At 71.3% G+C, this 57671-nt stretch carries 35 protein-coding genes and 2 pseudogenes (1 of these 37 only partly in view); 21 read left to right on the forward strand and 16 right to left on the reverse strand.

What is annotated here, in order from left to right; genetic code table 11:
* Window positions 1–448: 448 nt before the first annotated feature.
* The gene (locus OG972_RS03170) at window positions 449–613 is read right to left on the reverse strand and encodes a hypothetical protein (RefSeq protein ID WP_266978158.1); all 165 of its coding nucleotides are present in this window, start codon (window positions 611–613) and stop codon (window positions 449–451) included.
* 183 nt (window positions 614–796) lie between these two features.
* On the opposite strand from OG972_RS03170, the gene OG972_RS03175 reads away from it, so the two are divergent.
* Window positions 797–2242 carry a glyceraldehyde-3-phosphate dehydrogenase gene (locus OG972_RS03175; protein WP_266978159.1) on the forward strand — a complete coding sequence of 482 codons (1446 nt, stop codon included), beginning with the start codon at window positions 797–799 and terminating at the stop codon, window positions 2240–2242.
* A gap of 502 nt (window positions 2243–2744) precedes the next feature.
* Here OG972_RS03175 and OG972_RS03180 read toward each other — a convergent pair.
* On the reverse strand, window positions 2745–3164 hold the full coding sequence (locus tag OG972_RS03180) for a PPOX class F420-dependent oxidoreductase (protein ID WP_266978160.1): 420 nt from the start codon (window positions 3162–3164) through the stop codon (window positions 2745–2747).
* Window positions 3165–3824: 660 nt separating this feature from the next.
* Here OG972_RS03180 and OG972_RS03185 point away from each other — a divergent pair.
* The 11 genes and pseudogenes from OG972_RS03185 to OG972_RS03235 all read left to right on the forward strand — a co-directional run.
* Window positions 3825–4724, forward strand: coding sequence for a YihY/virulence factor BrkB family protein (locus OG972_RS03185; RefSeq protein ID WP_266978161.1), 900 nt, complete (start codon window positions 3825–3827; stop codon window positions 4722–4724).
* A gap of 661 nt (window positions 4725–5385) precedes the next feature.
* Window positions 5386–5775 carry a gas vesicle protein gene (locus OG972_RS03190; RefSeq protein WP_266978162.1) on the forward strand — a complete coding sequence of 130 codons (390 nt, stop codon included), beginning with the start codon at window positions 5386–5388 and terminating at the stop codon, window positions 5773–5775.
* Window positions 5776–5869: 94 nt separating this feature from the next.
* Window positions 5870–6313: a gas vesicle structural protein GvpA gene (locus OG972_RS03195; protein ID WP_266978163.1), complete on the forward strand. Its 444-nt coding sequence runs from the start codon at window positions 5870–5872 to the stop codon at window positions 6311–6313.
* Between the two features lie 3 nt (window positions 6314–6316).
* Complete coding sequence (locus OG972_RS03200) at window positions 6317–7030, forward strand: GvpL/GvpF family gas vesicle protein (protein WP_266978164.1); 714 nt, start codon at window positions 6317–6319, stop codon at window positions 7028–7030.
* Window positions 7031–7039: 9 nt separating this feature from the next.
* The gene (locus tag OG972_RS03205) at window positions 7040–7291 is read left to right on the forward strand and encodes a gas vesicle protein GvpG (RefSeq protein ID WP_266978165.1); all 252 of its coding nucleotides are present in this window, start codon (window positions 7040–7042) and stop codon (window positions 7289–7291) included.
* 301 nt (window positions 7292–7592) lie between these two features.
* Entirely contained in the window at window positions 7593–8036 is a 444-nt protein-coding gene (locus OG972_RS03210) for a gas vesicle protein (RefSeq protein ID WP_266978166.1), read from the forward strand.
* On the forward strand, window positions 8036–8851 hold the full coding sequence (locus OG972_RS03215; protein WP_266978167.1) for a GvpL/GvpF family gas vesicle protein: 816 nt from the start codon (window positions 8036–8038) through the stop codon (window positions 8849–8851). Before OG972_RS03210 ends, OG972_RS03215 begins: the two co-directional genes overlap by 1 nt.
* On the forward strand, window positions 8848–9099 hold the full coding sequence (locus OG972_RS03220; protein ID WP_266978168.1) for a gas vesicle protein: 252 nt from the start codon (window positions 8848–8850) through the stop codon (window positions 9097–9099). Before OG972_RS03215 ends, OG972_RS03220 begins: the two co-directional genes overlap by 4 nt.
* Window positions 9089–9481, forward strand: a complete 393-nt coding sequence (locus OG972_RS03225; protein ID WP_266978169.1) for a gas vesicle protein K — start codon at window positions 9089–9091, stop codon at window positions 9479–9481. Before OG972_RS03220 ends, OG972_RS03225 begins: the two co-directional genes overlap by 11 nt.
* A 251-nt stretch (window positions 9482–9732) precedes the next feature.
* Entirely contained in the window at window positions 9733–9891 is a 159-nt protein-coding gene (locus tag OG972_RS03230) for a hypothetical protein (RefSeq protein WP_266978170.1), read from the forward strand.
* A pseudogene (locus OG972_RS03235) lies at window positions 9888–10218 on the forward strand (sigma factor); the annotation flags it as partial. The gene OG972_RS03230 and the pseudogene OG972_RS03235, both read left to right, overlap by 4 nt.
* A gap of 237 nt (window positions 10219–10455) precedes the next feature.
* Here the strand turns inward: OG972_RS03235 and OG972_RS03240 are convergent.
* On the reverse strand, window positions 10456–11565 hold the full coding sequence (locus tag OG972_RS03240; RefSeq protein WP_266978171.1) for a galactosyldiacylglycerol synthase: 1110 nt from the start codon (window positions 11563–11565) through the stop codon (window positions 10456–10458).
* Window positions 11566–11740: 175 nt separating this feature from the next.
* Here OG972_RS03240 and OG972_RS03245 point away from each other — a divergent pair, with 175 nt between their 5' ends.
* The 6 genes and pseudogenes from OG972_RS03245 to OG972_RS03270 all read left to right on the forward strand — a co-directional run bounded on the left by OG972_RS03245 (window position 11741) and on the right by OG972_RS03270 (window position 15784).
* The gene (locus tag OG972_RS03245; RefSeq protein ID WP_266978172.1) at window positions 11741–12574 is read left to right on the forward strand and encodes an SDR family oxidoreductase; all 834 of its coding nucleotides are present in this window, start codon (window positions 11741–11743) and stop codon (window positions 12572–12574) included.
* Window positions 12575–12616: 42 nt separating this feature from the next.
* Window positions 12617–13483, forward strand: coding sequence for a DMT family transporter (locus tag OG972_RS03250; RefSeq protein ID WP_266978173.1), 867 nt, complete (start codon window positions 12617–12619; stop codon window positions 13481–13483).
* Between the two features lie 77 nt (window positions 13484–13560).
* Window positions 13561–14268 (forward strand): polysaccharide deacetylase family protein, encoded by a 708-nt coding sequence (locus OG972_RS03255; RefSeq protein WP_266990252.1) that lies wholly within the window; start codon window positions 13561–13563, stop codon window positions 14266–14268.
* Between the two features lie 124 nt (window positions 14269–14392).
* Entirely contained in the window at window positions 14393–14860 is a 468-nt protein-coding gene (locus OG972_RS03260) for a MarR family winged helix-turn-helix transcriptional regulator (protein ID WP_266978174.1), read from the forward strand.
* Between the two features lie 187 nt (window positions 14861–15047).
* Window positions 15048–15143: pseudogene (locus tag OG972_RS03265) on the forward strand (pyridoxamine 5'-phosphate oxidase family protein); the annotation flags it as partial.
* Window positions 15144–15352: 209 nt separating this feature from the next.
* On the forward strand, window positions 15353–15784 hold the full coding sequence (locus OG972_RS03270) for a DUF3224 domain-containing protein (protein ID WP_266978175.1): 432 nt from the start codon (window positions 15353–15355) through the stop codon (window positions 15782–15784).
* Between the two features lie 80 nt (window positions 15785–15864).
* On the opposite strand, the gene OG972_RS03275 is transcribed toward OG972_RS03270, so the two are convergent.
* From OG972_RS03275 to OG972_RS03285, 3 genes are all read right to left on the reverse strand, one after another.
* Window positions 15865–16137 (reverse strand): DUF6059 family protein, encoded by a 273-nt coding sequence (locus OG972_RS03275; RefSeq protein ID WP_266978176.1) that lies wholly within the window; start codon window positions 16135–16137, stop codon window positions 15865–15867.
* A gap of 65 nt (window positions 16138–16202) precedes the next feature.
* Window positions 16203–17273 (reverse strand): NAD(P)/FAD-dependent oxidoreductase, encoded by a 1071-nt coding sequence (locus OG972_RS03280; RefSeq protein WP_266978177.1) that lies wholly within the window; start codon window positions 17271–17273, stop codon window positions 16203–16205.
* 146 nt (window positions 17274–17419) lie between these two features.
* Window positions 17420–18985 (reverse strand): MFS transporter, encoded by a 1566-nt coding sequence (locus OG972_RS03285; RefSeq protein WP_266978178.1) that lies wholly within the window; start codon window positions 18983–18985, stop codon window positions 17420–17422.
* Between the two features lie 143 nt (window positions 18986–19128).
* Between OG972_RS03285 and OG972_RS03290 the strand changes: the two genes are divergently transcribed.
* Window positions 19129–20724 (forward strand): class I adenylate-forming enzyme family protein, encoded by a 1596-nt coding sequence (locus tag OG972_RS03290; RefSeq protein WP_266978179.1) that lies wholly within the window; start codon window positions 19129–19131, stop codon window positions 20722–20724.
* Here the strand turns inward: OG972_RS03290 and OG972_RS03295 are convergent.
* Genes OG972_RS03295 through OG972_RS03315 form a run of 5 tightly spaced genes read right to left on the reverse strand, consistent with a single transcriptional unit; the run spans window position 20687 to window position 43349 of the window.
* Window positions 20687–21961, reverse strand: coding sequence for a beta-ketoacyl synthase N-terminal-like domain-containing protein (locus tag OG972_RS03295; RefSeq protein ID WP_266978180.1), 1275 nt, complete (start codon window positions 21959–21961; stop codon window positions 20687–20689). The two genes, OG972_RS03290 and OG972_RS03295, sit on opposite strands and share 38 nt — an antisense overlap.
* Window positions 21958–22218 (reverse strand): phosphopantetheine-binding protein, encoded by a 261-nt coding sequence (locus OG972_RS03300; protein WP_266978181.1) that lies wholly within the window; start codon window positions 22216–22218, stop codon window positions 21958–21960. Before OG972_RS03300 ends, OG972_RS03295 begins: the two co-directional genes overlap by 4 nt.
* Complete coding sequence (locus OG972_RS03305; protein WP_266978182.1) at window positions 22215–41561, reverse strand: SDR family NAD(P)-dependent oxidoreductase; 19347 nt, start codon at window positions 41559–41561, stop codon at window positions 22215–22217. The genes OG972_RS03300 and OG972_RS03305 overlap by 4 nt, the downstream gene beginning before the upstream one ends.
* Window positions 41562–41586: 25 nt before the next feature.
* A complete protein-coding gene (locus OG972_RS03310; protein WP_266978183.1) occupies window positions 41587–43092 on the reverse strand; it encodes an amino acid adenylation domain-containing protein in 1506 nt (501 codons plus the stop codon).
* On the reverse strand, window positions 43089–43349 hold the full coding sequence (locus OG972_RS03315) for an acyl carrier protein (RefSeq protein ID WP_266978184.1): 261 nt from the start codon (window positions 43347–43349) through the stop codon (window positions 43089–43091). The genes OG972_RS03310 and OG972_RS03315 overlap by 4 nt, the downstream gene beginning before the upstream one ends.
* A gap of 143 nt (window positions 43350–43492) precedes the next feature.
* Here OG972_RS03315 and OG972_RS03320 point away from each other — a divergent pair, with 143 nt between their 5' ends.
* Window positions 43493–45448, forward strand: a complete 1956-nt coding sequence (locus OG972_RS03320) for an alpha/beta fold hydrolase (RefSeq protein ID WP_266978185.1) — start codon at window positions 43493–43495, stop codon at window positions 45446–45448.
* Here OG972_RS03320 and OG972_RS03325 read toward each other — a convergent pair.
* From OG972_RS03325 to OG972_RS03340, 4 genes are read right to left on the reverse strand one after another with little or no spacing between them, the layout of a single operon-like run.
* Window positions 45375–47738, reverse strand: a complete 2364-nt coding sequence (locus OG972_RS03325; protein WP_266978186.1) for a PfaD family polyunsaturated fatty acid/polyketide biosynthesis protein — start codon at window positions 47736–47738, stop codon at window positions 45375–45377. The two genes, OG972_RS03320 and OG972_RS03325, sit on opposite strands and share 74 nt — an antisense overlap.
* A complete protein-coding gene (locus OG972_RS03330; protein ID WP_266978187.1) occupies window positions 47735–54517 on the reverse strand; it encodes a type I polyketide synthase in 6783 nt (2260 codons plus the stop codon). The genes OG972_RS03325 and OG972_RS03330 overlap by 4 nt, the downstream gene beginning before the upstream one ends.
* On the reverse strand, window positions 54514–55305 hold the full coding sequence (locus tag OG972_RS03335) for an enoyl-CoA hydratase-related protein (RefSeq protein ID WP_266978188.1): 792 nt from the start codon (window positions 55303–55305) through the stop codon (window positions 54514–54516). The genes OG972_RS03330 and OG972_RS03335 overlap by 4 nt, the downstream gene beginning before the upstream one ends.
* Before the next feature lie 11 nt (window positions 55306–55316).
* Complete coding sequence (locus OG972_RS03340; RefSeq protein ID WP_266978189.1) at window positions 55317–56552, reverse strand: hydroxymethylglutaryl-CoA synthase family protein; 1236 nt, start codon at window positions 56550–56552, stop codon at window positions 55317–55319.
* Window positions 56553–56634: 82 nt separating this feature from the next.
* On the opposite strand from OG972_RS03340, the gene OG972_RS03345 reads away from it, so the two are divergent.
* Window positions 56635–57408 carry a 4'-phosphopantetheinyl transferase superfamily protein gene (locus tag OG972_RS03345; protein ID WP_266978190.1) on the forward strand — a complete coding sequence of 258 codons (774 nt, stop codon included), beginning with the start codon at window positions 56635–56637 and terminating at the stop codon, window positions 57406–57408.
* Here the strand turns inward: OG972_RS03345 and OG972_RS03350 are convergent.
* Window positions 57318–57671, reverse strand: partial view of a thioesterase II family protein gene (locus OG972_RS03350; RefSeq protein ID WP_266978191.1) — the 3' portion only. It continues 420 nt past the right edge of the window; only the last 354 of its 774 coding nucleotides appear in the window; its start codon lies beyond the right edge, outside the window — the gene reads right to left on this strand; its stop codon occupies window positions 57318–57320. The genes OG972_RS03345 and OG972_RS03350 overlap by 91 nt on opposite strands.

Here is a 57671-nt window from a genome sequence, read left to right on the forward strand (position 1 = left end):
AACCCGCCACTGAACCTCGTCTCCCATGAGACCATGGGCGCGCCGGAGAACGCGATCATTGCCGCTGCGACGCGAGGGCGCAGCTCAGTGGCGGCGAGGGCCGGATTGTCGTGGCCGGCATGGGCGTCCGCGGCTTCCACGAGAAGTCAGCGCTCCAGGCCCGCGTCATGTCCGGCCGAAGCCTCCCGTAGCAGACTCGGCTCGAAGGACTTCCCCTACTCGACGGTTGCTGCAGTTCGGGGATGTTTGCCGGGCCCCGGCCGGATGACCCGCCTCGGCACGCTTCTCGCCGACCGGACCGTCCGCGCGGTCGCTGATCTCCATGAGCACCTGGGCGTTCTGCACGCGGCCATCGACACCCACAGGCAGGCGCTCAGCGCCTGACGGCTGCATTCTGCGTCCCCGTTCGGCTCACGCACCGGCCCGTCGGCAGCGCGGGCGGACGCGTTCAGGGCAGCGTGGACGATGTAGCCCGCCCGGGAGTCCTTCGCACGTCGACCGGGCGGGCCGCTCCCCCGCCGCGGGTCACCACTGCGCGGGCGCCCCGGCCCAGCAGAGGTCCGCCGAGCCGGTCGATGCCGATGACGTCGGCACCGCGGCCGACAAGGATCACGCCGGGGGCATATTAGGGCGCACCCCGGCAAATCGATCGCCCTTACTCCGCACAGCGACCCATTCCGTCCTCCGACGTGACCATGGGGCCCGCTCACGGCATCCGGCTCAGGTGACACCGGGTGAATGATCGAAATGGCGGGCGGTTAGCATATGAGCACCGCCTAGCTCGAAAGATAAACCTGTGACTGTCAACGAGGACTCGTTCACCAACTGGAAGAACCGCGAGGAGATCACGGAGTCGATGATCCCGCTCATCGGGAAGCTGCATCGGGAGCGGGACGTCACCGTCCTGCTTCACAGCCGCTCCTTGGTGAACAAGTCGGTGGTCAGCATCCTCAAGACCCACCGATTCGCCCGGCAGATCGCCGGTGAGGAACTCTCGGTCACCGAGACGCTTCCGTTCCTGCAGGCTCTCACCACGCTCGATCTCGGCCCTTCCCAGATCGACATCGGCATGCTTGCCGCGACGTACAAGACCGACGACCGCGGCCTCTCGGTGGAGGAGTTCACCGCCGGGGCCGTCGCCGGGGCCACGGGAGCCAACAAGATCGAGCGCTGCGAGCCGCGCGACGTCGTCCTCTACGGCTTCGGCCGCATCGGCCGCCTCGTCGCCCGCCTGCTCATCGAGAAGGCCGGCTCCGGCAACGGCCTGCGGCTGCGCGCCATCGTCGTCCGCCAGGGCGGCGACCAGGACATCGTCAAGCGCGCCTCGCTGCTGCGCCGCGACTCCATCCACGGCCAGTTCCAGGGCACGATCACCGTCGATGAGGCGAGCAGCACGATCGTCGCCAACGGCAACGAGATCAAGGTGATCTACGCCAACGACCCGTCAGAGGTCGACTACACGGCGTACGGCATCAAGGACGCCATCCTCGTCGACAACACCGGCAAGTGGCGCGACCGCGAGGGTCTGTCGAAGCACCTCCGCCCCGGCGTCGCGAAGGTCGTCCTGACCGCGCCGGGCAAGGGCGACGTCCCCAACATCGTCCATGGTGTCAACCAAGACATGATCAAGCCGGACGAGCAGATCCTGTCCTGCGCGTCCTGCACCACCAACGCGATCGTCCCGCCGCTGAAGGCGATGGAGGACGAGTACGGCGTCCTGCGCGGACACGTGGAGACCGTCCACTCGTTCACCAACGACCAGAACCTGCTGGACAATTACCACAGCTCCGACCGCCGCGGCCGCTCGGCGCCGCTCAACATGGTCATCACCGAGACCGGTGCCGCGTCCGCCGTCGCCAAGGCGCTGCCCGACCTCCAGGCGAAGATCACCGGCAGCTCGATCCGCGTCCCGGTGCCGGACGTCTCGATCGCGATCCTCAACCTGCAGCTCGCGCGCGAGACCACACGCGAGGAAGTCCTCGACTACCTCCGCAACGTGTCGCTGACCTCGCCGCTCAGGCGCCAGATCGACTTCATCAGCGCCCCCGACGCGGTCTCGAGCGACTTCATCGGCTCGCGCCACGCCTCGATCGTCGACGCCGGTGCCACCAAGGTCGAGGGCGACAACGCGATCCTCTACCTGTGGTACGACAACGAGTTCGGCTACTCCTGCCAGGTCATCCGCGTCGTCCAGCACGTCTCCGGAGTCGAGTACCCGACCTTCCCGGCACCGGCGGTCTGATCTCGGCGGACTGTCCGGTCCGGTGCCTCGGCAGGCGGGGCGGCGGTGGGTGAGCAACCGGATGCCGATCGGTATCCGGTTGCTCACCCACCGTCGGCCGCCACCGGCAACGGAGTGGGCCGTACGCGGTTGCCCCCGGGTGACCTGCTGGTCACGACGTACGGCCCGCCGCGCAGTCCACTGACGCCCGGCAGGGCAGGCCAGTTCCCCTGCGCGACTGATGTCGGCACGGGCGGCACAAACACGCCTGGGTGACGAGGCGTTGGTTGAGGTCATGAACCCGACGGATGATCTGCGTGGATCCGAGCCCGGTCCAGCCTCCTGCATCACGGCGGTCGGACGGGAACCCCATTGCAACGGGGCTGCGGGCGCATATCCCAGCCGGTATCCGGCATCCCGGCCCCGCAGGACCTGAACGCCGAGGCCGGCGAGTGCGCCCGGCTCGGCTGCGACTTCGCCCCCGCTCGGCGTCCGGTGCGTGCCAGACGCCGCGGCGCGCGGGTCAGCCGGGCTGGCTGTTCTCCTTGAGCGTGCCCCAACCGTGCCAGCGGTCGATCTCGATCCAGGCGCTGACCCGGCCGCGGTCCCGCTGAGGGTACGGCGTGCCCAGGTACTGCTGGGCCAGGCGGTCGATGTCGGTGAGGTTCTTGTCCTCACGTACGTCGGCGACGTGTCCGATGATGCTGAGGTGGGTGTACCAGTTCCCCTCGGCGAGCACGGTGAGCGTGACCCGGGGGTCGTTGCGGATGTATTCGAGCCGCTTGCGGCCCTCATCCATGTTGACCAGGATCCGGCCGTCGCACCAGAGGTACCAGGTGGCCGTGGACACTGGCTGGCCGTCGGCCCGAAGCGTCGCGATGACGGCCTGGTTGGGCTTCTTCAGCATGGCGATCGCGTTCTCGGGAAGCGGTGGATTCGACACGGAATCTCCTCCTCGGTGATCCATTCTCGGTGATCCATCTGGCTGCATGTTCACCGTGCCACATCCCGGCGTGCCGAAGGCCTCACGCCCCGTCGGATCGGTCCGCGCGCCGCAGCTTCGGGTCAACGGATGGCATCGCGTCCCCTGCGGCCCGCGCCGGTGCTCGGCGGGCAGGCACGGCGGCTTCCGACGGGCTGCCGGAGGTGATCAGGGCCCCCGACTGAAGGGTGAGGGCGCCGCTGCCTCGGGCCCGGGGGCGGCGTAACCGTGCCGGCGGCTTTCCCGGCCGCGCGGAGCCCGGCCGGCGCGCGCTCGCAACCTGCCCTCGGCGAGGCCGAGTTGAGCCAGGAGAGCGCGGGCTTCGTGCTCCGTCTGCTGGTCGCCCGGCTGCCGGGCTGCTGCCGCGCCTTTGCGCACCCTTCGCCGACCGCCGCCTCCCGGCCAGGGCCCGACTCCTCCCGGACCCGAGATACCGGAGAGCGGCAGCCGGGGGGGATTCGTCCGGTAGTGCAGGTGGTCCCGGACACGGCAGGAGTACGACCCATGATCGGAGGCACGAGAAAAGGTGGTAGCAAAGGACGTCCGTACCCCGGGGGATCCGCTGCCTCCCCCGGCGCCGCCAGGCCGCGCCGTGCCTGACCACGTCCCCCGGAGACCAGCGTGCCCAGCAAGACCACACCCACCGCCTCAGGACGCGTCCCCCGCCAGGGCGCACCCTCCGGGCGGGCGGCCCACTACCGGGCCGCCCTGCGCCGCACCCCCGTCTCCCTGTGGAACGACGACCTCTCGGACTGGGCCGCCGCCCTGACGTACTACGCCATCCTCGCCCTGCTCCCGGCGCTCCTGGTCACCGTCGCCCTCATCGGCCTGGCCAACCCCCGAGCAACCGACGTGCTGATCGCCGACATCACGGCCTTCGCCCCCGCGGAGTCCGGCGCCGCGCTGCGCGAACCCCTGGAGGCCGCGACCCAGGAGCGCGGCGCCGTATGGCTGCTGGTCGCGACGGGAACCGTCAGCGCCGTGTGGTCCGCCTCCAGCTATCTGGCCGTCTTCCGCCGTGCTCTGCACGCCCTGTACGGCGTCCGCGACACACGACCCGCGCTGCGCAAGGCACACATCATCGTGACCAGCGCCGTCGGACTGCTCCTGCTGCTGATGACCAGCGCGTTCGCGCTGGTGCTGACCGGGCCGTTGGCCCACTGGCTGGGACACAGGATGGGCCTCGCACACGCAAGTGACACGGTCTGGACGATGCTGAAGTGGCCCATCCTGATGTTCCTCGTTGCCTGTCTGATCATGGTGCTGTTCCGTACCGGCCCGGCGGCGGCCAAGGGGTTGCGGCGAGGGTTGCCCGGCGGAGTGCTCGCCGCGTCCCTGTGGCTCGTGGCATCGGCCGGGTTCACCTTGTACGCCACCCACATCGGTTCGTACAGTCGGCTGTACGGGTCGCTCGCCGGGCTCGTCGTCTTCTTGATCTGGGTCTGGTTCACCAATCTCGCTCTGCTGGCCGGGGCCCAGTTCAATGTCGAGCTGGCACGGCCGGTGCAGGAAACTCCGTAACAGCGTCACCGCAACGCTGCGTCGGTAGCGGCGTCGCAGGGCCGCCGTTCCGGGACAGGCGGCGAAGGAGGCGTCCATGAGAGGCGGACCGCGTCCCGCAACTGAGAGCCTGTCGGGTGACCTTCGATCGGATAGCGGACGCGGTCTGGTGCGTGCGATTCCAAGGCGTCTGTGTGCCCGCGGAACCGGCCCATCCACGACCGGACAGCCAGGACCGCTACGCCATCAAGGAGGTTCCGGAACAGATCCGGCGCGAGGTCGTCGCGCGCCTCGCCGGAGCTGCAGGACACACTCGCCGTACTCGACGCACCGGCAGAAGAGCCGGAACCCATGCCGTCGGATCGACACCGGCGAAACCGCGCCGATGGCTGCTGACCGCGTTCCCGCGGAAGCGCATACTTTCCTGCGGTAACCATGTACTCGTCCGAGTTTCTCCATGGAATCCCAACGGTTCGAACATCAACCTTTTCTTGCAAAAAGCATGTCGGCACCGGAGGGGCCCTGGCGCGCAGCAACGGCGGTCACGAGCACATTCGACAGAGGCAGACCGCGAATAGCGCGCCAATATCCTGTCACTGCGTATTGCTAACCCGAGCGACTGAGCGAGAGTGAGAGAAGCCCAGCGCTCAGAGGCCGTCTTTCCTACCGAAGAAGCAGCAGCATGGCCGTTGGAGAAAAGAGCGTCGGCGGTCAACGTCGGCAGCCGTCCCGGAGCAAGGCCACGGACTCGCGCAGCGACAGCGCTCGCAGCACGAAGCCGCGGGTGCAACGTGATTCGTCGAGGTCTGGCCGCGTGTCCGCGCCGCAGGCGATGCGGTACGCGGCCGAGCAGCTCGAGGAGCTGCTGGGGAGGTCGCCCGAGTCCGTCTCTGCGGTGCAGCCCACCGAGGACGGCTGGGAGGCGCAGGTCGAGGTCATGGAGCTGGAACGCATCCCCGAGACCACCAGTGTGATGGCGAGTTACCGGGTGACGCTGGACCAGGACGGCGAACTGATGGCGTACGAGCAGACCCGCCGCTATGCACGCGGGCAGATCGACCGTCACGCATGACCCTTTTACGACCGCCGTCCCCGGCTGTCGGGTCGCAGGGCGAGAGCAGGGGCCGCCGAGCCACTGATGCGGCCGATGGCGAAGGGAGGGCACCATGACCGTGGTGCCGCAGGGCAGAGGCAGTATTTCTCAAGGACCGAGTTCCGGCACTCTGTACGACGTTCTGGAACTCATTCTGGACCGCGGCTTGGTCATCGACGTATTCGCCCGCGTATCGCTGGTTGGCATCGAGATCCTCAAGGTCGATGCCCGCATCGTCGTGGCGAGTGTGGACACCTACCTGCGCTTCGCCGAGGCCTGCAACCGCCTCGACCTGGAGTCCGGACGCAAGGCACCCAGCCAGCTGACCGACCTCGTGGGCGAAGTGACCGAAGGCGGAGCCAAGGGCAAGAGCAAGGGGGCACTGACCGGCGCGATGGAGGCCGTCACCGACGCCTTGCAGCAGGGCCGCAAGGACGAGGACGAGGAAGCCGAAGAGAGGCGGGAGCGGCCCCGCCCCCGGACGGCTCGCCGTGCTTCCCGGCACCGGGAGGACTGAGCCATGGCCGTGTATGTGTACGCCATAACGGCGGCCACGCATCCGCTGCGCCTGGACGATCTCAACGGCGTGGGCGACCCTCCCGCACAACTGCGTACGGTGCAGGGCGGAATCCTCAGCGCAGTCGTCAGTGACGCTCCGCAGGGGTTGCGTGCCAAACGCCGGGACGTTGGTGCACATCAGGCGGTCCAGGAGCGGCTGATGGCCAAGGGCACCGTACTGCCGCTGCGATTCGGTCTGCTGGCCCCTGACGACGACGCGGTGCGGGCCGTTCTCGAGGAGAACGCCGAGCGGTACACGGAACGGCTGGCCGCGCTGGAGGGGTGCGCCGAGTACCACCTGAAGGCGGCACAGGACGAAGACGCGCTGCTGCGCCAAATCCTCCAGGAGTCGCCTGAGGCCCGCAGACTCAACGACGACATCCGGGCCGGCCACAACAACCCCGACCTGCCGCTCGCCCTGGGCGAGCTCGTGGCGAACGAGGTCCAGGCCCGCCAGGAGGCACTGGCAGCCGCTGTCATCGAGGCGTTGCGCCCGCTCGCCCGCGATGAGCGGGCCTCACAGACGGCCGGCAACGACTTCCTGAACGTCTCCTTCCTGGTGGATCGACGCCGGGAGGACCGGTTCACTGCCACGGAGAAGAACCTCGCTGCCGAACTGGGCGAGGACTTCGACTGGCGGCTGCGTGGCCCGCTGCCGCCGTACAGCTTCGTGTAGGGAGCACTCATGGGCCTGTTCGCTCAGATTCTCACTCTCCCGCTGGCACCCGTGCGCGGCGTGGGCTGGGTCGTGGAGCGTGTCGTGGAGGCTGCGGAGCGGGACTACTACGACCCCGGGCCGGTCGAGCGGGAGCTCGCGGAGCTGGAGAAGGCGCTCCTCTCAGGAGCGATCGACGAGGAGACGTTCGACCAGCGCGAGGACGAGCTGCTCGACCGGCTCGACGAGATCAGAGCGCACCAGGAGATCCGCAGGACATGACCGAGATTTCGGCAATGATGAATGCGAAGACCGGCGCCCTACTGGGAGGCCGCGGCCGCCGGGCATCGAGCTGGACAAGATCGCCTGGCTCATCGCTTGTCTCGCCGGCAAGAAGCCGGCGGCTCACCGACCCGGGCTGGGCTCGTCCGCGCTCCTGTCGACGAGCAGCCGCTCAAGGAGTCGCTCCACGCGGGCAGGATGCGGTCGCGCCCGGCCTTCAGCCCGGGGTGGACCTGAAGAATGCCCGCGCCGTAGTTCTGCTTCCAGGCGCTGGAATCCAGGAAACCGAGGTCGACAGGCCGTGACAGAACCCGTTGCCAGCAGGTTTGGCTCCCTCCCATACAGGTCGTCCCCGCAGTACGCCCAGGGGTCCTCTGCCAACCTCGCCGACATTCTGGAGCGGGTACTCGACAAAGGCATCGTCATCGCGGGCGACATACAGATCAACCTTCTCGACATCGAACTGCTCACCATCAAGCTCCGTCTGCTGGTCGCGTCCGTGGACAAGGCCAAGGAGATGGGAATCGACTGGTGGGAGCACGATCCGTCACTGTCCTCCCGCGCGAACGGCAGTCGCGAGCTGGCAGAGGAGAACAAGCGCCTGCGCGCGGAGATCGAAGCCCTGCGCGAGGACGCGGAGCTTCCATCGGCCGAAGAGCGCCGTTCCGTGACCGAGAAACCGCCGCATGCGACGCCGCAGCGCCGGCAGTCGGCCAAGGTTCGCCCCAAGAAGCGGGATGAGTGATGACCGAGCCGATCAGTTACACGTATGCCGTGGTGCGAGACGCCGATGGACTGCCGGATGTCCTCGCCGGCGTTCAAGGCGTGGCGCGAGCCCCGGTGCACCTGGTCCACGGTCGGCATGGTGGTGACGTTGCGGCGGTGGTGAGCCCTGTACCGCCCGAGGACTTTCACGAGGACGCCCTCAAGCGGCATCTTGAGGACCTGGACTGGCTTGAGGCGGTGGCCAGGGCCCACCACAGCGTGGTTGAGGCGTTGTCCGCCCATACCACTGTGCTTCCGCTGCGGCTCGCGACCGTGTATCTCGACGACGAACGGGTCGCCATGACGCTCGACGCTTGCCAGGACACGTTCAGCGACCGGCTGTCCCGCTTGGCAGCGCACGTCGAGTGGGGCGTCAAAATCTACGTCGAACCCATATCGGTCACCGCCGCCCGGGCAGACACAGCTCCGGCGCCCGGTCTCAGCCCCGGGCGGGCCTACCTGCGCAGTCGCAGAGCACAACGGCATACACAGGAGGACGCCTACCGGGCGGCCGAACAGGCAGCCGCGAACGTCGAAGCCGCGGCCGGTATCCATGCGGTGGACCGGGCCCGGCACAGGCCCCAGCAGGGTGAACTCTCGGTCGGGTCCGGGGAGAACGTCGTCAACGACGCGTACCTCGTACCGGCGGAGCATGCGGACGCGTTCTTTTCCGACGTCATGCGAGCGGCCGAAGGCCTGGACTCGGTGCGCGTCGAGGTCACCGGCCCCTGGGCGCCCTACTCCTTCGCCTCGCCGCCCGATGCCGAACCCGCGGAGGGGACGGCGTCACCGTGACCGGGGCTGCCCGGCTACCCGTAGAAGCCGAGAGGGAACCGCTGCCCGGCCGGCAGATAGCCCTCATCGACCTGCTGGACCGCCTCCTCAGCGGTGGTGTGGTCCTCACCGGTGACATCACGCTGTCGATCGCAGGCATCGACCTTGTACGTGTCTCCCTGCGGGCGCTCATCGTCTCCATCACCGCGCAGAACCCGTCGCCTTGGGCGGAGGGCACACCACAGCCGCGAGACGGCCATGCCGAATGAAGACCGCGGGCCCGGACGTCGCTTCGACGAGGTCGCCGACGCAGCCACGCGGGCTTTCCGCCTGCTGCCCGCCACGTCCCAGGACGAGAAACCCCCGCACAGGACGACACGCCGGATCGTCGCGGAACCCGACACCGTGGAGCGTGACCTGGTCAAACTCGTCCTCACCCTCGTCGAACTCCTGCGACAGCTCATGGAGCGCCAGGCTCTGCACCGCGTCGACGAGGGAGACCTCACTGAGGAAGAGGAGGAACGCCTCGGGGCCACTCTCCTGATCCTCCACGACCGTATGAACGAGCTGTGCGCCCGGTACGACTTGACCATGGAGGAGCTCAACCTCGACCTCGGCCCCTTGGGGACCCTGCTGCCGCCCTCCGAATAGCTACTCGCATCACGATGAAGGGACATGCGGCAGGTCAGTCCCGGCCGGACCTGCACCGTCCCACTCAGGGCGGGCGGGGCCGGGGCGATGGGGCGGCGCCTGGTGCCGCAGCTCGCGGCGCGGGGGCACGAGGTGACGGCGACGACGACGAGCGCGGCCAAGCTGGGCGTGGTGGAGCAGCTGGGCGCGCAGGGGGTGGTGATGGACGGGCTGGACGCGGAATCTGGCTGCGTGCGCGGGCGAAGCGGCCGATGCACATCCCCACGTGGCTGGCCCGACTGCCGGCCGGGGACATGGCGGTGACGACGACCGAGGGGCTCTGCTTCTCCAACGCCAAGGCCAAGCGGGAACTCGACTGGCAACTGCGCTACCCCTCGTGGCGCCAGGGCTTCAAGGAGGAGCCGGCATGAGCAGGACTCAGGAGTTCCAGGAGCAGCGGCCGCTGCTGCTCTCGATCGCCTACCGAATACTGGGCAGCGTGAGCGAGGCCGAGGATGCGGTCCAGGAGACCTGGCTGCGCTTCGAGGCCTCCCCGACACAACCCAGGTCGGTCAAGGCCTTCCTCTCGGCTGCGGTGACGGATCTCGATCGACGTACTGCGCTCGGCCCGCGTCCGGCGGGAGGCGTACGTCGGGTCGTGGTTCCCTGAGCCGCTGCTCGCCGACCCTTATGAGGATCCGGCGCGGGCGGCGGAGCTGGCCGACTCGGTGTCGATGGCGACCCTGTTGCTGCTCGAGCAGGGCGAACTCTTCCGGCAGCGCTCCACCGACACCGGCGGGCGCCTCCTGACCCGCAGGATCGTGGAGTCCACCGCGACGACCCGGTTCAGGTCCTCGCCCGTCTCGGCCCGAGCCACCAGCACGCTGAACGTGCGCAGTCAGGAACCGTCGGCGGCCCACATCCGCGGCCGGTCGCAGTCATTCCTCCGGTTGGCGTACTTCTCCCCTCGGGCTCACTGGCTTCTCCCCTCGGGCTCACCAGGCGACCAGTTCGGCCGCGTCTGCGGTGAAGACGGCCTGCCCGGCGGCGATCCGTCGGTCCCGGTCGGGACCGGGGCGCAGCAGCCGGTCCAATGAGTTGAGCAGCCCGATCGTGTCGGCAGCGTGTTCGGTGAGGCCTGCGGCGGCCATTGCACCGACGCCCTCGGCGCCGTGGCCGGGGATCGGCCGGTACCCGACGACCGGTACGCCGGCGGCGAGGGCCTGCACGGCCGTCTGCCCCGCGGCGTTGTCCACCAGGGCGCTCGATGCCGCCATGAGCTCAGGCAGGTCCTCGACCCAGCCCAGCGCCAGGACGCCGGGAAACTTCGCGGCGCGGGTCCGCAGTCGTTCGTCCTTGCCGCACAGCAGCACCGGGAGGTGGCCTGCGTCGGCGAGCAGGAGCGCGGTGGCAGTCAGCCCCTGTCCCACGCCCCAGGCACCGGCCGAAAGCAGCACCGCAGGCCGACCGGGGCCGCGCCGCGCGAACTCCCGCGCCCAGCGCGACGGCCGCCCGCCCGCATTCTCGTGGGCGGCCGCGGCGAAGGCCGCAGGCACGACCGGGCCGCACACCTCCGCCGGGCGTCCGGTCCCGGCACGGACGCGTGCCGCGACGGCCTCGGTCAGGCACAGGTGCAGGTCGTTGCCGGGATGGAGCCACTGCCGGTGCACGGCGAAGTCGGTGACCACGACCGTGCTGGGCGGGCAGTCACCGCCCTGGGCGCGCAGCCGCCCTGTGACCTGGGCAGCCTGGTGGAAGGTGGAGACGAGCGCATCCGGGCGCCAGCGCTCGACGACGTCGCGCAGGCGTGGCTCCAGGGCTGCGGCCAGCGGCCCGGTGCTCGGCGCCCAGCCGTTCCGGTCGCGCTGGTCTCCGCGGTCGCGGAAGAATGCCGAGTAGACCGCCGCGTAGGCCCCTGGGCAGTGGCGGAGCGCCGTGCGGTATGCGGCGCGCAGCCCGCGCCCAGCGCCTGGGGGCAGAGTGTCGAGGAGGTCCACACGTGCGGTCAGGTGGCCGTCGGCCCGCAGCCGCCCGGCCAGTTCGGCGGCCACGGCGTCGTGTCCGGCGCCCATGCTCGCGCTGACGATCAGAATCCGGCGTCCCATTCTTGGATATTCCTCGCATCGCGGCCGGTGCGCCAACACTGGACGGGCGGGCCGTTAGCCCAGGTGCGGTCGAGCGCGTTTGCCTGTGCGCTGGTTGCATGAAGGATGACTCGGTACGGGCCGCTGCAGGCTGGTGCTTCATCAGGATGTCGGCGGCCCCGGAGGACGGAAGCCCATGCGCAAGAGCCACCCAGCCCACGACACCCCCGCAACCGGGACCGACGCGACGCAGTCGGTTGCGGCCGGTCCGCCCGCCCCCGGCCCGCGGCCGGTCGTGTTGATCACCGGGGCCTCGTCCGGTATCGGCGCCGAAATCGCGTCACGGCTCGGGGCGTGCGGGCAATGGGAGCTGCTGCTCAACGGGCGGGACGAGGGCCGGCTCGGCAGTGTCGCCGCGCGCACCGCCGGTGCCGCGCTGCCGATGGACCTGGCCTCCGAGGAGGGCTGCCGCAAGCTGGCCGAGGCGGCACTGGCTCACAGCGGAAGAGTCGACGTGCTCGTTGCCGGAGCGGGGCTCGGCTGGGCGGGCTCGTACACCGACATGCCGCCCGGCACGGTGGACCGTCTGGTGAGTGTCAACGTCTGCGCCGTACTCCACCTCGTCCGCCTGGTGCTGCCGCAGATGGTGTCCCGCGGGTCGGGCCGGCTGGTGCTGATCGGCTCTGTCGCCGGCCGGTTCGGTGTACGGGACGAGGCGGTCTACGCGGCGACGAAGGGCGCGCTGATCGCGTTCACGGAGAGCCTGCGCCATGAACTCCAGGGCACAGGCGTCCACGTCTGCCTGGTGCTGCCAGGTCCCGTGGACACGCCGTTCTTCACCCGCCGCGGCACCCCGTACACGCGGTCCTGGCCACGGCCGGTACCCGCCGGGCGGGTCGCGGCAGCGGTCGAGAAGGCGCTCGCCGGTCGCCGGGACGAGATCACCGTGCCGCGCTGGCTGAGCGTGCCGGGCCGGCTCCAGGGCATGGCTCCGCACCTCTTCCGCAAGCTGGCCATGCGGTTCGGCTGAGCGGGCCCCCGGCAACGGACCCGCGGGCAGGGTGGGTGACACGTGATCATCGTCTCCGTGGTACTGGCGCTGCTCGCCGCGCTCGGGAACGCGGCGGCCTCCGTGCTGCAGCGCCGCGCTGCGGCAGCGGACCTGCCCGGCCGCACGGGCAGCCATCGCCTCGGGAGCCTGAGCTTCGTCCGCCGGCCGGCCTGGCGCTGGGGGGCGGGACTGCTGCTCGTCTCGGGGCTGGCGCAGGCCCTGGCCCTGGCGACCGGGCCACTGGCTGTGGTGCAGCCGGTGATGACGACGGAGCTGTTGTTCACGTCTGTGCTGGCTGCGGCCGTCTTCCGGCGACCGCCCGGGGCGCGGACCTGGGGGGCGTTCCTCGGTATGGCGCTGGGCCTGGCGGCCTTCCTCCTGCTGGCCAGTCCGACCGGCGGTGTGGAGACCGTGCCGCCGAAGAGGTGGCTGCTCAGTGCTGTGCCCACCGCCGCCGTGTCGATCGTGCTGATCACGGTGGGAATGGGGTTGCGGGGCTCCGCCCGTGCGGCGGTGCTGGGGTCGGCGACCGCCATCGGCTTCTCCTTCACCGCGGCGCTGATCAAGGACACCCTCGGTTTGCTGTCCGGCGGAGTCGGGGCGGTGTTCACCACGTGGCAGATCTACGCGGCCGCGGCCGTCGGCCTGGGCTCGTTCCTGCTGCTGCAAGCCACGTTGCGGGCGGGCTCGCTCGCCGCGTCGCAGCCCGCGCTCACTCTCGGCGACTCATTGCTGAGCGTCATTCTGGGCGTCTTGCTGTTCGAGGAGCGGATCGAACTGGGCTGGCGGGTGCTGCCGGAGGCTGCGGCGCTCGGCCTCATCGCGTTCGCCAGCGTGCATCTGAGCAGTTCCCCGGTGGTCTCCGGAAAGGACGAACAGCGATGGTAGGACGCTCCGCCGCAGGGCGGACGGCGGTGTCATCCGGCGCGGTGGTCGGCGCTCTGGGTGTGGCTGCCGCGTGGCACATGGGGCCCGCCGCCACCTGGCTGCCGCCCGTACGGAGGATCCTCAGCCCCGCGCTGGACGGCCGCGGTCATCCCTCTCACGTGGCACTGACCTTCGACGACGGGCCGGACCCGGCCAGCACGCCGCACTTCCTGCGCGTCCTGGACGAATACCGGGTGCGGGCCACCTTCTTCGTCGTCGGCGACTCGCTGGAACGTCATCCCGCCCTTGGCCGGGCGCTTGTGGCGGGTGGTCACGAGGTCGCGGTGCACGGCTGGCATCACAAGCGCCCCTGGTTCCCCACACCGCTGCGCGACGTACGGGAGGTGACGCGAACCGCCGGCGCGGTACAGAGGATCTGCGGGACCGTCCCGCAGTGGTACCGACCGCCGTACGGCATCCTCACCGGCGGCCGCCTGGCCGCTGCCCGCCGCGCCGGGCTGCGACCGGTGCTGTGGTCGGCATGGGGGCGGGACTGGACGGCGGACGCCGATGCCCGCTCCGTCAGGGCATCGGTCCTCGCAGGTCTGACCGGCGGTGGCACCGTGCTGCTGCACGACGCGGACGGATGGAGCGCGCCGGGCGCGTGGCGAGCGACGCTGAGTGCGTTGCCCGGGCTGCTCGCCGAGTGCCGTCGACTCGGTCTGAGCGTCGGCCCGCTGGCCGAGCACGGCATCGGCCACGTCGAAACCGGCACGCACCTTCGCCGAACCCAACACCACGGATAGTTATGCATCATACATATATTGTGCATCTAGCACTTTACATGCATGGTGCATGCCTATGAGAGAATGGAGGGCGGGCCGGACGAGAGCGAGAGCGGCCCGGTGACAGGCAGGAGGCGACAGGCGCATGGCCCGGGCAACACACGAGGTTGAGTACGAGCAGATGCTGCTCAGTCGCCACTCGTTCGTGAACCAGCGAGGCAGACACCGCAAGGACGGGGCCCTGGAGCGCAGCGCCTACATCCTGCTCAGCCGCATTCGCATGCAGGGACCGATGTCGATCGGCGAACTCAGCGACGCCTTCGGGCTGGACGCCTCCACCCTGAACCGGCAGACGGCTGCGATCACGCGCACCGGACTCGTGGAGCGCATCCCGGACCCCGACGGCGGCATGGCCCGCAAGTTCCGCATCACCGACGAGGGCACACGCGTACTCGACAAGGAAAGGGAGGACATAGTCCGCTCCCTGGACCGGGTCATGGCCGATTGGCCGGAAGAAGACATCACCGCCTTCGCTTCCTATCTGCGGCGCTTCAACACCGACATCGAGCGCCTCGGTGCCCGGCCGTGGCCGCGCCTGAAGGCGCACCTTTGAGACAGATGTGAAAGGCGAGGGTCACAGGGCGATCCGGCCGGCCTGCCGATCGGGCCCGGGCACGCACGTTCCCCCTCGCTCCCCCGGGCGGTCGACGCCAAGGCCGTCCGCCCGTCCGCGCGTGCTCCGACCAGCCACGGGTCATCCGGCGCGCACCCGCACGCAGTCATCCCGCGAAGGCGCAGCCATGACCCACTCCCCTCACGGCCGCCCTCTGCCGGAGACGGAGCGGACGCGCCACCGACGCCTCCGCGAACAGGGCAACCTCGACCGCGCCGACCTCATCGCTGGGCCTCGGCCCGTGTCCGGGCGACGGAGTCCGGCGTGTCGAGTCGGGTGTCGCAGTCGCAGTGGGGGCGCGTCAGCAGTGGCTGAATCACCCACGCAGGCAGTCGGGGATGGGCATACTTGCGGGCATGGATCGCATGATGGGCTTAGCCGGAATGCCTGCCGGACGTGGTGACGGATACGTGCCGCGGGTGACCCGTCGGAATGACCACCACCCTTTCGATGGAGGCTCAGTTGACCGCCAAGGCCGCCGGTAGTTACGAGATCACGAGCTGGGACGAAAAGCCCTACGCCGAGGGACCCGATACCCCGAAGCTCACCAAAGCCCATTTCACCAACGCCTTCAGCGGGGATATCGAGGGAGAGGGAGCCGCTGAAACGCTCATGGTGTATCCCACCGACTCCACGGCGAACTTCGTCGGGCTCCAGACCGTGACCGGGACCGTGGGCGGGCGGAAGGGCAGCTTTGTCCTCCAGGCCACCGGTAGCTGGCTGGACGGCGTGGCCCGTGCGGATTGGTTTGTGGTGCCCGGTTCGGCGACCGGGGGGCTGGTGGGGCTCACCGGCAAGGGTGGGTACACCTCGCAGCCCGACGGAAGCTGTGCTGTGACGCTGGACTACGACTTCGAGGAGTGAGGGCGTAGGGGCCCGACGTCAGGAGGCCCGCACCCCACGAGGTGCGGGCCTCCTGACGTCGTCCGGGGGGAGCCGGACGATCAGCCGCGCAGTCGTGTCCAGAGATCACGCTCCTCGTCGGATGGCGGGCTGCCGGGGACGACCCGCTCGGGGTGGCCGGGTGGCGGACCGCTCATCAAGCCGGGGGGCGCGTCGGCACCCGCCGAGGACTCCGGCGGCCGAAGCGTGCTTCGGGGGTCTTCCGGGGCGGGGGCGTACGGGCGCATCAGCAGCTGGTATTCAGCGGTGTAGTGCCCGAAGATGCCCGCGGTGGCGATGAACCCACGTGCCAGGTCGTGCCAGAGCAGACGCATCGCCCACCACGTCCTGCCGCCGCGAGGAGGGCGCCGCCGGCCCCTCCCCCATGGCGGCCCGGCCATCAGCCGACGGTCTTGCCGGACCGCGCGCGACGCCTGTCGTTGAGATGGCTGACCACGTACTGGGCGTCGTCCTTGACCCACCAGATGAGCCCGGAGCCGTACGAGAACTGGCACTGGAGGCCCAGGAAGTACATGCCGGGTTCGCCGGTGACACCGCGGTCCTGGAGCGGTACGCCGTGCTCGTCCAGTGCCGGGAAGCCTATCCAGCTGAAGTCGTAGCGGAACCCGGTCGCCCAGACCACCGCGTCGACCTCGGTCTCGGTTCCTTCCTCGAAGCGGATCGTACGGCCTTCGGCTCCGACCGTGCGTCCGGCGAGCGTGAACCGGTGCCGCTTGGACAGCGTCTTGAGGCTGGGGCCGACCAGTAGCGTCTTCTTGTGCAGCCGGTCCCTCTCGCCGATCAGCGGCTTCTTGATGATGCCGAGTTTGTCGCCCCACCAGTGAATGCCGATGCCGAGGAAACGGCGCCCGAAGTGCGGCAGCGGGGAACCCTGCGACAGGGTGACCCGGTGGGTCTTCGCGAGTTCCGTGGCGATCTGGGCACCCGAGTTGGCGGCGCCGACCACCACGACACGACTGCCGGGAATCTGCTTCGGATTGCGGTAGTCGCCGGTGTGCACCTGGAAGACCTCTGCGCCGACCTTCTTCGATACCGGCGGGACATTGCCCAGCCGCTGCGCGCCGGTGGCGATGACCACGTGTTCGGCCTCGAAGGAGCCCTGGTTCGTCTCGATGAGGAATCCGCCGCCGGGGCGTTTGTCGAGGGCGGTGACCTCGGTGCGGAGGCGAACCTTCAGCCTGTTGGTTCTGGCGAACTCTTCGAGATAGTCGGCCATTTCGTCTTTGTCGGGGAACCGGCCGCGCCGCCCCGGGAAACGCAGACCCGGAAGTTCGCAGTACTGGGCGATCGTGAACAGCTCCAGCGAATCCCAGCGATTTCGCCATGCGTCGCCCACCCGCGATTCCCCGTCCAGAACCAGATGGGGAATGCCGGCCTTGGCCAAGTAGTAGGCGGTGACGAGACCCGTCTGGCCTCCACCGATGACGATCACCTCTGCGCGTTCCGCCATGATCCGGATTCCTCCTAGGGGAGCGGCCGTTGGAGGGTGAGCGTAATGATGCCTGTGGTGAATTCCTGCTCAAGACTGCGCATCGGCGGCGAGCATGCGTACGGGCGGGCACCCGGCCCGCCCGTACGCCTTGCGTCGATGCCGTGTCAGGCCTCCCCCGCCTCCGTTCGCCGCACGGTTCCCGGGGCCCCGGCGGCCCCTTCGGTGGCCTGTGGCGCCGGTGCCGCGTCGGCGCCGGCCGCCCCCGGCTGCGGCTTCTTCTTCCGGCGCATCATGCTCGGCATGGCACGCACCGGGACCTCCTTGAGGAACAGTGTTGCCACGAACCCGATCAGCACGATGAACGTCGCCGTCAGGAACACCGTGTGCAACGCGTCGGCGAGCTGTGCGGGCGGCACCGAGTCGGCGGCGGTGGCGTCCCTGCCCAGCTGCAGGGAGAGGATGGAGCCCATCAGCGCGAGGGACACCGGGCCGGCGATCATCCGCCAGAACTGCATCTGGCTGGTGCCGACTCCGATCATCTCCTTCGCGACGGCGCTCTGCACCACGATTGTCGCCATCGGGAACGAGATGCCGATGCCGATGCCCAGCAGGATCATCGCGACCACCGTGGATCCGCGTCCGCTGCCCGTGTCGACGGTCGAGAGCAGGAACAGACCGCCCGCGACAAGAGCCATCGCGAGGGCGCCGAGGATCCGGTAGCGGGGGACGGCCGTGATCGCCTTGCTCGCGATCGGCGGAACGATCATCAGGGCGAACATCATCGGGCTCAGCAGGCTGCCCGCGAACGTGGCGCTGGATCCGAGTACGCCCTGCATCAGCAGCGGTACGTAGAAGATCGCTCCCATCATCGCGAACGCGGTGAAGAACGACATGACCGCCAGCACCGAGAACTGGTTGCCGCGGAAGAGCGACAGCGGCACGATCGCGTGCTCCGCGCGGTTTTCGGCCAGGAAGAAGCCCACCAGCATCACGGCTCCGCCGATGAGCAGGATCAGCACCTCGGCCGACGTCCACGCATGGCCGTCACCCGCCAGGCTCAGACCGATCAGGATCGGCACCAGGCCGGCGATCAGCAGCGCCACTCCGAGGAAGTCGATGTCGCGCCAGCTGAACCGGGACTTCACGTACGGCACGCCGGCCATGATCGCGAGCACGGAGAGCAGCAGGATCGGAACATTGATGTAGAACACCCAGCGCCAGTCCAGGTTGTCGGTGATGACACCGCCGATGGGCGGTCCGATCACCATGCTCAGCCCGGCCACGCTGAAGAAGATCCCCTGCGTCTGCGCCCGCCGCTCCGGCGTGTAGATGTCGGCAACCACGGTGTAGATGTTGGCCATCAGGATGCCCGCGAACAGGCCCTGCGCACCCCGGTAGATCACCAGCTGGGTCATGGACTGCGCGGCGCCGCACAGAAAGGACGTGACCAGGAACCCGACCAGGCCGGTGAGCAGGAAGGGTTTGCGACCGAAGAGGTCACCGAGCTTACCGGCGATGGGCAGGATCACCGCCGCCGCCACCGAATAGCCGACTCCCACCCAGGAGTAGAGCCGGAGCCCACCCAAGTCTTCGGTGATCTTGGGCATGGCCGCGCCGACCACGGACAGGTCAATTGATGTCAGTGCCAGCGCAAGCAATACGCCGACGGTCGCGATCACTCTATTTCGCGGTAATACTGCCTCGGGTCCTTCAGGCTGAGGGACAACCACCGTCCGTACCTCCTCGATTATCTCACTCTGATTCGCGTTGGTGAGGATGTCGGTCCAACTGAAGTGTGTCAATGCCGAGTTGAGTGCTGCTACCACTCAAAAGTGAGCAGCAGGCGCACAAACAGGCGCCCTACGTTCACTTCATGACCGACATCGCCGCAGTGCCGCCGACGGTCCCGCAGCTCATCCTTGAGCGCGCGAAGGAGAAACCGGACCATATCGCCCTGGTCGTCGACGGAACCGACTCCCTGGCATACGGGGAATGGATACGCGCCTCAGGTGCACTTGCCCATCGACTGAAAACCGTCGGAGTACGGCCGGGTGACCGGATCGGTCTGTACTACGCGGAAAGCGACTGGATCGGGTACGCCGTCGGCCATGTCGCCGTGTATCTTGCGGGCGGCACGGCGATCGCGCTGACCGAGCGGCTCGGGGCCGCGGAGATCCGGCGCCGGCTGACGTACTGCGGCGCCTCCGGAGTGCTGCACGGGGCCGGGAGTGAGCCACCGGACGGTACGTGGTGGGCCGAGCCAGGGTACGAACGCGGTGCGCCGGCCGCTGCTGAGTTGTCGGAGCCGCCGGAACGCTCGACGTCGTCGCAGTTCTCGGACCGGGCGGAGTTCTCGGGCCTGGCCGAGATTCAGCCGCCCGCGGTGACGAGCGACGAGCTGTCGGACATCCTCTACACCTCGGGCACGACGGGTGACGCCAAGCCGGTCGCCGTCAGCCACGCGAACCTGACGTACCCGACATTCGCCTGGGGACATCTCTTCCAGGACGTCGGCAGCATTCTGTGCGCCGTTCCGCTGGGCACCAACGCGGGCCACAATGCGCTCATTCTGGCCCTGACCACGGACTCGACCATCCATGTGCTGGGCCGTTCGGATCCGGAGAGCATCGCCGCCGCCATCGCCGGACCGAGGCTGGAACTGGCGGTGCTGCCGCCCTCCGTCGCCATCCAACTGCTGGCCGACGGTGTGCTGGACACCCATGACCTGACCTGTCTGACGATGCTGATGTTCGGCTCGGCCAGCGTGCCGCTCGGCATGGTGAACAAGCTGTCGCAGGCGCTGCCCGACACCCGGATGATCATCGGCTACGGATCCACCGAAGTCTCCCCCGCGCTCACCTCCCTGATCACGGACCCCTGGAACGAGCACAAGGACCCGGAGTACTTCCGCAGGCCGGAACTGGCCACGGTCGGTGAGCCCCGGCGGGAGACCGGGGTGAAGATCGTGGATGCGGAGGGCTCACCCCTGCCGCCCGGGCAGGTCGGCGAGATCTGTCTGTCGTCCCCCGCGCCGCCCCGTTCCTACTACCGCGATCCCGAAGCTTCCGCCCGGGTGTTCCGGGACGGATGGGCGCACATGGGCGATGTCGGCTCCCTCGACGCGGACGGGATACTGACCCTTCACGACCGGGCCGCCGACGTCGTCACCCGCGAAGGACGCGCCTTCGCCTCGTTGCGTGCCGAGAACGAGTTGTACTGGCATCCCGATGTGGTGGAGGCCGCCGTGTTCGGTGCGCCGGGTCCGGACGGGCGGACGCTGCTGGTGGCCGCCGTGCGGCTGCGGTCCGGCGACCCCGACGGGTCCGCCGACGGTCTGCGGGACTTCCTCGCGCAGCGGCTGCCGGCGGGCGAGCTGCCCGATCGGATCGTCGCCGTGGACGAGCTGCCGCACGGGCCGATCGGCAAGGTGCTCAAGCGGGAGCTGCGCCGAGCACGACGCTGGTACTGATCCCGCCGAAGCCGAAACTGTTGGACAGGGCGTGCCGCAACGGCACGCCCTTCGCCGTGGGGCCGACGAAGCGGTGCGAGGCGTCCACCGGACTCGTCAGGCCCACCGTGGGGTGGACGAAGGAGTCCCGCAACTGGATCACGGTGGCCACGGCCTCCACCACACCGGCCGCCGACAGGCAGTGTCCGGTCAACGCCTTCGTCGCGTTCACCCAGGGGCCCCTGGACCCGAACACCTTGCGCAGCGCCTGGAGTTCGGCCGCGTCCCCGAGCGGCGCGCCGGTCCCGTGCGCGTTCACGTAGTCGATGTCGGCGGGCGACAGACCGGCCCGTTCGATGGCCGCCTCCATCGCGTCCGCCTCACCGTCCGCCGAGGGGTCCGCCAGCCTGTTGGCGTCGAGCCGCTGGGCGTATCCGCTCAGCTCGGCGAGCGGTGGCGCACTCCGTCGACGCGCCGATGCCTCCGATTCCAGCACCAGCACCGCGCACCCCTCGCCCGGTACGAACCCTCGGTGCCCGGTGTCGAACGGTGCCCCGAATCCCGTCGTGGCCGCGTCCCCGGCCGCCGCGGCGCGCAGATTGCAGTAGCTGCGCAGCTCCATGGGCGACAGTTCGGTCAGGGCCCCGACGACGAGACAGACGTCCAGCGCCCCGCACTCGATCAGCCGGGCGCCCTGAATGATCGCCACATTGCCGCTGGCCGACGCCCCGCCGACGGTGAATCCTTCACCACGGATGCCCAGGAGCTGACTCAGCGTCCCGACGTGGTCGGTGTCCTGATAGTGCAGGGCGAAGGTCGGTGGCAGGTACGCCGGGTCACGTTCGAAGCGCTGCCGCTGACGCCATTCGTAGCCGCCGTTGAGATTGGATCCGGCCACCACGACTCCGGTACGCGCCGGGGGCGCGGGCGACTCGTCGAGGGCCGCGGAGAGCCAGCCCTGCAGCGCCGTGACCGTGGCGACCTGAATGTTGTACGGGGAGCGTGCCACGCTGCGCCGAGCGGAGTCGAGCAGCGTGGCGGACAGTCCCTCGCAGCCGGCCAGTGCGTCCGCCAGTGCGAATCCGTCGATCACGGCGCTCCGGTCGGGCCACCCGGCTTCGTCCGAGGCACCGGTTTCGCGGCGGGTGATGCCGGAGTGGCCGGCGCGCAGGGCACCGGTGAACCCGGCCGGGTCCCGGCCCGCGGCGCAGAGCACGCCGAGGCCGGTCACCCAGGTCCGTAACGAGGCGGGGCTCACCGGTGTTTCCGCATCAGTGCGGCGACCTGGCCCAGCGTCAGGGAGCGTTCGAACTCGTCGAGCGGCACGACGACGCCGAGATCCTCCATGACCAGGGCGAGTATCTCCGCCCTGTCGATGCTGTTGCAGCCCGCCGCGGCCAGGCTGCTGTCGGCGGACAGCGGTGCGCCGTCGCCGGTGGTCGGCACCACCTCTGCGGCGCGCCGCCGGATGGTGGTGAGGATGTGCTCGTCGTCGGTCTGGGACAGGTCGGTCATGGTCTGCTCCCGTCGGTCGGTTCTCCGGTCGGTTCTCCGATGCGCTGTACGGCTCGGTGGGTGGCGAAGAATTCGGTGAGGATCTCGTTGACCCGGCCGGGGCTGGTGAGTCCGGGGAAGTGCCCGGCGTCGGAAATCTCCACGAGTTCGCTGTCTCTGATCAGCCGGTGCAGGAGCTGAACGGTGTCGACCGGGACAACCGTGTCGTAGCGGCCGTGAATGAGCAGCGTGGGCGTACTGATGTCCGCCAGCCTGTCCTGCGTACCGGCGTGTTCGGCGAAGGCGTCGAGATAGCGCATGCCGGTGTGCGGGTCCATGCTCTCGCTGCGCAGCAGCGTGGCCAGCAGGTCGTCGCGCGCGTCCGCCAGCCGGTGTGAGCCGCTGCCCGCGATTGCGGCGTCCAGGTCCTCCGCCGCGACCCTTGCCAGCTTCGCAACGCCGCCGGGGCGGTTGGCGAACCGGTGGGAGCTGGAGATCAGGGTAAGGCCGGCGGCGCGTTCGGGATGGGCGAGTACGAAGCTCTGCGCCTGGAGGCCGCCGAACGAGGCGCCGACGACGTGAACCGGGCCGGTGATGCCCAGCTCGTCCAGGACGTGCCGGTGCAGGGCCGACACCTCTTCCAGGCCGAGGCCGCCGCTCACCCGGGTGCGGCCCACTCCGGGACGGTGCACCGCCACCACCTGGTGGCGGTCGCTCAGCCCACGGAACTGCTCCACGAACAGGCCCGCGCCGATATTGAACGGTGGCATCAGAAGAACGGCGGGACCTCGGCCCCTCACGAACACCTCGGCCTCACCACCCGGCACGGGGACCATGCGTACCTCCACGTCGGGCGCCGCCTCGCGCAGCACCTGGAGGTTGGGGTTGCTCACGGTCCCGGCAGCCGGCGCCGGGCGGGAGCGGGGGTGGGCGTGGGGGACGGGGCGGGCTTCCGCGGAATCCCGGGTGTCGAGGCGGTAGCGGGCCTGGGGGGCGCGTACCTGATCGGCGGTGCCGTCGGCCGCGGCCAGGGCGATCGGCTCGGCGGGACCGGTCAGGAAGGTGGCGACCCGGTCCGCGACGGTGTCCGTCTCGGTGTCGGTGAGGCCGACCGGAACGGCGAGCCGCACCAGCTGGGCCTCGGGGCCGCCGCCCAGATGCGGGCCGCCGCGCACACCCGTCTCGCGGTAGAGCGTGGCCAGGAACGACGGTACGGGCTCGGGGAGTTCCGCGTACGGCGCCAGTCGGCTGACGTCGAGGACGACGCAGTGTCCGGCCGCGGGTCCGGTCAGCGGGGCATCGGCGTCGTGGAGGTGTTCCCACAACGTGGCGGTGTGCCGCATCCGCTCGGCGACCCGGTCGGCCGCCCAGTCGAGATCGTTCGCGGCGACCGCCAGGGCACGGCGGCCCCATGCGTGCAGTTGCGGTCCGTGGTCGGCCCGCTCGCCGTCCAGCCGGTCGGTGAGTTCGGACAGGTTCGTGGCGAGGAGCCCACCGGAGTCGATGCCGAAGTCCTTCGGCATGCTGAGGGTGACCACGTCCGCCGTGGCCAGCAGGTCGCGTACCGCGTCCCACACATCACCGTCCGGACCGTCCGTTTCGTCGGAGCGGACCCGGAAGGCGTTCTCCACGATCCGCGTCGCGTCGATGACGAGGGGGATGTCGCCGCCGAGGGTCCGGCGGACCTCGGTGAGATTGCCCCAGGAGATCGGGTGGCCGCCGCCCGCGTTGTTGCCCGCTTCCAGGCAGACGAAAGAGACGGGCGTCGGGGACGTGGCGAGCGCCGTGCGCAGCGCGGTGAGATCCACATCGGAACGGAAGGGCTGCCGCGGTGTGTCCGGCCGGGCCAGTTCCACCGGCCGGAATCCGTTCCCGGCCAGGCTGTACAGCCAGGTCGGGAAGACCCCGTCGTGCAGGACGGTGCCGCGCTCGCCGGGCCACAGCCTGCAGAGCAGGGCTTCGGCTGCCCGCCCGGACGGTGTGGCGACGATCCGTTTGAAGGGCAGCCACGGTGCGCCGTATTCCTCGATGTCCTGGCGCCGGCTGAACGACCTGGCGGTGATGTCGGCCATCCGGCGGGTGACCGAGGGGTGGTCGCGCTCCGCCCACGAGTCGGTGATCAGATCGAAGGGGACCTGGGCGGCCGGCAGCAGCACGGGGTTGTATCCGCAGGCCACCAGCTGCTGGGTGCGGCCCACGACGGTGTCGACGGCAGGGGGAACGGATTCCGTCCGGGGTGTCCGGACGGTCACCGGGGCCGGGCTCGATGAGGTGCCCGGTGCCTCGACCGGGGTCTTGTCCTGGTCCTCGACGGGAGACTTGCTCCGGTCCTCGACCGGGGTCTCGCTCCGGGCCATGACCCGCGTCCTGCTCGGGGCCCGTTTCGGATCCTTGGTCCCGGTCGGGGCGTGTGGCGGTGTGTGCGCCGGGGTGAGGACCACTCGGCCCCCTACCCGTCGCGGCTCCGTGCTCGCGGCCGCCGCGGTCACCGGGGGCGGTGTGTGCGAAGCGTCGGGTTCGGGCACGGTGAACCAGTGTGCGGTCCGGGTGAACGGGACTCCGGGCAGCGGTGCACGGCCCGGAACCGCGGTCCACAGCTCCTCCCAGTCAATCTGCGCCCCGGCCGTCCAGGCTGCCGCCAGGGCGTGCGGATCACCGGGCCCCGGTACGGCTTCCGGCACCGGGGTGTCGGACGGTTCGGGCACCGGGCCGGTGGCCAGCTCCGCAAGGGCGCGTAGGAGCTCGCCCCGATCGGCGGCGACCACTGCGTGGCGGACGCGGAACACCGTACGGCCCGTCTGAAGGGTGTACGCCACCCGGGAGAGCGACGCGGACGGTTCACGCCCGATGCTGTCCGCCAGCCGGGCTGCGTACTCACGCAGCGTTTCGCCGTCCGGTGCGGACAGCGGGAACACCCGGGGGCGCTGGTCCTGTTCGGCGGGGCGCGCGTCGTCGTACCCCTGCACGACGACATGCGCGTTGCTGCCGCCGAAGCCGAAGGAACTCACCCCCGCCCTGCGCAGCGCACGGTCTCCGTCCGGCACGCCTTCCCAGCGCTCGGCCCGCTCCAGCAGCCGCAGCGGCGAGCCGTCAAGCCGCAGGTAGGGGTTGACGGTGCCCAGGTGCAGATTGCCCGGCAGCCATCCGTGCCGCAGGCACAGCAGCACTTTCAGAAGCCCGGCCATGCCCGAAGCGGCCTCCAGATGGCCGATGTTGGTCTTGACCGCGCCCACTGCCACATGGGGGATGGCGGGAACGGGCAGTGCGTGTTCCTCGTACAGCTCGGTGAACGCCTTCTTCATCCCCTCGATCTCGATCGGGTCGCCCAGCCGGGTACCGGTGCCGTGACTCTCCAGATAGGTGACGGTGCGCGGGTCGACGCCCGCACGCCGGTACGCGCTCACCAGGACCCGGGCCTGTGCCTCCGGGTCGGGGGCGGTGAGCGAGGCGGTACGACCGCAGTGGTTGACGGCGCTTCCCTTGATCACGGCATGGATGTGGTCGCCGTCCTCCACCGCCTGCCGCAGCGGCTTCAGCAGCACGGCGCCCACGCCCTCGCCCCGCACATATCCGTCGGCGGCGGCGTCGAAGGTCTTGCAGCGACCGTCGGGGCTCAGCATCTCCGCCCGGACGAATGCCTTGAACAGCGAGGGGCTGAGCACGGCGTTGACCCCGCCGGCGACGGCCATGGTGCATTCGCCGTCCGCGAGAGCGCGGACGGCGCGGTGCAGCGCCACCAGGGAACTGGAACAGGCCGTGTCCACGGCCTCGCTGGGGCCATGCAGATCGAACCGGTGGGACACCCGGTTGGCGAGCACGGAGTGCGCGATGCCGGTCGCCATATGCGCCTGAACGGGAATGGCATGACTGGTCATCAGATCGTCGTAGTCCGAGGTGGCGACCCCCACGAAGAGTCCGGTGTCGGTACCGGCCAGCCGGTCGGGGCGGTAGCCGGCGTCCTCGAATACGCTCCAGACGGTCTCCAGGAACAGTCTCTGCTGCGGGTCCATCAGCGCCGCCTCGCGCGGCGAGATTCGGAATCGGGCGGCGTCGAACCGATCGATGCCTGCGAGGAACCCTCCGCGCTGAGCGGCGATTTCGGGGTCGCCCCGCAGATCGGCGCGGTCCTCGGGGACGGGGCCCGTGAGATCGTCACCGGCGATCAGACGCCGGAAGAAGGCGTCGGGATCGTCGGCTCCGGGCATCCGGCCCGCCATGCCGATGACGGCGATGTCCGTGTCGGTGACGTCCGTGTCGGTGAGGTCCGTCACGGCGATGCCCCTGTCCGTGATGCCCGTGTCTGCGGCGTCCGTCTCTGTGGCCTCCGTCTCTGTGGCCTCCGTATCGGCGAGGCCTGCGCCTGCGATGCCCGCGCTTGCGATCTCGGGGCGGGTGTCTTCCCGTGCGGTGTCGGAGCCGGTGAGGGGAGTGGTGTCCGGGCCGGCCCCGTGTTCCTCCACCAGGTACCGGGCGAACAACCCCAGCGTGGGATTCTCGAACAGCACGGTCGGCAGCAGATCGAGCCCGTACGCCTCGTTGACCTGGATGACCAGCTCCGTCAGGGACAGGGAGTCGAAGCCGAGCTCCATCAGGTCGGCATCGGTGTCCACCTCGCGCTCGTCCACCAGCAGGAACGCGGCGGCCAGAGTCCGTACCGTCCGTTCCACATCCGGCAGCGCTTCGGTCACCGTGGCGGTGTTCCGCTGCGGAGCGGATTCCGCCGCCGGTGCCGCACGCTCGACGACCATGACCCGGCTGTCGGGCAGTGTCAGCGCGCGGGTGAACGCGCGCAGTCCGGCCTCCGGAGGCATCGGGACCATCCCCCACAGACGCTCGAAGAGGCGTCGGGTCGCGGCGTCCACGCTCATGCCGCCGCCGTCCCAGAGCGGCCAGCCGATCGCCAGGGTCCGGCCCGGCCGCTCACCTGCCCTGCGGCGCCCCTCGCGTTCCTCCGCGAAGGCGTCGAGATAGGCGTTGGCGAACGCGTAGTCCGCCTGCCCCAGATTGCCGGACACACCGGCCACCGAGGAGAACAGGACGAAATGGTCGAGGGGTTCGTCCCGGGTGGCCTCGTCGAGATGCACGGCTCCGTACACCTTGGGCGCGACAACCTCCGCGATCTCCGCACGTGACTTCTCTGCGGCCCTGCGGTCCCTGGTGATCCCGGCGGCGTGCAGGACGCCGCGCAGGGGACCGTACAGCCTCGTGACCGTGCCGATCAGCTCGTCGACCTCATGGCGGGATGTCACGTCCGCGCGGTGGTAGTGGATCCGCGCTCCCGGACCCGCGAGTGCGGCGAGCCGGGCGGTCCGTTCGGGGTCGAGCGCGCTTCGGCCGGCCAGGACGACGGTGACCGGCCACTGTGCCACGTATGCGGCGAAGCGCAGACCGAGTTCGCCCGCGCCGCCGGTGATCAAATACGTTCCGGCCGGGTGCAGTCCCGGGCCGTCGGCGGGGACCCGCTCCGCCATGTGCAGCCGACACCGCTCGCCGTGCTCGTAGGTGACCGTGTCGGCGGACGCGGCGGGTTCACGGAGGAGTTCCGCGACGATCCGGTCGGCCGCCGTGGCGGGCTCGTCGCCCGCGTACAGCCGGGTCGCCCGCAGCCCGCCGTGTTCCAGCGCCAGTGCGGCGAGTGCGCCGGACACCGCCGCGTACGCGGGAGTGGGCTGCGTGTGGCCGAACACGACCCGCAGCCGCCGGCCCGAACCGGCGGCCAGTACCGCAGCGGTCAGGGACAGGACGGTGTGCAGTCCGGCGTCGAGTTGCTCGGGCAGAGTTCCGGGGCCGGCGACATACACCAGGCCGTCCGGCAGCTGCTCCTCGGCGGCGAGGGCCCGTGCCCAGGCACTCCGTTCCTCGGTGCTCTCCCCCGGGCCGGTGATCGGGCACGTGCCACCGGCGTCGCGGATCGCGGCCTCCACCGCTGCCACGGTCTCCGACGCTCCGGAGCCGGCGCCGAGCACCAGTACCCGGCCGGGCGCGCGGGGGGTGCCGGTCAGGTGCTCCGGGCGCCACTCGGGCACCAGGTACTGCGTCGCACCCGGCGGGGTTCCGGCGGAGGGCATCTCGACCTGTTCGGTCGTGGCCGCGTCGGACGGCGTGGGGGCCGGAGCGGGAGTGAGGGTCGGGGAGGTCGTCCGGGTGTCCGTCCAGTGCCGGGTGCGTTCGAACGGGTAGGTCGGGTACGGGATCCGGCCCGGCGGCTCGGGCCACAGTTCGCGCCAGTCCGGTCGGCCGCCGGACGCCCAGTGTCCGGCCAGCACGGTGAGATCGCGGGTGCCGGCCGGGGGCGCGGCCGACGGGCCCGCGGACGCGCGGACCAGACCCGGAGCGTCCTGACCGTGGGCGAACGCGGCCAGCCGTGCGGCGAGTTCCGGCACGTCCGCCGCCAGTACGGCGACGCGTTCGGCCATGTCCCGGCGTCCGGTCTGGCTGGTCCAGCACAGGGCGTCGAGTCGCACGTCCGTGCCTGGCCCGGTCAGGAAGTCCGCGATCCGGGCCGCGTGGGTGGCCAGCTGCCCCGGCGTACGGGCCGACAGCAGGAAGAGCTGTTCGCCGACGGGGACGGTCGGGGCCGGAAGGGAAGCGGGTGCCGGAGGTTCCTCGAGCACCAGGTGCACATTGGCGCCCCCCGCGCCGAACGAGCTGATCCCGGCGCGGAGAGGGGTCCCCGGTGCCGTCGGTTCCCAGTCGGTCAGCGTGCGGGGCAGGAAGAACGGAGTGCCCGCCAAGCTGATCTTCGGATTGACGATGTCCAGGGACGCGCACGGTGCGAGCTTGCGGTGCCGCAGTTGCAGCAGCGTCTTTGTCAGGCCCGCGATGCCCGCGGCCCCCTCCAGATGGCCGATGTTGGCCTTGACCGAACTGACGCCGCAGCGTCCGGGCACGGCCCCCGACTCCGCGAAGGCGCGGGCGAGGGCGGCGAATTCGATCGGGTCCCCGAGCTCGGTGCCGGTGCCGTGCGCCTCGATGTACGAGACGGTGCCCGGTTCGACGTCGGCCCGGCGCAGCGCGTCGGTGATCAGCACCGCCTGGGCGTTCGGGTTCGGGACGGTGTAACCGCCGGTCTTTCCACCCGCGTTGACGGACCCTCCCTTGATCACCGCCCAGATGTCGTCACCGTCCGCCATGGCTCGGTGCAGGGGCTTGAGCAGGACGGCGCCGACGCCCTCGCCCGGTACGAATCCGTCCGCCCGTTCGTCGAAGACCTTCGTGGCGCCGTCGGCGGACAGCATGTTCAGTCCCGACAGCGACACATGGTGGGACGGGTGCAGGATCAGGTTGACCCCACCGGCGATCGCGGTCTCGCATTCGCCGCGCCGCAGGCTTTCGCATGCCAGGTGGACGGCGGTGAGGGAGGAGGAGCAGGCGGAGTCGACCGCCATGCTGGGTCCGGTGAAGTCGAAGAAGTACGAGACCCGGTTGGCCACCGACCAGTAGGAGGAGTGGGCGCCGCTGAGCCGGCCCTCGTTCCAGAGGGTGGCGCCGAGCTGCCCGTAGGTGCCGTACATCAGGCCGGCGAACACCCCGGTGCGGGGTACCCGGGTGTGGGTGCCCAGGTGGCCGGTCTCTTCCAGCAGATTCCAGACAGTCTCCAGGAAGAGCCGCTCCTGCGGGTCGATCGCCGCGGCGTCGCGGGCGAGGATGGCGAAGAAGGCGGGGTCGAAGCGGTCGACGTCCTCCAGGAAGCCGCCCCAGCGGCCGTAGGTGTGCTGAGGGGTGCCGCGCCGCGCGTCGAAGTGGGTGCGCCAGTCCCAGCGGTCCGCCGGCACGTCTGTGACGCTGGTGGTTCCCGAGGCCAGGTTCTGCCAGAAACTCCGCAGGTCGGGGGCGCCGGGGTAGCGTCCGCAGACGCCGATCACGGCGATGTCGCCGTCGCGGGCGGCGGTGCCCTCGGGCGTGGGTGTGGGTGTGGGCGTGGACGTGGGCAGTGGCGCCGGTGCGGGCCGCTGCGGTGCCGAGGCCCGGAGGACCACTCCGAGACGGTCCGCGTGTTCGCGTTCCAGGTGGGTCGCGAGCTGCTCGATGGTGAGGTTCTCGAACAGCAGGGTCGCGGGCAGTTCGCCGAGGTCCTGCGCGAAGCGGTCGACGATGCGCAGGGTGACCAGGGAGTCGATCCCGAAGGTCTCGAACGTGGCCCGGTCATCGAGGTCCTCCGGCCGGGAGCCGAGCACCTCGGCGAAGACCTTTCGTACGTAGTCGGGCGTGGTCGCGGTGGTGACCGCTCGGTCCGCGGGGCCGGGGGCCAGGGTTTCGGGCGCCAGGAACTCGGGTGCCGGGGCCGCGGGCGCCTGGCTGTCGGGCGTCACGGGAGCGGGGGTCGTGGGCGGCCGTTCGGCGATGATCAGGCACTGCTCCAGGTCAGGGGCCGGGATGCCGGGGGCGCCTTCGGCCCGCACCTGGCGCAGACCGGCCTCCGTCAGGGCGTCGCGCCACTGGCCGGGGCTGAGCAGCGGTGCGCCGGGCAGTCGGCGCTGCTCGTCCTCGGCCGCCCACCAGTCCGGGGTGAGACCGAAGGTGACGGTCAGGTAGTCGGAGGCGCGGGTCACCTCGTTGATCAGCAGCAGTCCGCCGGGGCGCAGCAGGGACGCGGCGTGCCGCAGGGTGGTGGCGATGTCGGCGGTGGCGTGCAGGACGTTGGTGGCGAGGACGACGTCCTGGCCACCCGGTTCGAATCCCTGTTCCGCCGGGTCCCGGCCGATGTCGAGCGGCCGGAAGGAGACATGGTCGTCCCGGGTGCCGAATTCCGCTTCACCGTGGCGCAGGAAGGCCGGGGAGATGTCGGTGTAGCAGTACGCGTAGTCCTGCCCGGTCGCCGCGCACGCGGCCAGCACCGCCGCGCTGCTGCCGCCGGTACCCGCACCGATCTCCAGGACCCTCACGGGGCGGGCCGCTCCGGTCAGCACGGCGTCGGCGACCCGGGCGGCGAGCAGCCCGTTGACATGGTCCGCGATCGGCTGGCCCCGATAGACGTCCTCGACGAGGGAGAGGCTGCCGTGCGGGAAGAGCACCTCGAGGTGCGCGCGGCTGCCGGTGAGTACGTCGGTGAGGGCGTCGGCGCAGGTCCGCAGCAGCTTGACGTGCGGGGCCATCTCCGGGTGTGCGGTCAGCAGACCGGTCACGTCGGGGACGACTGGTTCCTCGGTGCGCAGCGGCACGACATCGTCGTTGTCGATGAGCAGGGCGCCTGAGCGGGCCAGCATCTCCAGGACGGCGCGCAGCAGCCGTCGGTGGTGCGGTGTGCCGGTGGTGAGGGCCATCAGGTCGGCCAGGGGTATCCGCCGGCCCGCCCGGTCCAGGCCGCCGAAGCCCGCCATGGCATGGCGGACCAGATCGCGGGCCAGGGCGTCCAGAGCGGTGAAGGCGGCCCGTGCGCTGTCCAGTCGTGGGTCGGTGCCACTGCCGGATGCGGCCGGGGGGCGTGTGGCCGTGGCGGGGCGGGCGGTGGGCGCGGGGGTGCCGATGCCGAACTGGGCGAGCCCCTGTGGTTCCGCCCGCAGGACCAGGGCCTGGGGCAGTCCGGACGACAGAATCCGGGACACTGCGGCGAGCCCCTCGGAGGGCTCGATGGATCCGATGCCGAGCGTGGCGAGGCGGCGGGCGTAGCGTTCGTCGGCGACCACTCCGACGCCGCCCCAGTACCCCCAGTTGATGACGGAGACGGGGTGCCCGAGGCGACGCAGCCGGGTGGCGTAGGCGTCCTCGAACATGCTGGCCGCCGCGTAGTTGGCCTGGCCGGCGCTGTCGGTGAAGGAGACCGCGGAGGAGAAGTAGACGAGGAAGTCGAGGGGCTGGTCGCTCAGCGCCTCGTACAGATTGCGGGCACCGTCGGTCTTGGGGCGACGGACCTCGTCGAGGGTGGGCCGGTCCAGGTTGGCCACCGTGCGGTCGCGGAGCACCAGTGCGCTGTGGAAGGCGCCGTGGACCGGGCCCCATGCCGCGCGCACCGCCGCCACGGCGGACCGCAGTGCCGCCGCGTCGGCCAGGTCGGCACTGAAGTAGCGCGCCCGGCCGCCGAGTGCGGTCACCTCGTCCAGGAGTGAGCGGACCGCCGGGTCGTCGGCCGGGCGTCTGCCGACCACCGCCAGGCGGGCCCGGCGGGTCGCCGCGAGATGGCGGCACAGTTGGCGTCCGATGCCACCGGTGCCTCCCGCGACCACGTACACGCCGCCGTCCCGGTAGGGGTCGGTGGTCTCGGCCGTCAGGTCGGCCGGGACGAGTCGCTGCACATAGCGCTCGGTGCCGCGCAGGGCGACGAGCCGGTCCTCGCCCGGTTCGGCGAGGATCCGCCGGGCCAGTTCGGCCGGGTCGTCCGCGCAGGTGCCGATGTCCAGGCACCGCACCGACCAGTGCGGGTACTCGGCGGCCACCGCCCGGCAGAGGCCCTGGGCCTCGGCGGCGTGCGGGAGCCGGGCCGCCGGGTCGGTGTCGTCCTCCCCCGCCACCACCAGGGTGAGCCGGAGGGGGCGGTGTGCCTGCCGGGAGGCGGTGAGGGCGGTGAGGGCGTTCAGTACGGTCGGAGCCGTGCTCTCGTCGGGTTCCTGACAGGCCACCAGATACAGGTCGTCGCACTCCTCCGGCCCGGGGAGGGAGGGGACGCCGTCCGCGTCGGCCCTCAGCAGCACGGTGTCCCGGCCGGGGCAGCGCGCCACCAGCGCGCGGGAGAGTTCGTCCGGTCCGCCCAGGTGGAGCACAGCGGTGCGGTCGGCACCGGTCGGCGTCACGCTGTCCGGGAGCGGTTCGGGCTGCCATCGCGGGATGTGGATCATGCCGTCCAGCGGGTCGGCGGCCGGCGCTGCGATGGGCCGGAGGGAGAAGCCCGTCACCTTCAGGTGTACGGTCCCCCGGGCATCCGCCAGCCGTACGGTGAATCCGTGCCGCTCCCGCAGGGCGTGCACCGTCAGCGGCCCGGCGGGAAGGGGGCCGTTGACCCACACCTCCTGCGCGGAGAAGGGCACCGCGGGCCGGTCTCCCGGCAGCAGCACGGCGGCCGTCTGCAGGGCGGCGTCCAGCACGGCGGGGTGCAGCGAATAGGGGCCCGCCGGGCCGGCGGGTGTCGGGTCGAGGGTGGCGACGGCCTCGTCCGTGCCGAAACGGACGCCGTCGAGCAGACGGTAACGCGGGCCGTAGCCGACGCCGGCTGCGGCGAAGTCCGCGTACAGCCGGGCGGCGTCCACCGAGCGGTCGCAGCGGCGCGCCGCCGCGTCGATGTCGAGGTGTTCCGCAGGGGTGCCGGCGGGCAGGGGCTCGGCCAGGCAGGTGGCGTACTCCGTACCCGATCCGTCGTGGAGGGTGAACCGGCGCGCCGGCGGACCGGCCGGGGCGAGGGAGACGTGGAGTGCGCGGGAAGCGGAAATCCGGCAGGGCCGCAGCCACCGTACGGAGCTCAGCCGCAGCCGTCCGGGGTCCGCTGCCGCGACGGCCATGGCGATGGCCGCCGCCCCCGGCAGGACAGGGTGTCCGGACACCCGGTGGCCGTCGACCAGGGGGTCGTCGGGGCCGATGCGCCAGGAGGGCGTGCGGGTGTCCCGCGGGTCAGTGTGCGCACGGTCCGGCCAGTGGCGTTCACGGGCGAACGGGTAGGTCGGCAGGGCGATCCTGCGGGTTCCGGGCCGGGCGTGCAGTGCCTCCCAGTCGATCCGTTCGCCCCGCAGGTACGAGGCGGCGATCCGGTCGGGCGGGGCGTCGCCGGACAGCGTGCCGGACGGCTCTGCGGGGTCGGCCGGAGCCATGCCGCGCAGATGGTCGGGACCGGCTGCGCCCGAGGCCGCGAGGCGCAGCGCGTGGCGCAGCCGGTCCACGCTGTCGACGGTGAACACCGCCCGCGCCCGCAGATGTCTGCGGCCGGTGGACAGGGTGCGGGCGAGGTCGGGCAGCGCGACGTCGGGGGCGGTGTCGAGGTGCGTGGCCAGGCGCGACAGGCTCGCGTCCAGAGCGGCGTCGGTGCGGGCCGAGACGGGGATGACGACGCGTTCCGCGGTGTGCGGCCGCGGTGCGCGCGGCCGGGCCGGGGCTTCGGCGACCAGGAGGTGGCTGTTGGTGCCGCTGAAGCCGAAACTGCTGACCGCGGCGATCCGTTCGCCGCGGGCGGAAGGCTGCCAGTCGGTCGGCTCGGTGACCGGGAAGAACGGACTGTCCGCGAAGTCGATCTTGTCGTTGGGGCGGCCGAAGCCGGGCATGGGGGCGAGCCGGCGGTGCCGCAGGGACAGCAGCACCTTCAGCAGCGAGGCGATGCCGGCCGCCGTCGTGGTGTGTCCGATGTTCGCCTTCACCGAGCCCAGACCGCAGAATCCGGTCCGGTCGGTGTCCGCCCGGAACGCCTCCGTCAGGGCTTTGACCTCGATCGGGTCGCCGAGCGGTGTACCCGTGCCGTGCGCCTCGACGTAACCGATGTCCTCCGCGCCGAGTCCGGCCCGACGCAGCACCGAGCGGATCAGTGCTGCCTGCGAAGCGGCGCTGGGGGCGGTGATGCCGTTGGTCTTGCCGTCCCCGTTGATGCCGCCGGCGCGGATCACGGCATGCACCTGGTCGCCGTCGGCGAGCGCCGCGTCGAGGCGTTTCAGTACGACCACCCCGACCCCTTCGCCGAGGACGATGCCGTCGGCGTCGGCATCGAACGGCGCGGAGCGACCGGTCGGCGAGAGCATGCCGGTCTGGCTGGTGCGGATCAGCAGTTCGGGGGTGACCATGACGGCGACCCCGCCGGCCAGTGCCGCCGTGCACTCGCCGCGCCGGATGCTCTCGCAGGCGAGGTGGACCGCCACCAGGGAGGACGAGCAGGCGGTGTCGACGGCCAGGGTGGGGCCGGTGAGGTTCAGGAAGTACGCGATCCTGGCGGCGAGGATGGACGGGGCATTGCCCAGGAACGCCTGTCCCGAGTCCCTGGACCCGCTGTCGGTGAGCAGTTGGGTGTAGTCGTTCGTCGCACACCCGGCGAACACACCGAAGGCCCGTTCGTCGCCGTCGCCCGCATACCCGGCGTCTTCGAGGGCGCGGTAGGACTCCTGGAGGAAGAGCCGCTGCTGGGGGTCCATGGCGCGAGCTTCGAGCGGTGACAGGTGGAAGAACGCCGGGTCGAACTCGTCGACCCGGGCGAGCATGGCGGCCCACCGGCTGTAGGTCTTGCCCTCGGCGCCCCGGCGGGCGTCGAAGTCCGGTTCGCAGTCGAATCGTTCGACGGGAATCTCACCGATGTCACTGCGCCCGCCGGCGAGGTTGTGCCAGAAGGCGTCGAGGTCGTCGGCGCCGGGGAAGCGCCCGGACATGCCGATGACGGCGATGTCGGAGGACCCGGTCGGCTCCGTGGCCTCCGGGGATCCGGTCGGCTCCGGGCGGTCGGCGGGGGTGTGCCCGCCGGGGGTGCCGCCGGCGACGGTGCGGCCATCGGAAGTGCGGTCGGTGACCGTGCGGCCGTCGGAAGCGGGGCCGTGCGGGATACGGCCGTCAGAGGCCGGGGCGGGTTCGGGGTGCGCGGAAACTTCGGGGCCGGCCGAGGCTACGGCGGGCGCGGGCGGGTCGCCTTCGGGTTCCCGGATGCCGCGCCCGAGCGGCGCCAGGGTGACGAGCGGGCCGGACGGGCCCGCTGCCGGAGCCGGCGCGGGCAGGTCCGCCTCCGGCGGCACCCGGCGCGGCGCCGGGGACCGGGTGTCCGGCCGCGGGTCCGGGAGTTCGCGCGGCGGCAACGGGGCGGCGGCCGATGCCGCCGACGGGGCCGTTGCGGGGTGTTGAGGCGCCGTGGGAGCGGTCGCCGCGGCATGCAGGGAACGCTGCTCGTCGAGCGCCGTGGCCACCAGACCGGTGAGGTCGGGCACGGTGGGGTGGTCGTAGACGGCGACGGAATCCAGGTCGAGCCCGTAGCGCTGGTTGAGGTCTCTGACCACCTCCACCGCGCCGACCGAGTCCAGACCCATCTCGTTGAACGTCAGGGCGGTGTCGAGCTCCTTGGGCTCGAGGTACAGCAGCGCGCCGAGCGCCTCGCGCACCGCCTGTTCCACCTCGGCGGAGTCGACCGGTTCCGGGGCCTGCGGAAGGGGGCCGGCGGCCGGCGGGTCGGCGCGGCGCGGTTCGGGGGCCGCGGGTGCTGCGCCGGATTCCTCACGGGTGTGGTGCCGGGCGTGGATACGGTCCAGGGACTCCTCGCCGAGTACGTCCCGGTGCATGCGTACCTCACGGTCGATGATCCCGGGCAGCTCGGCCCGTACGCGACCGGCGAACTCCGCCTTGAGCGCACCGGATGCGACCGCCGGATGCCCGGCGATGGAGCGGGCGAGGTCGAGCGCGGCGGGCAGCACCTGCGCGGAGGGCAGCACGGTGACTCCCGCACCGCGTCTGCTCAGTTCGGCGCCGGGGTAGGAGCGCCCGGTCAGCAGCATTTCGTGGGCGAGCGTCCGGCCGAGCCGGTGTTCCAGGATGTAGGTGGCGCCCATGCCGGGCGTGAAGCCGTACTTCAGGAAGTTGGCGCTGTAGGAACTGTCCGCGCTCAGCAGGACGACGTCGCCGTACATGCCGAAGGTGAAGCCGCCACCCGACGCGTGTCCTTGGAGTGCGGCGACGACCGGCTTGCGACAGCCCGTGAGAGCCCCGTAGACCACGGGCTCGTCGGTGAAGCTGCCCTCGCCCCGGGCCAGTTCCTCCAGGGCCTCGGGGGTGGCGCCCATGCTGAAGATGGTGTTGCTGCCGGTGATCACGACAGCGCGGATGTCGTCGCGGGTGTCGATCTCCGCGAAGGCGTCGGCCAATTCACGCAGCAACCGGTCGGTGAACATCGGCGCGCCGAGCACGACCAGGCCGACGCCGTGGTCGAGCACCCGCAGTTCCACACCGCCGTTCCCGGCCGGCCGGTCGGGAGCCGTGCGGGGCGCGGCCGCCACGGGCGGTGCGATGGCCGCCGCGGCATCCTGCCGGGACGGGCCGTGCGCGCGTTCCCAGGCGCCGAGCCAACAGCGTTCCTCCTGGAACGGATAGCCGGGCAGCGGGATCCTCCGTACGTCGCCGCGGTCCCCCGGCGTCGCCGGGGCGTCTGCGGTCTCACGCGCCTCCCGGTCCTCCCCGTCCAGGATCCTGGCCAGGGCGCGGCGAAGTTCCGCGAGGCTGTCCACCACGACCGACGCGCGGCACACCATCGATGCCCTGCCGACGCGAAGGGTGTGGGCGAGATCGGCGAGATAGCGGACTTGATCGGTGCCGGGGAGGTCGAGGGAGGCGAGATGGCTGTCGAGCGCCCGCACCTGGTCGAGCAGCGCGTCCTCGGTGCGGGCCGACAGTGTCACCCGCTGCGGGCCGGCCGGGACGGCGGCGCGGGGGGTGGGCAGATATTCCTCGACGACGGCATGGGCGTTGGCTCCACCGGCGCCGAAGGCGCTGATCACGGCCCGGCGGGGGGTGCCGTCGGGCACCGCCCAGTCGGTGGTGGTGCGCTGGACGCGGAAGGGTGAACGGTCGAAGTCGATCTGCGGGTTGAGCGTTCCGGCATGCAGCGAAGGCACCAGTGTGCGGTGTTTGAGCTGGAGGAGGACCTTGGTGAGGGCGGCGATTCCCGCCGCGCTCTCCAAATGCCCGATGTTCGACTTCACCGAGCCGATCGGGCAGCGCGCGGGCGCCCGGTCGCCGAATCCCCGGCCCAGCCCCTCGATCTCGATCGGGTCCCCGAGCGAGGTCCCGGTGCCGTGTGCCTCCACATAGCCGACCGTCGCCGGGTCGATGCCGCTGGACGCGAGGGAGTGACGGATCAGCTCCGCCTGGCCCGCCGGGCTGGGCACGGTGAAGCCGCTCGTGCGGCCGCTGTGGTTGACACCGGTTCCCTTGATGACGGCGTGGATGTGGTCGCCGTCGGCACGGGCGCGGGACAGTGGTTTCAGCAGCACCGCGCCGACGCCTTCGCCCGGGACGTACCCGGTGCCGCCCTCACCGAAGCTGCGGCAGCGGCCGTCCTCGGAGAGCCAGCGTCCCTGGGCGAGTTGGAGGTACTTCTGCGGATGGACCATGACGTTGACGCCGCCGGCGAGGGCCAAGGTCGACTCGCCGCGCCGGATGCTCTCGACCGCGAGGTGCAGGGCGGTCAGCGAGGACGAGCACGCGGTGTCGAGCGCGATGCTCGGCCCGCTCAGGTCGAGGGCGAAGGAGACCCGATTGGCGGCGGAGGAGTGCAGCGCGGTCGGTGCGACACCGCCGGCGCCGTCGGTAACCAGTTGGTAGTGGTTCCACATGATGCCGAGGAAGACACCGACGGTCTCTTCGCGCAGGGCGTCGGGCGGGTATCCGGCGTCCTCCAGGGTGTGCCAGGCAGTGGTGAGGAACAGCCGTTCCTGCGGATCCATCCATTCGGCTTCCTTGCGTGAGATGCCGAAGAACGCCGGATCGAAACGGTCGACGCTGCTGAGGAAGCCGCCCCAGCGTCCGTAGGTGCGCCCGGGGCGTCCCTTCTCAGGGTCGTAGAGGGCCTCCTTGTCCCAGCGGTCGACGGGGATCTCGGTGACGGAGTCACGTCCGGAGCGGAGGTTGTCCCAGAACGCGTCGAGGCTGTCGGCCTGCGGATAGCGCCCGGCGACGCCGATGACGGCGATCTCGTCCGTCGCCGCGTCCGCGTCCTCGGCGGGCCGGCCGGTGTCCATGGGCCCCACCCGGTCACGGGTGGTCGGACGGGCCTCCGGCCGTGTGCGGTCGCCGGGCTCCGGGGGCTCCACGAGGTGCAGCGCCGTGTCGATGCGTTCCGCTTCGCCGTGGCCGACCACGATCCTGCGTTCGCCACTGGCGAGTGCGGACCACAGTGTCCGCAGTCCGTCGACCGCCGGCATCGGGGACAGACCGAACTCCGCGCGGGCGCTCTCGACGGCCTCCGGGGGCACGCTCATCCCGCCGTCGGCCCAGTGCGGCCAGGCCACGGACAGGGTCCGGCCGGTGCGTCGGTTCGCGAAGTGGTCCATGAAGGAGTTGGCGTACGCATAGGTGCTCTGCCCCGGGCTCGGCACCACGGATGCGAGGGAGGAGAACGTGACGAACCAGTCCAGTTCGAGGTCCTCGGTGGCCGCGTCCAGGGCCAGCAGCCCGGCGGTCTTGGGGGCGAGCACCCGGTCGGTGCGTCCCGCTTCCTCACGGAAGAACACCCCGTCGTCGGCAGCCCCGGCACAGTGCAGGACCCGGTCGATACGGCCGAACCGGGCGACGCCCTCGGCGACCGCGGCACGCACCTCGTCCTCCCGTGCCAGATCGGCCCGGACGTGGTGGACGCGGGCGCCCAGTCGCTCCCAGCCGTCGATCCGGTGGCGCAGACCGGGGTCCGCGGGGCGGTGGCCGAGGAGGAGCAGCCCGACGCCGGGTTCGCGGGCCAGCCGCTCGGCCAGGAGCGTGGCAATCCCCCCGCCCGCGCCGGTGATCAGATAGACGGATGACGAGGGGCCCGGCGGATCCGCGTGCGCGGGGAGCGCGACGCGGGTGTGACGCAGCACGTACGGGCTGCCCGCCGCGTAACGCAGGTGCGGCTCGTGCGGTCCTGAGATGCCACCCGCCGCGACCGTGAGCAGGTCCTCCGCCCCTGCGGGCAGGTCCAGTTCGACGGCGCGGCAGCGTACTCGGGGGACCTCGGCGGTGAGTGTGCGGCACAGGGCGGCCAGGGCCGCGTACTGCGGCGACGGGGTGCTGTGTCCCGAACGGTAGATCTGGTGCACTCCGACCGGGGCGGACAGCGGCCGCGAGGCGAGGGCGGCGGCGAGCGCGCGCACGGTGTCGAACGCGTCGCGGTCCCCGCGTGCCGGGTCGTCCGGCAGCATCTGGATGAACGCCGCGGTGTCCGTGCCTTCGTCGACCAGCCGGTCCAGGAGGGTGGTCCACTGGTCGCGGCTGCGCGGGTCGAGGCGGTAGGAGTCCGGGCCGTCCGTCGCGAAGCCGGGGCCTGTCCCGACGACGATCAGCCGCCGCCCGGCGGGCATCCGGGCCCGCAGTCCGGCGGCGAGTTCGGGGGCCGCCCCCAGCAGCAGTACGTCCCCGGCCGGTTCCTGGTCCGGCCCCGGGACGGGATCCATCGGGTGCCAGACAGGGCGACAGGCCACGACGGCGGGCCGCGGCGTGCTGGGAGCGGTCGCCGCGGTCCCGGCCGGTTCGGCGGTCACTGTGGCGGTGGGTGTTGCGGGCGACGCGGCGGCAGGGGCGGGTCCCGGGCCCGTGGGTCCTGTGGCGGCCGGGAGCTGCGGGTGGGTCTGCGCCAGGTGCCGGGCGAGTTCGTCCACCGTCCCGTACTCGAACAGCAGGGTGGGGTAGAGCCGTTCCCCGATGAGCTGTTCCAGATCCTGGCCGAGCTTCAGCAGCGCGACCGAGTCGAGGCCCAGGGTGTAGAAGCCGGTGCGTGTGTCGACCTCGTCGGCCGTCACGCCGAGCGCACCGGCCACCAGACCCCGCAGCAGCACGACATGGCCGTCCCCGGCAGGGGCCGCCGGCGGCTCCTCCCCGGCCGGGTCGGTCGGCTCCGTGGCGGGGGCGTCGGCCGGATGCTCTGCAGCCGCGGGCACGGAAGCGGGAGCAGGAGCGGCGACGAGCGCCGTCACCTGTTCCGGAAACCTGATCCGCTTGCAGGTGAGCCCGGTGAACTCGGCCGCCGGGTAACCCTGTTCGTCAAAGATCAGACAGTCGCTGCTGACCAGCTGGCCGGATGCGGCAGCCGTTTCGGGGGCGGGCAGATACGCGTAACACCGGCCGCGCAGCCGACGGTTCGCCCGGAACCGCTCGATGAACATCGGGATGAACGGATCGCCCGTGGAACCGGTCATCCCGAACGCGACGAGTGTGGCGGCGTCCAGCTTGGCCGGATGGAGGTGGAAACCGTCCTCCAGCTCCTGCGAGCGCGGCGACAGGTTGAGCTCCGCCAGCAGATAGCCGGGCCCTTCCCACATGGCGCCCGAGCAGGTCATCGCCGGACCGTGCTGGATCTGCTCGGCGCGTGCCTGGGCGTACAGTTCGGCAAGATCACGCTGCTTCACGGCCCCCGCCCGCAGGGCGTCGAGGTCCACTGCGGGAGCCGGTCCCGCAGTGGTCCAGGTGAGGCGGCCGGAGAAATTGTCCCGCCAGGGCGGCGGGTCGTCCGGCACGGCCGCCCGGCTGCGGGCGGTGACGTCCCAGTCGCCGTCGGTCCGCTCGGTCAGGGTCACCCGGATGTCCCGGCCGGTCCCCGGGTCCGTCGCCACAGCCTCGGCGAAGACGATGTCGCGCAGTTCGCAGCCGGCGCCGTCGAAGCCCTGGGCCTCGATGATCCGGTGGACGATGTCGAGGAATGCCGCACCCGGCAGTACGGACACCCCGTGCACCCGGTGGTCGCGCATGATGAAGTCGTCCGGCGCGAGGTGGAGGTCGCAGTTGATCGTCCGCTGAGCCATGTCCGCCAGTCCTTCCCTAGGTGGTTCACTCACCGGCCGGGCGGTCCAGCCGCTGTGCCGCTGCGGCCCGCAGGCTTCCGCGGTCGATCTTTCCGTGCCTGTTCAGGGGGGCCTTCGGCAACGGCCAGAGGCGGCCGGGCACCATGTAGCCGGGCAGATCGCCGGCCAGTCGTTTCGCCAGCGCCGGGAGGTCGACGGGCGTGTCACCGAACACGAACACCGCTATTTCCGCGGCGGGTTCACCGAGAACGAGCGCCGTGGCGTCCTGCCCGGTGATCCTTCGTACGGCGCTCTCGATCTCGCCGAGCTCGACCCGGTAGCCACGGATCTTGATCTGCTGGTCGGTGCGGCCCAGATGGACGAGCCCGACGTCGCGCTCGTACCTGACCCGGTCGCCGGTGCGGTACCAGCGGCGCCCGTCGTGCTCCAGGAACCGGCCCGTATCGGCGGCCGGGTCGAGATAGCCCCCGAACATCTGGTCGCCGGTCACGCACAGCTCCCCCACGTCCTGGCGGATCTCCCCGTCCTCGCCGAGCAGCAGCACGTCCAGGCCCTCGTGCGGCACGCCGATCGGCACCGTGCCGGTGTCGGTGGGGTCACGTTCCGGATCCCAGGTGTGGGCGGTGCAGGCGATGGTCAGCTCCGTCGGCCCGTAGATGTTGTGGATCGTCGAGGTGGGAGCCGCGCGGTGCCAGGCGCGTGCGGTTGCGGCGGGCAGCGCCTCGCCGCAGAAGATGCTGTGCCGCAGCCCGTCGAGGCCACCCGCGGGCAGACCGTTCCTGGACTGGACGGCGCCCACCAGGCTGGGGGTGGTGTGCCAGACGGTCAGCCCGTTCCGACGGGCCGCGCGGACCGGGTCGAGGGCATGCAGCCGGGTCATCGAACAGACACAGGCGCCGACCGACCACGCCGTGAAGAGGTCGAACACGGCGAGGTCGAAGGTGAGTTCGTAGATCTGGCTGAACCGGTCCCGTTCGTCGAAGTCGTAGCGCCGCCCGGCGGCCCGCAGGAAGGCGCCGACATTGGCGTGCGAGACGGGTACGCCCTTCGGTGTACCGGTGGATCCCGAGGTGAACAGGACGTATGCCAGCCCGTCGCCGTCCTCCGCGCGGCTTCCCGCGCCCGCTTCTCCCCCGTCATCACCCGCCCGCTCGCGTGCGTCGCGTACGACCTCCTGCAGGCATGCGGCCTGTTCGGCGCCCGACGCGTCGGTGATCAGGGCGTCCACCCCAGCGGACCGCGCGACGGCGACATTGCGGGCGAGCGGCACCTCGGGGCCCAGCGGGACGTAGGCGGCGCCCGTGTAGAGCGCGCCCAACAGACCGGCGTACGCCTCGATGCTCTTGGCCGCGAGTATCCCGACCCGGCGCGGGGGCCGTCCGGCGTCCGCGATGAGCCGGTCGGCATACCGCCCGGCCAGCGCGTGCAGTTCGGTGTAGGTCCACTCGCGGCCGTGGATGGCCAGGGCGGGCCCGTGCGGGTTGCGCGCCAGGCCGTCGAGAAACCAGGTGTGCAGACCGCCGGGGCTCATCCGGCAGCCTCCGTCGGTTCGCCGCGGGCGGCCGAGAGCACCGTCCAGATCGTTCTCGGCGTGCGGAAGTTCATCGGGTTCACCGCCTCGTCGGGGATGACCACGGCGTACGCCTCCTCCAGTGCGGCGATCAGCCCGACCGTCGCGAGGGAGTCGAGTCCGAATCGCGTCAGCAGCGCGTCCGCCTCCAGGTCCACCTGATCGGGCAGACCGCGCAGCGAGGCCCTGAGCACCTTCTCGAATGTCACGTCCCACACGTCGCTCTCCCGTGGTCGCCCTGCGAGTGGGGCGATGCTAAGCGGACGGCCGGTACGTACGGTGCTCAAATGTGTGCGGTGCGCTGCGAAGACCGCCGCGCACGATGGGCGTCCCACCCGCCCGGACGACAAGTGAGACGCCTATGCGCGGACCTGTTCTCATCGCCGGCCGCCCGCGGTCGCTGGCCACGGCTCTCGCCGCCCGCTATCTTTCGGCGACCACGGCGAAGGTGATTCTGCTCAGCGCCGAATGCCATCTGGTCGACCGGGTGCTGGCCCGGCTTCCGCCGCGCGAACGGAGGGATGCAAGGACCCGGTTGATCCATGTGCCGCTGGTGAAGGACCCGGACGGGATGCTCGTGCCCGAGCCGCACGACGGCGGCACGGACGTATCCGCGGACGAGGTCTGGTGTCTGGCGACCGGCTGCGACCCCGACCGTGAGCGGGGGGACGCGCAGGACGCCGCGCTCACCCGCACGCTGCTGTCGCTCCTGCCGGACCTCGATGCCCGCAGCTTCGGCCATGTCGGTCCAGCCCGGCCGGTACAGGCGCGGAACCATCCGCAGCCGCTGCCCGAGGGGCCTTGGCCGGGACAACCGAGGGAGGACGAAGTGGCCTCCCGGTGCGCCGAGTTGGGGATAGTCGCCCACATCGTGCGTACCGATCCGGCGGCCGACCGGCCCGGCGCCCTGCCCGACGACCGCGACGGCGGTCTGCTGCACCTGCTGACGACCCTGGAAGCGGTGCGCGAAGAACTCGACGAGCGCGCACCCGGATATCTGCGCGATCGGCCGCTGCGCCTGCACGCGCACCCCGGGGCGGCGCTCGGCGCGCTGCCCGTGGACCGTATCGCCACCGCCCTGGTGTCCCTCGCGGGACAGACCGGGCCGGACTGCCGGTACGTCAATCTGGTGGCCGCCGAACCCGTGCCGGTGCCCGAGCTGTGCCGGCGGCTGAGCGCGGGGTACGGCATCACCGTCACCGCGGTCGACGACCCCGCCCAGCTGAATCCGGTGGACCGGCAGCTCGCCGACCGGCTCGGCGCGACCATGGACCAGCTCGGCGGGCCCGCCGTCGAACGGCGCCGGGATCACCTGGTCGCGTCGGCAGTGGACGGCTCGCCCCTGGACGGACCCGCGCTCAGCAGCCTCATCGGCTCCGTGCGGGCGGGACAGCGGATGCGCGGGGACACCGTGCGGGCCCGCGGCAAGGAGCTGCGCGACCGGGCCCCCACCGTGATCACCGCACGGGACGGCGCACCGCTGAGCTATCTGACCGCGGGAACCGTCGGCCCACCACTGCTGCTGCTCAACGCCCTCGGGTACCGCACCCGTTGGTGGCACCGCCTGATCGGCCATCTCGCACCCCGGCGGGTGATCGCCTGGGATCCGCGGGGCGTCCACGACACCGGTCCGGTGCCGTCCGCCGTGGCGGGCCAGGCCGACGACGCCGAAGCGATCATGGATCACGAGGGGATCGAGTCGTGTCATGTCGCCGCCTGGTGCACGGGTCCACGGGTCGCCCTGGAGCTGTACCGGCGCAGGCCGGACGCGATCGGGGCGATGGTCTTCCTCAATGGTTCGTTCAAACAGCTGGGCCGCAGTGACGGCCTGGACACGCCCTACGAACGCGATCTCGAATTCTTGTGCACGACGCTGGCCGCCCAGCCCTATCTGGTGGGGAGGCTGATGAGTCTGTTCGGGGCGGCACCGGCGGACCAGGACGGAACCGATCCGGACACCGTGCTGCGCCAGGTGGTCCCGGCTCTGCGCGCGGAGGTGCGCGCGCCGTTCGCGACCGGTCCCACCCTGCTGCGGTACGCCGCTCAACTCCTCGACCTGTGGTCGCACGATCCACTGGCCGGCGCCGCCGAACTGCGGGTGCCGGTGCTGTCGCTGGGGGGCGAGTACGACGACATCGCCTCCCCGGAGCGGTTGCGGGATGCCGTACGGACCTTCCCCGACGCCCGGCATGTGCGGCTGCCGGGCGCCACCCACTATCTGCTGCACGAGCGGGCCCAGGAGGTCAGCGAGCTGATCGGGGACTTCCTGCTGGACGCCACGACGCGCGTTCCAGCACATCGGCGGCCCCGGTCATGAGCTCTTCGGCGACGCCGTCCACGTGGCGGCGTCGCCAGTCCTCCAGCGCACTCCCCGCCACGAACCGGTTGAACGCGCCCATGGCGGGCCCGCAGTGGACCTGGAAGTTCGCCCGCTCCGACGGGTCACCGGCCATCGCCGCCCGGGTGGAGTACCCGAAGTACCAGCGGAACACGGCACTCATGCGCCGTTTGGCATCGCGCTCGCCGGCGACGGCCAGGTCGGTGCGGCCGGTCGTCGCGTAGCGCTGCCTGACGAGGTTCCACACCTCTTCCAGCGGGCGCCGGAAGCAGGTCTCCTCCAGGGAGCGGCGCGTGCCCGCGTCCAGCGCTTCGAGACCGTCGAGCTGACGGTAGAGCTGATAGAGCTTGTTGCCGCGGGCCGCGAACAGCGTGCCCTTGCGCACCACCTGTACCCGGGAGCCGTACTCGAACATGTCGCCGGCCGGTGCGTATGCGGTGTCCTGCACATCGAGTCCGGCGAGCATGTCCTTCACCGTGTCGGACGTTCCGGCCTCCACCGTGCACTGGTTGACCGAGCCGGTGACCACGAAGTCGGCGCCGAGCACGAACGCGGCCGCGAGCGCCTCGGGGGTGCCGATGCCGCCGGACGCGCCGATGCGGATGCGCCGGGGATATCGGTGCTGCCGCATGGCATCGTCCCGCAGCCGGGTCATGGCAGGCATCAGGGTCATGGCGGCGGCCCCGTCGGTGTGACCGGCCGAGTCCGCCTCGGCACAGATGTCACCGGCGACCGGAAGCAGCGCGGCGACCTCGGCCTCCTCACGGGTCAGCCGGCCGTCCGCGGCCAGTCGGGCCACCAGAGCGGCGGGTGCCGGGCGGGCGAACGCTTCGGCGACCTCGGGACGTGACACCTTCGCCACGATGTGCCGTACCGCCACCGGCGTGCCGTCGGGGGCCCGGTGCGCGCCGCTGAAGCGGAAGTGCACCAGGGGCTCGGTGACGCGCAGATAAGCGGCTGCCTCGACGCTGCGGATGTCGTGCCGGAGACAGAGATCCACGGTCGCGGCCTCGTGTGCGGGGTCCTCCGGGTCGTGCAGCAGATTCACTCCGAACCGGGCGTCGGGCCCTGCGTCGGCGCGGATCGTCCTTATCGCGTCGGCGAGTTCGGGCAGAGTGACGCCTCCGGCGCCGTAGAAGCCGAGCAGCCCGGCTCTCGCCATCCGCGCGACCAGGGCAGTGGAGGCGATGGCACGGAACATCGATCCGGACGCGTAGGCCCAGCGAACCCCGTGGTCCTCCCGGAACTCTGCAGAACCCAGGTCCTGCGGGGCGAGGGCGAGGGCGCGTGCCGGGCCGGCCGCAGGGGAAGGGGCGGGAGCGGCGGAGGCGGAAGCGGCCGGTGGGCTTGGTCGGGGCGGTACGGGTACGCGTGCCGGGGCCTGCTCCGGCGGGCTCTGCGGCTTCACCCGGATCGGTTCGGCGAGCGCGGACTCCCAGAATCCGGTCAGCACCCTCCCGGGCCCGATCTCGGTGATCTCCCGGACGCCTTCCGCGGCCAGATGGAGCATCGACTCGCGCCACCGCACCGGTCGGCGTATCTGTCTGCTGAGCTGTGCGGCGACCGTGCCGGGCCGATGCGGACGCGCGGTGACGTTGGACAGCACCGGAATCCGTGGATCGTCCAGCGGGACTCCGGTGAGGTACTCGCGGAACTCCTCCTCCGCGGCCGCCATGTCGCGGGAGTGGAACGACGCGCTCACATTCAGCGGGACCGCGCGGCCACCGGCATCCGCGACCCGGTCCACCAGCCCGGCGACGGCCGCGCGCGGGCAGGACAGCACGGTCTGGTCCAGCGAGTTGTAGTTGGACACCTCCACGGCGTCGCCCGGGTCGGCCCGGGTCAGCGCCTCGATCTGCTCCGGTGCCAGACCCACCACCGCCACCATGGATCCGCCCGAGGCCCGCGCCATCAGCTCGCCCCGGCGGCGCACCAGCCGTACACCGGTCTCGAAGTCGAAGCAGCCCGCGGCGAACAGGGCGTTGAGCTCGCCAAGGCTGTGCCCGGCCAGGAAGTCCGGCGCGGGCTCCCGCTCCAGCCGGACCAGCCCGGCGACAGCGTTCAGGACGAACATGACCGGCTGGAGATGACGGGTGTCGCGCAGCCGCCCGGCGGAGTCGGCCGCGCAGGCCTCCCGCACCGAGAATCCCAGCAGCCGGTCGGCCAGTTCCCAGTGGCCGGGCAGCAGGTCGGCGCAGTGGGCGCCCATGCCCTTGCGCTGGGAACCCTGACCGGTGAACAACCAGGCGCGCCGGCCGTTGCCGCTCATATGAAGTCCAGCTGGAGCAGCGACGGTACGAGCGGTGCGTCGGTGTCCGGCGCCGTCGGCGTCAGTGATCCGGAGACAGGCGTGGGGCCCGTTTCCTCGGCCACCGGGTGCCGGTCCAGCCACAGGCGCTTCCGCCGCAGCGGCGGGGGTGGGAGTGGCGCCCGTACGGTGGCGGGCGAGGTGCCGTGCCGGTCCGGGTCCAGGGCGGCGACGATCAGATGTACGTTGGTGCCGCCGAGCCCGAAGGAGCTCACTCCGGCGACCGGTGGACGTCCGGCCGGCCAGTCCCGTGCCGATGTGTTCGGAAAGAACGGCGAACGGGCGAAATCGAAGCGCGGGTTGGGGTTCTCGCAGAACAGCGTGGGTGGCAGGACCCCGTGTTCGACGGAGAGCACCGCCTTCAGCAGCCCGGCCAGACCCGCGGCGGCCAGCAGATGCCCCAGGTTGGACTTGACGCTGCCGATCGCGCAGAACCCGGTCGCGTCGGTGCTCTCCCTGAACACATCGGTGAGGGCGCGCAGTTCCAGCGGGTCACCGATGAGGGTGCCCGTGCCGTGCGCCTCGATCAGGCCGATCTCCCCGGCCGTCCGCCCTGCCCTGGCCAGCGCGCGCCGGACCACGGCTGCCTGAGCTGCGGGGTTGGGCGTGGTCCTGCCCATGGTCTGACCGTCGTTGTTGACCGCGGTGGACTCGATGACCGCATGGATGCGGTCGCCGTCGGCCAGGGCGGCGCTCAGCGGTTTGAGTACCACGACCCCACAGCCCTCGCCGGGGACAAAGCCGTCCGCGCTCTCGTCGAAGGCATGACATCTGCCGGTCGGGGAGACCGCGCGGGCCGCGCTGAACTCAAGGTACGGGCGCTCGTCGAGCAGCAGCTCGACCCCGCCGACCACCGCGGTCGTGCAGTCGCCGGCCAACAGTGACTGCATCGCCAGGCGCACAGCGACCAGTGAGGACGAACAGGCGCTGTCCACCACAAGGTTGGGGCCGTGCCAGTCGAAATGGTGGGCGACATGGGCGGCGATGAAGTGCTGGTCGGACTGGAGGATCTGCTGATGCAGACCGGCACGTGTCGCATAGTCGGAGGTACGGCCGCCGACGAACACCCCTATGTCGTCGCCCCGCAGTTCGTGCGGTTCGTACCCGGCGTCACTCAGACCGGTGGCGACCGACTCCAGGAAGAGCCGGATGGCGGGATCGAGCGCGGCGCCCTCGGCGTCGCTCATGCCGAAGTAACCGGCGTCGAAATTCTCCACTCCGTCGAGGAATCCGCCCCATCGGCTCAGACTCCTGCCCGGTTGCGGCGTCGCCCGGTAATAGCGGTCCGGGTCCCAGCGGGACCGGGGCACTTCGGTGATGGAGTCGCGTCCTGCGGTGAGGTTGTCCCAGAACGCCCCCGCGTCCGGTGCCCCGGGGAAGCGGCATGCCATGCCGATGACGGCGACCCGCTCATCGGGCCCGGGAGACCCGGCGCCGCCGGACCGGACCGGTGAGTCCTGCGGTACGGGGCGCTGCGCCGCGGCCGGGACCCGTGCCGGTGACGACAGGGGCTCCGACACCGGTGCCGGTGGGGTGACCTGCTCCGGCGCCGGTTCCTGCTCCGTGGCCGTTGGTCCGGTGATGCCGAGTTCCGCGAGCCGGCGGGAGAGGCGTTCCAGGGTGGGGTGGTCGAGCAGCATGGCCGGTTCCAGCTGACGGCCGGCCCGGTCCTCGATGCCTTCGAGGAGCTCCCCCAGCATCACCGACTCCACGCCCAGGTCGCCGAACTCCGTCGTCGGGTCCAGGTCGTCGAGGGGGACACCGAGGGTGGCCGAGAACAGTCCGGACAGCCAGCGCGGCACCCCCGCGGCAGGCACGGTCCCCGGCACGGGCGTGGACGCGGGCGCGGGTCCGGCGGCCGGTTTCGGTTCGGTGTCGACGCGCAACAGGGCGTCCCTGTCGACGGTGCCGTGCAGCGGCGGGCAGGGGACGGCGACCGTTCCGCCGGGAAGCGCGAGGACCTGATCGAGCACATGCAGAGCCGATGCGTCGTCGAGCGCGGCGAGTCCGACGGATGCGCACACGTTCGGTCCGCCGCGTCCGGAACCGCTGTCCTGCCACATGGTCCAGCCGACCGAGCGCAGGGGCGTCGGTCCCAGCCTCCGGCGGTAGCCGGCGTAATAGTCCATGAAGCCGTTGGCGGCCGCGTAGTCGAGCATCCCGGAGGCGAGCCTGGGCACGGAGGCGCAGATCGAGGAGAAGGTGACGAAGAAGTCCAGCGGCTCGTCGCGGCACAGCTCTTCGAGCGTCTGCAGGCCGTCGGTCTTCGGTTCGAGCACGGCCGAGATCTCGTCCTGGGTCCTGTGGACGAACGCGGGCCTGCCCCTGCCGACCGTTCCGGCACAGTGCACGACGCCGCCCAAGGGTCCGCCTGCGGCGCGCGCCCGGTCGAGGAACGCGCGCAGCGCGGCCCGGTCCGTGAGCGCTCCGGTGTGCAGCGACACCCGCGCCCCGGCACGTTCGAGTTCGCGCACGGTGACCTCCGCCTCCGCGTGCCGCCGGGTGCCGAGCAGCGCGATGTGGGTGGCCCCGCGGTCCACGAGGTGCCGCGCGACGCGCGCCCCGATCCCCCGGGTGCCGCCGGTGACGAGATAGGTCCTGGCCGGGTCGGGGCGCAGCGGGATGCCGGGGACGGTCACCGGACGCAGTTTCGGCTCATAGCGCACGGACTTGCGGTAGCTGACTTCGCCGATGCCCTTGGGCCTGCGCCATTCGTCGGCCACATACCGGGCGATGTCGTCGGGGGCCGCGTCTCCGACGTCCACCGTGGTGGCGATGACCGGGCGGTATTCCGCGCCGAGCGCGCGTACGAAGGCAGCTGTACGGGCTCCGGCGAGGCTCGGGGTGCCGCCGGGAAGGTCGACCAGTCCCCGGGTCAGATGCACGATCCGCAGTGGCCGGCCCGCCCGGCCGGCGAGGAGCTGTTGCAGCAGGGCGAGGCGGGTGTGCCAGTCCCCGTCGGCTTCGGCTTCGGCTTCGAGATCGCACAGGTCGATCCAGCCGGTCACCCGCTCCGCTGCCGGGAGGGTTCCGGTCTCGTCCGGGTGCACGATCCGGATGTCGCCGCCCAGCGTCGCGGCGAGCGCCTCGGCCGTCCGTCCCGACCGCCGGTCGGTGAGGCAGACGACGATTCCGCCGGACGCGGGGCCCGGCGTCACTGCGGCCGTCGCGGGGCCGCCGGTGACGGCGGGTTCCCAGACCTTGGTGCAGAGGGGGACCGTCCGACCGGGTTCCTGCGGGGTTGTGTCCTTCGCGGTCATCGACGCACTGCCGGTCGCCGCGACGTACCCGGGAACACCCGGCGGTTCAGCGACCCAGCAGCGGGTCCGGGCGAACGGGTAGGTCGGCAGGGTGACGGTGCGCGGGGCGGCGCCCGCCGCCCGGTCGGCCACGTACAGGGCGGGCCAGTCCACAGTGCCGCCCTGTGCCCAGTGCTGTGCCAGGCGGTGCGGATCGGGCGCGGTGTCGCCCGGCCCCGGCAGAACGGGGCCGGTCGTTCGCGCCCCGGCCGGGGCCCGGCCACGAAGCGTGTCGCCCGGCTCGCCGGCGAGGAACCGGCGGAGCTGTGCGGCCAGATCGGCCGTGTCGAGGGCGACCACGGCGAGCCGTTCGCGAAGATGCTCGCGGCCGGTCTGGGTGGTGTGCGCCACATCCATCAGCTCCGGGCCCTCGGCGGCCACGAAGTCGGCGAGGCGTCCGGCGACTTCGCGCAGCCGGTCCTCGTCGTAGCCGGAGAGCACCACCAGACGCGGGCCCGGGCGGTGCGGACGCCGGACGGGTGCGGGGGCCTCCTCCAGGACCGCGTGGGCGATGGTGCCGCCCGCGCCGAACGAACTGAGCCCGGCACGCCGCGGCCCGCCGCCCGCCGGCGCCGGCCAGTCGGCCCGTTCCCGCTGCACGGCGAAGGGGACCTCGTCCCAGGCGACGTTCGGGTTGAGCCGCTCGGCGTGCAACGACGGCACCAGCGTGCGGTGTTCGAGCTGCAGAACCACCTTGGTCAGCCCGGCGATGCCCGCCGCCGCCTCCACATGCCCGATGTTGGACTTGACCGCCCCGATGCGAACAGTGCCGGGTTCCGGCCCGGCCTCGGCGAAGCCGCGTACCAGCCCGTCGATTTCCACCGGATCGCCCAGAGCGGTGCCCGCGCCGTGCGCCTCGACGTAGCCGATGGTCGTCGGGTCCACACCGGCGTCGTCGAGCGCCCGCCGTACGAGATCGCCCTGCGCGACCGGGCTCGGCACGATGTAGCCGTTGGTGCGGCCCGCGTGCACCACCGCGGAGCCGCGGATGACCGCGCGTACCCGGTCACCGTCGGCGAGTGCGGCTCGCAGGGGTTTGAGGACGACGACGCCGACGCCCTCGGAGGGTACGAAGCCGTCGCCCCCCTCGCCGAAGCTGCGGGAGCGCAGGCCGGAGGCGGTGAGCTTCATCCGGCGCTGCTGGATGAACTTGTTCGGGTGGAGCGACAGATTGACGCCTCCGGCCACGGCCATCTCGCAGTCGCCCTGGCGCAGATCGCGGATCGCGAGGTTGATCGCGGTGAGCGAGGAGGAGCACATCGTGTCGACGGTCATGCTGGGCCCGTGCAGGTCGTAGAAGTACGAGACCCGGTTGGCGATGCCTCCGATCGCCGAACCCGTGTCGGTCGGATCCCCTGCGGCGGAGCGCTCCACCCCGAAGAAGGGGTACTCGTTGTACATCGAGCCCGCGTAGACGGCGACGCGTGAGCCGTGCCGGGTGCGCAGCCGCTCCCGGCTGTAGCCGGCGTCCTCGAACGCCTCCCAGGTGGTCTGCAGGAACTGGCGTTCCTGTGGGTCCATCAGGGCGGCGTCCCGGGGCGTGATGCCGAACAGCAGTGGGTCGAAGGTGTCGACGCCGTCCAGGAAGCCGCCCCACATGATGTCGACCGGCCAGCCGGGGCGGCGGCGCGGCTCGGGGATCGGACCCACACAGTCGCGTCCGGCCGCCAGATTGGCCCAGAACTCCCCGAGACCCGCCGCCTGCGGGTAGCGGCCTGCCAGGCCGACGATGGCGATGGCACGCTCGTCCACGTCCTCGGGGCCGGCGGCACAGGCAGTGTCGTCCACGCCGTCCTGCGGTCCGACTGCGGACAGCGGGCGTGCGGTGTCGCGCGGCGCGCCGGTGTGCTCGGTGAGCGCCGCCGCGACGCCCGCCAGGTCGGTATGGGTGAAGAACAGCGTGCGGGAGGTGTATCCGAGGTCCGCCTCGATGCGGGCGTTGAGCCGGTTGACGATCAGGGAGTTGAGCCCGTAGCTCTCCAGCGGGACCCGGGGGTGCAGTTCCGTTCCCGGGATCCCGGAGATCTCGGAGTAGAGCTCGACGAGGTACGCCTCCATGGGATCGTCGGCGGCGGGCGGCGGCGCCGGTGTGTCCGGCAACCGGGTCGCGAACGGATAGGCGGGCAGCCGTACCCGGGTGCCCGGCCGGTCCCAGTACGGGGCCCAGTCGACTTCCGCCCCGGCGAGCCAGGCCGTCTGTGCCTCGTCGAACGTGCGCGGTGCCGGTACGGCCTCGGTGCGGGCGGCGGTCTGCGGCCCGACGACCGCGTGCCGCAGGCCCGCCCCCGGGTGCCCGTCGAGGAACGAGGTGAGGGAGTCGACGAGTCCGTCGGGTGTGGGCGCGTCGATCAGCGCCCGGTGTGCCATCGCCGTCCGGCCGGTCTGGGTGGTGTACGCGACGTCGGCGGTCCGCAGCCCGCGGTGCTCGCGCACATGGTCGCGCAGTCTGCGGGCAACCTCGCGCAGTTGCTCGGCGCCCGCGGCCGAGATCAGTACCAGCCGGTCGGCGCCCGGCACGGTGACGGCTGGTGGCGGGGCCGCCTCCGCGGCGGCGGGCGAACCGCCGTCCGTGGCCGGCCCGGTCCCCGCGGCCGTACGGGCGGCCTTCGCGGCGGCCCAGAACTTGCCCAGCACCTGGCCGGGCCCGATCTCGCGTATCTCGGCGACCCCTTCGTCCAGGAGAAGGTTCATGCTGTCCAGCCAGCGCACCGGACGGTACAGATGACGCCGCAGCATGTCGGCGATTCCGCCGGCCGGATAGGGCGCGGCCGTCAGGTTGGCGATGACGGGGAGCACGGGCGGCGCGAACCGTACGGCGTGCAGATCCGTCGCGAACTCGTCGGCCGCTGCCTCCATGTACCGGGAGTGGGCGGGCACGTCGACATTGAGCAGGACGCACTTCGTCGCCCCCGCATCCCGCAGCACGGGGCGCAGTTCCCGCACCCGCGCGGCGGGCCCGGACAGCACCAGCTGCTCGGGCCCGTTGAGGTTGACGAGGTCGACGTCGTCGAAGCCGCGGGCCACCAGCGTGCGGCCGACCCGCTCCGAGTCCAGTCCCAGCACGGCGAGCATGCCGCCGCCGGTGACACCGTCCATCACCTCGCCCCGGCGGCGCACCAGCCGGAGCCCGGTCTCGAAGTCGAAGCACCCGGCGGCGAACAGTGCCGCGTACTCGCCGAGGCTGTGCCCGGCGACGAAATCGGGCAGCGGGTCGCCGTCGTCACGGGCGGCCAGGAAGCTCAGTGCGTTCACGACGAACATCGCGGGCTGCGCGTAGCGCACATGGTGCAGCAGTTCGTCGTCCTCCAGGCACAGCGCCCGTACCGGGTGTCCGATGACCGCGTCGGCGATCGCGCACAGTTCCGGATAGCGGTCGAGGACGTCCTCCCCCATGCCCTTGCGCTGCGAACCCTGGCCCGGGAACACCCATGCGGTAGTCAATCCGAACTCCTCGTGGTCGGGGCGGTGCTGCTCTGCCACGGAAAGGTGCCGTCGGCGGCGAACGCGTCGAAGTTCCGGCGCACCCGGTCCGACGAGGTCAGCCGCATCAGTTCGGCCACGGCGATGTCCTCCGTCTCCGGGGGCATCGGCCGCAGCCGGTTCAGATAGGTCTTCAGGTCGCCCACCACATCGGGAGCGACCTTGCCCGCCCGGAACGCCACCCGTCGGAGCAGGGTCTCGGGATCGTCGTCCACAGCGTCCACAAGCCCGCGGCGTTCCGCGTCTGCCGCGGACAGCGGCAGAGTGGTCAGTGACATGGTGTACGCGGTCTGCCGGCCGGCCCGTCGGATCAGGAACGGCAGTACGCAACAGGGCAGCAGTCCCCACAGTCCTTCCGGCAGGCCGAACGACGAGCGGGGGGCCGCGAACATCAGATCGCAGGCCGCCGCGAGGCCGACGCCGCCGCCCGTGGTCTGTCCGTCCACCAGGGCGACCACGATCCGCGGGACGGTGGCGAGTCTGGTCATCAGGGCGAAGAAACGGCGGGCCGTGTGCTCGTCGTCCGCGGGAGTGTCCTGGGCCGCGCCCGCGATGTCCATGCCGGTGCAGAAGATGCCGTCCCGGCCCTGCAGGACCACGATCCGGCAGTCGGGGCTGCGTTCGGCCCGGTCGAGCGCGGCGTCCAGCGCGTCGACCAGGGCCGCGTCCATGGCGTTGCGGCGGTCCGGACGGTCCAGAGTGATCCGCAGGAGTGCGCCGTCCTCGCGGACGGTGATTCTCGGGTCCATGGCCGGCTCCATCAGCTCCACCGATAGGTGCGGCGGTAGGCGTCGATCCGGTCGAGTACCAGCAGCCCGCGCCCCGCCATCCGGCGCTCGTAGGCAGCCGCGTACGGTCCGGTGTCGAACAAGGCGTCCCTGGTGCCGAATCCACGGTCGTCGGCCATGCCGGTGATCCGGTCGTACTCGGCCACGGTCAGCGCGTAACGGTCGGCCAGCTGCCGGTCGATGCCGCGTCGGACGGGCGGTTCGTGACCCACGACTCCGCTGAAGAACTCCGAGGCGCAGCCGGAGCCGTAGGAGAACAGCCCGACCCGTTCGGGGCCGTCGAGACGGGCGTGGTCCAGGAGCGAGCACACGGCGAGATAGAGGGCGCCGGAGAACAGATTGCCCGTGTCGGCGCAGTACTCGAGGGAGGGGGCGACCCGTTCGGTGAAGTCCCGGTCGATCTCTGCCGCGCCCGCCGCCGCCTTCTTGCGCATCAGCAGCCGGTGTCCGCCCCTGACCATGCCGGGGAATGGGGTGTGCATGACCAGGTGGCCGAATGTCTTGCGCAGATCGGCGCCCGCTACCCGTTGGCAGTAGTGCTCGAAGCTCTTCTCCAGACAGGTCATGTACGCGAGCAGGGAGGCGTCCGCGTTGACCACGTCCACATCGGCCCGCGGCCGGGCGGTGTCCAGGACCTCGAAGGTGTGGAAACCGCTGCCGCCCGCGTCGAGCCGCAGGATCCGGCCCGGTGCGCCGACGAGCATCGCGACCGCACCGGCACCCTCGGCGGGCTCCCAGGTGGTGCCGCGGGCGGCGGTGCCCGGGGCGTCGGTGGCGATGACCAGGGCCAGCGCGCCCGGTACCGGACTGGTGGCGATCATCGCAGCGGCGGTCTGCAGGGCGGCGGTCCCGCCGTAGCAGGCGTGCTTCACCTCGAAGGACCGGCAGGCGTTGCCGAGCCCCAGGTGGTGATGCACATAGGTGCTGATGGGCTTGCCCAGGTCGAGGCCGGATTCGGTGGCCACCACCAGGAGTTCGATCCGTGCGCGTGCGTCCTCGTCCAGTTCGGCGAGGAGCGGCCGGGCCGCGTTGACCGCGTTGGTGACCGGGTCCTCGCACGGCAGGTTCACGGATTTTCGCCGCATCATGAGGTTGTCGAATCTGCTCAGGTCGAGGCCCCGGGCGACGAAGAGTTCCCGTACGTCGACGAAGGCCGGCCCGATGTACGAATGGATCGCTTCGATGCCGATTGCGCTGCCAGTACCCACGCGACTTTTCTAGCGGGCGGCCCGGCCCGGGTCTGCGCAGCATTGAGCAGGCGGCCGGGAGCGCGGTGGTCACGATGGGACCGTGACTTCGCCGAGCGGGTGGCCCGAGCACCCCGTGCATGTGTGGACCTGTGCGGTGGCCGGGCCACCGGACGGATACCTCCGGGTGCTGTCCGCCGACGAGCTGGATGTCGCGGAGCGCCGGGTCGGCGACCGCGCCGAGTACGTGGCGGCCCATGTGCTGCTGCGCACGGCTCTGAGCTGGTGGGTGCCGCGGGTTCCGCCGCACGCCTGGGCGTTCGTCAGGTCGCCGCTCGGGCGTCCGGAGATCGCCGAGCCGCGCGCGTACCGCTGGCTGCGGTTCAATGTCTCGCACACGGGAGGGCTGGTGGCCTGTGTGCTGGCCGCCGGTACGGACTGCGGGATCGATGTGGAGACGGTCCGGCGGCACACCGACACCGACGCGCTCGCCCGGCGGGTGCTCAGCTCCGGGGAGTACGCCGGGTTCGCCGGGCTGCCCGACGGGGTCAGGGCGCACCGCTTCCTCCAGCACTGGGTGCTGAAGGAGGCGTATGCCAAAGCGCGCGGTCTCGGGCTGCGGCTGCCGTTCGACGCCTGCGGATTCCTGCTCGGGCCCGGCCCGTTACGCGCCGAGCTGCCCGACGCCCCGCAGCCGTGGCGGTTCCAGCAGTGGCGGCCGACCCCGTGGCATGTGGCGGCGCTGGCGTTGCGCGGCGGCCAGGGGCGGCAGCCGCAGCCCGTCCATCACGGTGCGCCACCCACCGGGGCGGGGGCGAGCAGTCCGAGGTCGGTACGGATCGCCGAAACCACCGGTGGCGGAGCCGACTTGAGGTAGAAGTGGTCTCCGTCGAAGGTGCGCATTCTGAAGTCCCGGCCGGTCACGGCGGACCAGGCGGCGATGTCGTCCCGGGTGACCTCGGGGTCGGCGTCGCCGGTCAGTGCCGTGACCGGGCAGAACAGCGGCGGGCGCTCAGGCGCCGGATCGTAGGTCTCGTTCATCCGGAAGTCGGCCCGCAGCGACGGCAGGAACAGCTCGGCCATCCCGGGTTGGCGCAGGATTTCGGGCGGGGTGCCGCCGAGCTGGGTCAGCAGGCCGAG

The sequence above is a fragment of the Streptomyces sp. NBC_01669 genome (assembly GCF_026339735.1).
Classification (GTDB): Bacteria; Actinomycetota; Actinomycetes; order Streptomycetales; family Streptomycetaceae; genus Streptomyces; species Streptomyces yanii.

Bases quoted from the DNA above. Each gene is read 5' to 3' on its own strand.
- OG972_RS03280 (WP_266978177.1), bottom strand. From the start codon at position 17,273: ATGGCGGAACGCGCAGAGGTGATCGTCATCGGTGGAGGCCAGACGGGT.
- OG972_RS03325 (WP_266978186.1), bottom strand. From the start codon at position 47,738: ATGAGCGGCAACGGCCGGCGCGCCTGGTTGTTCACCGGTCAGGGTTCC.
- OG972_RS03240 (WP_266978171.1), bottom strand. From the start codon at position 11,565: ATGGGACGCCGGATTCTGATCGTCAGCGCGAGCATGGGCGCCGGACAC.
- OG972_RS03195 (WP_266978163.1), top strand. From the start codon at position 5,870: ATGACCGTGGTGCCGCAGGGCAGAGGCAGTATTTCTCAAGGACCGAGT.
- OG972_RS03230 (WP_266978170.1), top strand. From the start codon at position 9,733: ATGCACATCCCCACGTGGCTGGCCCGACTGCCGGCCGGGGACATGGCG.
- OG972_RS03270 (WP_266978175.1), top strand. From the start codon at position 15,353: ATGACCACCACCCTTTCGATGGAGGCTCAGTTGACCGCCAAGGCCGCC.
- OG972_RS03290 (WP_266978179.1), top strand. From the start codon at position 19,129: ATGACCGACATCGCCGCAGTGCCGCCGACGGTCCCGCAGCTCATCCTT.
- OG972_RS03245 (WP_266978172.1), top strand. From the start codon at position 11,741: ATGCGCAAGAGCCACCCAGCCCACGACACCCCCGCAACCGGGACCGAC.
- OG972_RS03200 (WP_266978164.1), top strand. From the start codon at position 6,317: ATGGCCGTGTATGTGTACGCCATAACGGCGGCCACGCATCCGCTGCGC.
- OG972_RS03300 (WP_266978181.1), bottom strand. From the start codon at position 22,218: ATGACCGACCTGTCCCAGACCGACGACGAGCACATCCTCACCACCATC.
- OG972_RS03205 (WP_266978165.1), top strand. From the start codon at position 7,040: ATGGGCCTGTTCGCTCAGATTCTCACTCTCCCGCTGGCACCCGTGCGC.
- OG972_RS03215 (WP_266978167.1), top strand. From the start codon at position 8,036: ATGACCGAGCCGATCAGTTACACGTATGCCGTGGTGCGAGACGCCGAT.
- OG972_RS03320 (WP_266978185.1), top strand. From the start codon at position 43,493: ATGCGCGGACCTGTTCTCATCGCCGGCCGCCCGCGGTCGCTGGCCACG.
- OG972_RS03190 (WP_266978162.1), top strand. From the start codon at position 5,386: ATGGCCGTTGGAGAAAAGAGCGTCGGCGGTCAACGTCGGCAGCCGTCC.
- OG972_RS03225 (WP_266978169.1), top strand. From the start codon at position 9,089: ATGCCGAATGAAGACCGCGGGCCCGGACGTCGCTTCGACGAGGTCGCC.
- OG972_RS03335 (WP_266978188.1), bottom strand. From the start codon at position 55,305: ATGGACCCGAGAATCACCGTCCGCGAGGACGGCGCACTCCTGCGGATC.
- OG972_RS03255 (WP_266990252.1), top strand. From the start codon at position 13,561: ATGGGGCCCGCCGCCACCTGGCTGCCGCCCGTACGGAGGATCCTCAGC.
- OG972_RS03305 (WP_266978182.1), bottom strand. From the start codon at position 41,561: ATGGCTCAGCGGACGATCAACTGCGACCTCCACCTCGCGCCGGACGAC.
- OG972_RS03310 (WP_266978183.1), bottom strand. From the start codon at position 43,092: ATGAGCCCCGGCGGTCTGCACACCTGGTTTCTCGACGGCCTGGCGCGC.
- OG972_RS03275 (WP_266978176.1), bottom strand. From the start codon at position 16,137: ATGCGTCTGCTCTGGCACGACCTGGCACGTGGGTTCATCGCCACCGCG.
- OG972_RS03260 (WP_266978174.1), top strand. From the start codon at position 14,393: ATGGCCCGGGCAACACACGAGGTTGAGTACGAGCAGATGCTGCTCAGT.